Source organism: Pararhizobium sp. PWRC1-1, assembly GCF_049897905.1.
Lineage (GTDB): Bacteria > Pseudomonadota > Alphaproteobacteria > Rhizobiales > Rhizobiaceae > Pararhizobium.
The window spans coordinates 1-57,164 of the sequence record NZ_JAFCXE010000019.1; the positions used below are offsets into that span (position 1 = coordinate 1).

At 58.9% G+C, this 57,164-nt stretch carries 53 protein-coding genes and 3 pseudogenes; 33 read left to right on the forward strand and 23 right to left on the reverse strand.

The annotated features are described in order from the left end of the window. Positions 1-211, reverse strand: a 211-nt coding sequence (locus ACP7E0_RS24690) for a hypothetical protein (protein WP_426128689.1), incomplete at its 3' end; no start/stop codon positions are given. A gap of 288 nt (positions 212-499) precedes the next feature. Here ACP7E0_RS24690 and ACP7E0_RS24695 point away from each other — a divergent pair. The 7 genes from ACP7E0_RS24695 (at position 500) to ACP7E0_RS24725 (ending at position 4,934) form a co-directional block, all read left to right on the forward strand. Continuing rightward, positions 500-1,714: a multidrug effflux MFS transporter gene (locus tag ACP7E0_RS24695; RefSeq protein WP_426128691.1), complete on the forward strand. Its 1,215-nt coding sequence runs from the start codon at positions 500-502 to the stop codon at positions 1,712-1,714. Between the two features lie 251 nt (positions 1,715-1,965). Continuing rightward, positions 1,966-2,700: a septum site-determining protein MinC gene (gene minC, locus ACP7E0_RS24700; RefSeq protein WP_426128693.1), complete on the forward strand. Its 735-nt coding sequence runs from the start codon at positions 1,966-1,968 to the stop codon at positions 2,698-2,700. 35 nt (positions 2,701-2,735) lie between these two features. Further along, a complete protein-coding gene (gene minD, locus ACP7E0_RS24705; RefSeq protein WP_426128695.1) occupies positions 2,736-3,551 on the forward strand; it encodes a septum site-determining protein MinD in 816 nt (271 codons plus the stop codon). Next, on the forward strand, positions 3,548-3,811 hold the full coding sequence (gene minE, locus ACP7E0_RS24710) for a cell division topological specificity factor MinE (protein ID WP_426128696.1): 264 nt from the start codon (positions 3,548-3,550) through the stop codon (positions 3,809-3,811). The genes minD and minE overlap by 4 nt, the downstream gene beginning before the upstream one ends. Before the next feature lie 136 nt (positions 3,812-3,947). Continuing rightward, on the forward strand, positions 3,948-4,064 hold the full coding sequence (locus ACP7E0_RS24715) for a heavy-metal-associated domain-containing protein (RefSeq protein ID WP_426128698.1): 117 nt from the start codon (positions 3,948-3,950) through the stop codon (positions 4,062-4,064). 397 nt (positions 4,065-4,461) lie between these two features. Continuing rightward, positions 4,462-4,635 carry a hypothetical protein gene (locus tag ACP7E0_RS24720; RefSeq protein WP_426128700.1) on the forward strand — a complete coding sequence of 58 codons (174 nt, stop codon included), beginning with the start codon at positions 4,462-4,464 and terminating at the stop codon, positions 4,633-4,635. 80 nt (positions 4,636-4,715) lie between these two features. Beyond that, on the forward strand, positions 4,716-4,934 hold the full coding sequence (locus ACP7E0_RS24725) for a hypothetical protein (protein WP_426128702.1): 219 nt from the start codon (positions 4,716-4,718) through the stop codon (positions 4,932-4,934). Between the two features lie 133 nt (positions 4,935-5,067). Here ACP7E0_RS24725 and ACP7E0_RS24730 read toward each other — a convergent pair whose 3' ends face one another. Then, on the reverse strand, positions 5,068-5,703 hold the full coding sequence (locus tag ACP7E0_RS24730) for a hypothetical protein (RefSeq protein ID WP_426128704.1): 636 nt from the start codon (positions 5,701-5,703) through the stop codon (positions 5,068-5,070). Between ACP7E0_RS24730 and ACP7E0_RS24735 the strand changes: the two are divergent. The 15 genes and pseudogenes from ACP7E0_RS24735 to ACP7E0_RS24805 all read left to right on the forward strand — a co-directional run. Continuing rightward, a pseudogene (locus ACP7E0_RS24735) lies at positions 5,681-5,914 on the forward strand (tetracycline resistance MFS efflux pump); the annotation flags it as partial. The gene ACP7E0_RS24730 and the pseudogene ACP7E0_RS24735 sit on opposite strands and share 23 nt — an antisense overlap. An 878-nt stretch (positions 5,915-6,792) precedes the next feature. Next, complete coding sequence (locus tag ACP7E0_RS24740) at positions 6,793-7,302, forward strand: sigma-70 family RNA polymerase sigma factor (protein WP_426128706.1); 510 nt, start codon at positions 6,793-6,795, stop codon at positions 7,300-7,302. Between the two features lie 113 nt (positions 7,303-7,415). Continuing rightward, entirely contained in the window at positions 7,416-8,393 is a 978-nt protein-coding gene (locus ACP7E0_RS24745) for a FecR family protein (RefSeq protein WP_426128708.1), read from the forward strand. A 115-nt stretch (positions 8,394-8,508) separates the two neighbouring features. Further along, positions 8,509-10,818 (forward strand): TonB-dependent receptor domain-containing protein, encoded by a 2,310-nt coding sequence (locus ACP7E0_RS24750; RefSeq protein ID WP_426128710.1) that lies wholly within the window; start codon positions 8,509-8,511, stop codon positions 10,816-10,818. 102 nt (positions 10,819-10,920) lie between these two features. Next, positions 10,921-11,211 carry a DUF2218 domain-containing protein gene (locus tag ACP7E0_RS24755; RefSeq protein WP_426128712.1) on the forward strand — a complete coding sequence of 97 codons (291 nt, stop codon included), beginning with the start codon at positions 10,921-10,923 and terminating at the stop codon, positions 11,209-11,211. A gap of 114 nt (positions 11,212-11,325) precedes the next feature. After that, positions 11,326-13,110, forward strand: a complete 1,785-nt coding sequence (locus ACP7E0_RS24760) for an IucA/IucC family protein (protein WP_426128714.1) — start codon at positions 11,326-11,328, stop codon at positions 13,108-13,110. Next, complete coding sequence (locus tag ACP7E0_RS24765; protein WP_426128716.1) at positions 13,094-14,830, forward strand: IucA/IucC family protein; 1,737 nt, start codon at positions 13,094-13,096, stop codon at positions 14,828-14,830. The genes ACP7E0_RS24760 and ACP7E0_RS24765 overlap by 17 nt, the downstream gene beginning before the upstream one ends. Further along, entirely contained in the window at positions 14,827-16,107 is a 1,281-nt protein-coding gene (locus ACP7E0_RS24770) for an AMP-binding protein (RefSeq protein ID WP_426128718.1), read from the forward strand. The genes ACP7E0_RS24765 and ACP7E0_RS24770 overlap by 4 nt, the downstream gene beginning before the upstream one ends. Then, positions 16,104-17,420 carry a DUF6005 family protein gene (locus ACP7E0_RS24775; protein ID WP_426128720.1) on the forward strand — a complete coding sequence of 439 codons (1,317 nt, stop codon included), beginning with the start codon at positions 16,104-16,106 and terminating at the stop codon, positions 17,418-17,420. Before ACP7E0_RS24770 ends, ACP7E0_RS24775 begins: the two co-directional genes overlap by 4 nt. Then, the gene (locus ACP7E0_RS24780) at positions 17,417-17,995 is read left to right on the forward strand and encodes a sugar phosphate isomerase/epimerase family protein (protein ID WP_426128722.1); all 579 of its coding nucleotides are present in this window, start codon (positions 17,417-17,419) and stop codon (positions 17,993-17,995) included. Before ACP7E0_RS24775 ends, ACP7E0_RS24780 begins: the two co-directional genes overlap by 4 nt. After that, positions 17,992-18,261 (forward strand): hypothetical protein, encoded by a 270-nt coding sequence (locus tag ACP7E0_RS24785; RefSeq protein ID WP_426128724.1) that lies wholly within the window; start codon positions 17,992-17,994, stop codon positions 18,259-18,261. Before ACP7E0_RS24780 ends, ACP7E0_RS24785 begins: the two co-directional genes overlap by 4 nt. Before the next feature lie 10 nt (positions 18,262-18,271). Beyond that, a complete protein-coding gene (locus ACP7E0_RS24790; protein ID WP_426128726.1) occupies positions 18,272-19,171 on the forward strand; it encodes a siderophore ABC transporter substrate-binding protein in 900 nt (299 codons plus the stop codon). Further along, the gene (locus ACP7E0_RS24795; protein WP_426128728.1) at positions 19,168-20,145 is read left to right on the forward strand and encodes an ABC transporter permease; all 978 of its coding nucleotides are present in this window, start codon (positions 19,168-19,170) and stop codon (positions 20,143-20,145) included. Before ACP7E0_RS24790 ends, ACP7E0_RS24795 begins: the two co-directional genes overlap by 4 nt. Then, positions 20,138-21,079, forward strand: coding sequence for an iron chelate uptake ABC transporter family permease subunit (locus ACP7E0_RS24800; protein WP_426128730.1), 942 nt, complete (start codon positions 20,138-20,140; stop codon positions 21,077-21,079). Before ACP7E0_RS24795 ends, ACP7E0_RS24800 begins: the two co-directional genes overlap by 8 nt. Further along, positions 21,076-21,834 (forward strand): ABC transporter ATP-binding protein, encoded by a 759-nt coding sequence (locus ACP7E0_RS24805; protein ID WP_426128732.1) that lies wholly within the window; start codon positions 21,076-21,078, stop codon positions 21,832-21,834. Before ACP7E0_RS24800 ends, ACP7E0_RS24805 begins: the two co-directional genes overlap by 4 nt. Positions 21,835-22,026: 192 nt before the next feature. On the opposite strand, the gene ACP7E0_RS24810 is transcribed toward ACP7E0_RS24805, so the two are convergent. Further along, positions 22,027-22,566 carry a DNA-3-methyladenine glycosylase gene (locus ACP7E0_RS24810; RefSeq protein ID WP_426128901.1) on the reverse strand — a complete coding sequence of 180 codons (540 nt, stop codon included), beginning with the start codon at positions 22,564-22,566 and terminating at the stop codon, positions 22,027-22,029. 222 nt (positions 22,567-22,788) lie between these two features. On the opposite strand from ACP7E0_RS24810, the gene ACP7E0_RS24815 reads away from it, so the two are divergent. Together ACP7E0_RS24815 and ACP7E0_RS24820 are read left to right on the forward strand one after the other, a co-directional pair. Beyond that, positions 22,789-23,379 carry a 3'-5' exonuclease gene (locus ACP7E0_RS24815; protein WP_426128734.1) on the forward strand — a complete coding sequence of 197 codons (591 nt, stop codon included), beginning with the start codon at positions 22,789-22,791 and terminating at the stop codon, positions 23,377-23,379. A 476-nt stretch (positions 23,380-23,855) separates the two neighbouring features. Then, positions 23,856-24,188 carry a PepSY domain-containing protein gene (locus ACP7E0_RS24820; protein ID WP_426128736.1) on the forward strand — a complete coding sequence of 111 codons (333 nt, stop codon included), beginning with the start codon at positions 23,856-23,858 and terminating at the stop codon, positions 24,186-24,188. A gap of 131 nt (positions 24,189-24,319) precedes the next feature. Here the strand turns inward: ACP7E0_RS24820 and ACP7E0_RS24825 are convergent, their stop codons facing one another. Further along, the gene (locus ACP7E0_RS24825; protein ID WP_426128738.1) at positions 24,320-25,042 is read right to left on the reverse strand and encodes an aspartate/glutamate racemase family protein; all 723 of its coding nucleotides are present in this window, start codon (positions 25,040-25,042) and stop codon (positions 24,320-24,322) included. A gap of 23 nt (positions 25,043-25,065) precedes the next feature. Next, positions 25,066-25,695, reverse strand: a complete 630-nt coding sequence (locus ACP7E0_RS24830) for a flavin reductase family protein (protein WP_426128740.1) — start codon at positions 25,693-25,695, stop codon at positions 25,066-25,068. Positions 25,696-25,826: 131 nt separating this feature from the next. On the opposite strand from ACP7E0_RS24830, the gene ACP7E0_RS24835 reads away from it, so the two are divergent. Further along, positions 25,827-26,504 (forward strand): GntR family transcriptional regulator, encoded by a 678-nt coding sequence (locus tag ACP7E0_RS24835; RefSeq protein WP_426128742.1) that lies wholly within the window; start codon positions 25,827-25,829, stop codon positions 26,502-26,504. Between the two features lie 9 nt (positions 26,505-26,513). On the opposite strand, the gene ACP7E0_RS24840 is transcribed toward ACP7E0_RS24835, so the two are convergent. The 8 genes from ACP7E0_RS24840 to ACP7E0_RS24875 all read right to left on the reverse strand — a co-directional run bounded on the left by ACP7E0_RS24840 (position 26,514) and on the right by ACP7E0_RS24875 (position 36,552). Further along, on the reverse strand, positions 26,514-27,503 hold the full coding sequence (locus ACP7E0_RS24840; RefSeq protein WP_426128744.1) for an ABC transporter ATP-binding protein: 990 nt from the start codon (positions 27,501-27,503) through the stop codon (positions 26,514-26,516). Next, positions 27,500-28,483, reverse strand: coding sequence for an ABC transporter ATP-binding protein (locus ACP7E0_RS24845; protein WP_426128746.1), 984 nt, complete (start codon positions 28,481-28,483; stop codon positions 27,500-27,502). Before ACP7E0_RS24845 ends, ACP7E0_RS24840 begins: the two co-directional genes overlap by 4 nt. Continuing rightward, positions 28,476-29,969, reverse strand: a complete 1,494-nt coding sequence (locus ACP7E0_RS24850; protein WP_426128748.1) for an amidohydrolase family protein — start codon at positions 29,967-29,969, stop codon at positions 28,476-28,478. The genes ACP7E0_RS24845 and ACP7E0_RS24850 overlap by 8 nt, the downstream gene beginning before the upstream one ends. Continuing rightward, a complete protein-coding gene (locus ACP7E0_RS24855) occupies positions 29,969-31,162 on the reverse strand; it encodes an amidohydrolase family protein (RefSeq protein ID WP_426128749.1) in 1,194 nt (397 codons plus the stop codon). The genes ACP7E0_RS24850 and ACP7E0_RS24855 overlap by 1 nt, the downstream gene beginning before the upstream one ends. Before the next feature lie 5 nt (positions 31,163-31,167). Continuing rightward, complete coding sequence (locus ACP7E0_RS24860) at positions 31,168-32,118, reverse strand: ABC transporter permease (protein WP_426128751.1); 951 nt, start codon at positions 32,116-32,118, stop codon at positions 31,168-31,170. 17 nt (positions 32,119-32,135) lie between these two features. Next, positions 32,136-33,104 (reverse strand): ABC transporter permease, encoded by a 969-nt coding sequence (locus ACP7E0_RS24865; protein WP_426128753.1) that lies wholly within the window; start codon positions 33,102-33,104, stop codon positions 32,136-32,138. Positions 33,105-33,364: 260 nt separating this feature from the next. After that, a complete protein-coding gene (locus ACP7E0_RS24870) occupies positions 33,365-34,885 on the reverse strand; it encodes an amidohydrolase family protein (RefSeq protein ID WP_426128755.1) in 1,521 nt (506 codons plus the stop codon). A gap of 101 nt (positions 34,886-34,986) precedes the next feature. Beyond that, positions 34,987-36,552: an ABC transporter substrate-binding protein gene (locus ACP7E0_RS24875; protein WP_426128757.1), complete on the reverse strand. Its 1,566-nt coding sequence runs from the start codon at positions 36,550-36,552 to the stop codon at positions 34,987-34,989. A gap of 168 nt (positions 36,553-36,720) precedes the next feature. Between ACP7E0_RS24875 and ACP7E0_RS24880 the strand changes: the two genes are divergently transcribed. Then, positions 36,721-38,196, forward strand: coding sequence for an amidohydrolase family protein (locus ACP7E0_RS24880; protein ID WP_426128759.1), 1,476 nt, complete (start codon positions 36,721-36,723; stop codon positions 38,194-38,196). A gap of 167 nt (positions 38,197-38,363) precedes the next feature. After that, positions 38,364-38,723, forward strand: coding sequence for a hypothetical protein (locus tag ACP7E0_RS24885; protein ID WP_426128761.1), 360 nt, complete (start codon positions 38,364-38,366; stop codon positions 38,721-38,723). Between the two features lie 98 nt (positions 38,724-38,821). On the opposite strand, the gene ACP7E0_RS24890 is transcribed toward ACP7E0_RS24885, so the two are convergent. Beyond that, positions 38,822-39,172: a DUF982 domain-containing protein gene (locus ACP7E0_RS24890; protein ID WP_426128763.1), complete on the reverse strand. Its 351-nt coding sequence runs from the start codon at positions 39,170-39,172 to the stop codon at positions 38,822-38,824. A gap of 201 nt (positions 39,173-39,373) precedes the next feature. On the opposite strand from ACP7E0_RS24890, the gene ACP7E0_RS24895 reads away from it, so the two are divergent. Next, positions 39,374-42,361: an autotransporter outer membrane beta-barrel domain-containing protein gene (locus ACP7E0_RS24895; RefSeq protein ID WP_426128765.1), complete on the forward strand. Its 2,988-nt coding sequence runs from the start codon at positions 39,374-39,376 to the stop codon at positions 42,359-42,361. Positions 42,362-42,409: 48 nt separating this feature from the next. Here ACP7E0_RS24895 and ACP7E0_RS24900 read toward each other — a convergent pair. Next, positions 42,410-43,321, reverse strand: a pseudogene (locus ACP7E0_RS24900) (hypothetical protein); the annotation flags it as partial. Positions 43,322-43,582: 261 nt separating this feature from the next. On the opposite strand from ACP7E0_RS24900, the pseudogene ACP7E0_RS24905 reads away from it, so the two are divergent. Beyond that, positions 43,583-43,776, forward strand: a pseudogene (locus tag ACP7E0_RS24905) (AsnC family transcriptional regulator); the annotation flags it as partial. 325 nt (positions 43,777-44,101) lie between these two features. Here the strand turns inward: ACP7E0_RS24905 and ACP7E0_RS24910 are convergent. Further along, positions 44,102-44,854, reverse strand: a complete 753-nt coding sequence (locus ACP7E0_RS24910) for a helix-turn-helix domain-containing protein (protein WP_426128767.1) — start codon at positions 44,852-44,854, stop codon at positions 44,102-44,104. 450 nt (positions 44,855-45,304) lie between these two features. Here ACP7E0_RS24910 and ACP7E0_RS24915 point away from each other — a divergent pair, with 450 nt between their 5' ends. The 4 genes from ACP7E0_RS24915 to ACP7E0_RS24930 all read left to right on the forward strand — a co-directional run bounded on the left by ACP7E0_RS24915 (position 45,305) and on the right by ACP7E0_RS24930 (position 49,846). Beyond that, entirely contained in the window at positions 45,305-46,618 is a 1,314-nt protein-coding gene (locus ACP7E0_RS24915) for a polysaccharide biosynthesis/export family protein (RefSeq protein ID WP_426128769.1), read from the forward strand. 112 nt (positions 46,619-46,730) lie between these two features. Continuing rightward, the gene (gene rfbC / locus ACP7E0_RS24920) at positions 46,731-47,309 is read left to right on the forward strand and encodes a dTDP-4-dehydrorhamnose 3,5-epimerase (RefSeq protein ID WP_426128771.1); all 579 of its coding nucleotides are present in this window, start codon (positions 46,731-46,733) and stop codon (positions 47,307-47,309) included. Between the two features lie 106 nt (positions 47,310-47,415). Beyond that, positions 47,416-48,330, forward strand: a complete 915-nt coding sequence (gene rfbD / locus ACP7E0_RS24925; RefSeq protein ID WP_426128773.1) for a dTDP-4-dehydrorhamnose reductase — start codon at positions 47,416-47,418, stop codon at positions 48,328-48,330. Between the two features lie 7 nt (positions 48,331-48,337). Then, positions 48,338-49,846, forward strand: a complete 1,509-nt coding sequence (locus ACP7E0_RS24930; protein WP_426128775.1) for an O-antigen translocase — start codon at positions 48,338-48,340, stop codon at positions 49,844-49,846. Positions 49,847-49,921: 75 nt separating this feature from the next. Here ACP7E0_RS24930 and ACP7E0_RS24935 read toward each other — a convergent pair whose 3' ends face one another. The 7 genes from ACP7E0_RS24935 to ACP7E0_RS24965 are packed head-to-tail and all read right to left on the reverse strand — an operon-like array spanning position 49,922 to position 56,919. Further along, the gene (locus tag ACP7E0_RS24935) at positions 49,922-51,106 is read right to left on the reverse strand and encodes a DegT/DnrJ/EryC1/StrS family aminotransferase (RefSeq protein ID WP_426128776.1); all 1,185 of its coding nucleotides are present in this window, start codon (positions 51,104-51,106) and stop codon (positions 49,922-49,924) included. Then, positions 51,103-52,074 carry an NAD-dependent epimerase/dehydratase family protein gene (locus tag ACP7E0_RS24940; RefSeq protein WP_426128903.1) on the reverse strand — a complete coding sequence of 324 codons (972 nt, stop codon included), beginning with the start codon at positions 52,072-52,074 and terminating at the stop codon, positions 51,103-51,105. The genes ACP7E0_RS24935 and ACP7E0_RS24940 overlap by 4 nt, the downstream gene beginning before the upstream one ends. A gap of 23 nt (positions 52,075-52,097) precedes the next feature. Further along, a complete protein-coding gene (locus ACP7E0_RS24945; RefSeq protein WP_426128778.1) occupies positions 52,098-53,300 on the reverse strand; it encodes a DegT/DnrJ/EryC1/StrS family aminotransferase in 1,203 nt (400 codons plus the stop codon). Next, complete coding sequence (locus ACP7E0_RS24950) at positions 53,297-54,340, reverse strand: methionyl-tRNA formyltransferase (protein WP_426128779.1); 1,044 nt, start codon at positions 54,338-54,340, stop codon at positions 53,297-53,299. Before ACP7E0_RS24950 ends, ACP7E0_RS24945 begins: the two co-directional genes overlap by 4 nt. After that, positions 54,330-55,382, reverse strand: a complete 1,053-nt coding sequence (locus tag ACP7E0_RS24955) for a hypothetical protein (protein WP_426128781.1) — start codon at positions 55,380-55,382, stop codon at positions 54,330-54,332. Before ACP7E0_RS24955 ends, ACP7E0_RS24950 begins: the two co-directional genes overlap by 11 nt. Continuing rightward, entirely contained in the window at positions 55,379-56,416 is a 1,038-nt protein-coding gene (locus tag ACP7E0_RS24960; protein WP_426128783.1) for a Gfo/Idh/MocA family protein, read from the reverse strand. Before ACP7E0_RS24960 ends, ACP7E0_RS24955 begins: the two co-directional genes overlap by 4 nt. Continuing rightward, positions 56,416-56,919, reverse strand: coding sequence for an acyltransferase (locus tag ACP7E0_RS24965; RefSeq protein ID WP_426128904.1), 504 nt, complete (start codon positions 56,917-56,919; stop codon positions 56,416-56,418). Before ACP7E0_RS24965 ends, ACP7E0_RS24960 begins: the two co-directional genes overlap by 1 nt. Positions 56,920-57,164: the final 245 nt, after the last annotated feature.

The following is a 57,164-nucleotide window of genomic DNA, read 5'->3' on the forward strand; positions in this document are numbered from 1 at the left end:
AGAGCCACCAGCGTTCCCGCCTGAAACCCACAATCCGCACTAAACTTTCGTAAGAAACTTCAGAGCGAGTTCGTCGGTCGCCAGCAGCGCCGCCGCCCTCGTTGGTGAGCGGTTTATAGTCCCACCAATCATTCATAGTCAACACCGTTTTTGAAAAAAATGACAGTTTTTTGACGGGCGGAATGAGACCGGCGGCTTTTCCGATGGTCAAGCACTGGCATTACCCCGGCGCACCGGCCTTTCGCCTCTTTGTGATCGGCACCTCAACCACAAACGAGATCGGGCCAGCGGCATGCAGAGACCCGGGAGCCCTTGTGCAGGCAGACAGCGCCAGTGCCGCCCTCTCTCTTTTCGCGGTTACTTTGGCGCCCTTCTCTGCCTCACACAGTCTGCCTCTGAACCAATCATTCTCGGAGGCCGACCAGCCCGTGAAGAATACGAACCTTCCACGGGGAAAACTGATATAGGCCAAGGCCAATCCTTTTAGTATATACGGCCAATGACCTCTTCCATCAGCTTTCACGAACGCATTGCCCTCTACGCCTTGCTGACTTCGCTGACCTCCATTAGCATCGACGCGCTGTTGCCGGGGTTACGCCAGATCGGCGAGGAGGTCGGCGCCGCACCGCCGCTGTCCACCCAGCACGTCATATCACTCTTCATCCTCGGCATGGCGTTTGGTGAACTGCTCCTGGGACCATTGTCCGATGCAATGGGACGCAAAAAGTCGCTGGTGCTTGGCCTCGCCATCTATGTGGCCGGAACCATCACGGCCATGTTGGCCGAATCGCTCGAAATGGTGATCCTTGGCCGGTTCCTCCAGGGCGTGGGCGTATCCGGTCCAAAGATCGCAACCCGCGCCATGATCCGCGATCAGTTCGAGGGCGATGCAATGGCTCGTGTCATGTCCTTGATGTTTACCCTCTTCATTCTCGTGCCGATGCTGGCTCCTGCCTTGGCGCAGGGACTGATTTCCTTTGCCGGATGGCGATCCGTCTTCGGCGTCTATCTCGCTATAGCAGCGTTCCTTGGTCTTTGGCTGATGATCCGACAGCCGGAAACATTGCCAACCGATAAACGCATATCCTTCCGGCCGAAGCTGCTGTTCCTCAATGCCCGGCGCATCCTGTCAAAACGGCGGGTGGCGCTGCTGATCATGGCGACCGGGATCGTGTTTGGGGCACAACTCCTCTATCTCAGCACGGCGGCCGACTTGTTCTTCGACGCCTATGGAATCAAGGAAACCTTTCCTTTCTATTTTGCAATGCTTGCCACAGGCGTGGGGCTTGCCTCCTTTCTCAACGCAAAGCTCGTACAACAGTTCGGGATGGACGGTATGGCGCGCGCCGCCTTCATGGGATTGGCATCGACCGGGCTTCTGATGTTGCTCGTTTCCATACTCTGGGGCGGCCACCTGCCTCTTGCCGTCCTGATGGTGTTCTGCTTTTCAGCCTTCTTTGCCATTGGCATATTGTTCGGCAATCTCAATGCCATGGCGATGCGCTCTCTTGGCGAGGTTGCGGGGTTGGGCGCATCGCTGATCGCTTCAGGATCGAGCCTCATTGCCACCCTGTTCGCTATCGGAATTGGCCACTTCTATGATGGTACAACAATGAATTTGGCAGCCGGTTTCTTCATCGCCGGAGTCAGTTCGCTCGTTCTGGCGGAACTTGCCGTAAAGGCGGACACCGCGCCCGTCGAAGCGGTTCGATGAAATAGCAGCGCGTCCCCTAACCCCCTTCAACCACCGGGTGCACGACTGTTGCGGTCCTGCGTTCCTGTTAAGGGCGGTGTCGCGATTTGGGTTGCAAGGCTCATCTACAGTTTTCAGTAGAACGGCGAAACGAAACACGACTGCCCGCGATGAGGCCACGACTACCCGTCAATCATGACAACACACAGCTCTTTGTTAACCTTCTGTTAACCATTTCTTCGCTACACCGAGGCAACAGAAAATTTACCAAGTTGAATGATGTGTTAACACAATCCCGGCCGATCCGTCTCAAGGGACGATCCTTCCTAGCGCTCGCACTGACACCAGAATTGCCGTTCGAAGACTGGCTTGTCCAACTCGACGCGCTTGCCTCCCGTTCTGCCGGTTTTTTCCTCCGGCGGCCGATCGTGCTCGATGTTCAAGGGCTTGAGCTGGAGCGAGCGCAGCTGCGTGATCTCGTCAGCCAGCTGGGTATGCGCAACGTCAGGATCATGGGGATCGAAGGGGCTCGCTCCTCGCTGCTTGGCCCGGACCTGCCGCCCGCGATGGCGGATGGACGCCCTGCTTCCGACGTCGAAATCCCGCCAACTGACGAGGCGCAAAAACCGGTTCCGGTGGAGAACATTATTACGCCCGTTGCGCCCTTGCCAAGGGCAACGCCATCAATTGTCGTCAGCCAACCCGTCCGTTCAGGGCAATCGCTCCACTACCCGGAAGGAGACGTCACGGTTGTGGGCTCGGTCGCATCCGGGGCGGAAGTCGTCGCCGGCGGCTCTATTCATGTCTACGGCGCGCTCCGGGGACGGGCGATGGCGGGTACGATGGGCAATTCTTCAGCTCGCATCTTTTGCAGGAAACTTGAGGCTGAGCTGATCGCGATCGACGGCTTCTATCTGACCGCCGAGGATATGGAGCCGGGTCTGCGCGGAAAACCGGTGCAGATCTGGCTCGAAGGCGAAGCGATCAGAGCTGAAGCGCTCAGCTGATCGAAGACGTATTCCTACTTTAATTGGAGAGGTACATGGGCAAGGTAATCGTGGTTACGTCCGGCAAGGGCGGCGTCGGCAAGACAACGTCGACTGCAGCATTGGGCGCTGCCCTGGCGCAAAATGGCGAAAAAGTCGTGGTGGTGGACTTTGACGTCGGCCTACGGAATCTCGACCTCGTCATGGGCGCGGAAAGACGCGTCGTCTATGACCTTGTCAACGTCATCCAGGGCGAAGCCAAGCTGACGCAGGCACTGATCCGCGACAAGCGGGTGGAAACACTCTATCTGCTCCCGGCCTCGCAGACCCGCGACAAGGAAAATCTCACACCGGAGGGCGTCGAAAAGGTCATCGCCTCGCTCAAGAGTGCTTTTGACTGGGTCATTTGTGACAGCCCTGCCGGCATCGAGCGCGGCGCAACGCTCGCCATGCGCCACGCCGACGTTGCCATCGTCGTGACGAATCCAGAAGTCTCCTCGGTACGCGATTCCGACCGTATCATCGGTCTGCTGGATTCCAAGACGGTGAAGGCGGAAAACGGCGAGCCGATGGAGAAGCACCTGCTGCTTACGCGCTACGACTCGGCGCGCGCGGAGCGTGGCGACATGCTCAAGGTCGAGGACGTCCTGGACATCCTGTCGATCCCGCTTCTCGGCATCATTCCGGAGAGCATGGATGTCTTGCGTGCGTCCAACGTCGGCGCTCCCGTCACCCTGGCGGATGGCCGCAGCGCTCCTGCCATGGCCTATTTCGAAGCAGCCCGCCGGCTCAGGGGCGAAATCCTGCCTGTTACCATCCCTGGCGAAAAGCGGGGTTTCTTCGGCAAGATCTTCGGAAGGAAAGCGGCATGAATTTGTTTCGTTTGTTTTCCCGGCCGCAATCTGCTCCGGCTGCCCGCGAGCGGCTGCAGGTCCTGCTTGCCCATGACCGTGCCTCGACCGGCGATTCGGACCTCGTCACCAAGTTGCGCGACGAAATCCTTCGCGCGATCTCCAAGCATATGCAGGTCGATAGCGAGAAGGTCAGCGTAAAACTGGAGCGCGGTATCCAGGTCTCAACACTTATCGTCGATGTCGAAATTCCCTTTGATGCAGCAAGGAAGGCGGCCTAACCGGCCGCCACCTTCGTTGAAGAGACCGCCGACAACAGCAACAGAACCTTCCGGCTGATAAAATTGAAAAAGGCTCCTTGATCTTCCCATGGTTGGAATTCCCACATTCACGGGAGGACATCGAAAGGAGATGACTATGTACGAATTCCACATCCCAACCATGACATGCGGCGGCTGCAAGAGTGCGGTGGAACAGGCTTTAAAATCTGTAGATGCGGCGCGCTCACGCGCAATCGACCTGACATTACGGTAGGTTCAAGTCCAAATGGCTCTTCACCCTGCAGTGATTGGTCAAGCGATGAGCAAGCTGGTTACCCGGCCGCTGTCACCCAATTTTGACGTCCACTACAGTTCCTCGAATACCGCCCATGCAACCTTGTTTAAGGTCTTCGTTTTTCTCCGATGCAGTAGTCAGCGAAGACGTTCCAAGCCAGCCCATCCGGGAACTGTTCAAACCGCACTTCGAGATCGGCTGAGATTGTCCGGTAAACGGTTTTGAGCGGTGATCAGTTCGAACATGCTGCTCTCACTTGTTGCCCGGAGGTTCGGGTTTGTAACATCGACGGTCTTGAGTTCCAGGTCGGTGAGTCGAAGGCCTGATTTGCAGCGGAGAGTGGGAAACGCTATATTAGGACCATAGGAGATGGACGATGCTTTTGAAGAAGTTCGACGAAAACAAGGAAGCCCTGATGCAGATCGGCCGGGAAGCAATTGCAGAGCGCCGCCGTCTGGGCTTGCCGATCTCCGCCAAGGACCTCGAAAACGAGGCCAAGGATCGTGCCGAACACGAAGAAATCCGTGTTCCTGCTGCCATGAGGCAGTAATCAGTTGCAACCATCGTGTGTCATCCTCGGCGGTCCGAACGGGTCCGGCAAGTCGTCTGCGTACGCGAAGCTGCAGCTCGATGGCCGATGAGATCGCGAAGGCACTGACCGGAACCGGAGACGGCAGCGCGGCGGGCATGGCAGCGGGCAGGGCGGCTATCAGGCGTCTCGCAGAGATGATCGCCACCAAGACATCTTTCACCTACGAAACCACGTTGAGCAGCCAGCAGTCCATCAACCTCAATTTCAATGCCGCAAAATGTTGCATCCTGTGCCGCCGATGGAAACACTATTCCTGATAGGTCGCGGGAGACGGCCTTCAAGCCCTTGGGCATCTTCCGTTCCTCTATCTCTGAGACTTGCCCCCGCGGCTCCCTGCGGGGGTCCTTTTTCATTCGTCCTCGCGGTATTCGTACAGTGCGCCGGGTGGCATCATCGCGACGATCTCTGCGCGCCTGCGGTTGTAGAGGATTGTTTGCCTTCTGCGCCGTCTCTCTGAGAAACTCGGCTAGCTGCTCCTGGTCTCCCTGGATCGTCCGAGCCCGACAGCTCGGGATCAGCTCGACAGTCGGCCTCGGTAGCAGCTCGACGACTCGCTTCAGGTGGCAAGCCTTCCAATTCATCACCAACCTTCTTTCCTTCTACTCCCCACATCTTCTGATAGTCCGTGGGCGGCACTCCATGGCGAACCATGAGGAAGCTGACGAGCAGCATAGATGTCAGTTGCGTAACCCTGAGGAACCCGTCCGAAATGTCGTAATAGTTGGCCTCATCCTTTTTCGGATCCTGTCCATGGATCACGAACTGGGCCGTTCGATTAGCGTCATCTGTCCCAGCCAGAACAGGCCAGAAGTGCCGAAATGAGAGATGAACGAAGTCGCTCAGCTCATCGTAGAACGGGCCGACCCAAGGATGATCTTCAGTCAGCTTGTTCTTCAGATAGGCGTCCATCACCTTCTCACCGTCGACCGGTTTCAGCTTCCGATAGGTAGCCCTGCCGTAAAAGATCTCCGCGATGTCATGCTCGGAGTCGGTCATGTTCTCCGGCTGGATGATCTTCGCCATCATGCCAATTTTCGCTTTGGCCGGCATCGGTGTACCCGCCCGACAGTCGCTGGCGACAGGGCAGGTGGACGACAGCCAGCAGGGTCAGTTCCAAGGCGTGCTCGCATCGGCCGTGAGCCTTGCCTCGATCGTGGCTCCGCTCGCGTTCTCAAGCTTCTACTTTGTCGTCAAATCGCAACGGCCCGGCGCGATCTGGCTATCGGTCGCCATCATCTAAGCAATCAGCGTGCCACTCGTGCTCGGCTTGCATTTTGAAAAGCCGAAAACAGCCGCCACCCTTTCGGATGGCGGCCTGATTTTGTTATCGAATGAAAAGCTCAAATACGTTGGGAGCGTAGTAGTAGCCGTCACTGTGCCGGCGATATCCACGGCGATGTTCGCGATAGCCGCGATGCCCATTCCCGTATCCGCGGCGATCACGGCGACCCCTCGACACGATCATGGCAGCGGTCACGCCCCCGCTCGACACGATCCTGCCTGCTGTGTTGGACCTTTCCACCGGAGCTGATCATCGTCACGTGCCGATATTGCGCCACTTCAATGTCAGATGTCATCTGAAGCCGCGGTTGTACCAGAGGCGCCGCTGAGGTCGACGATGTCAAACCGATGACCACCGCAATCGCGGCTGCGCTCAATGTTGAAACAATCCTGTTCATAGTCCATCCCTTCGAAGTGATGGCAGACATGCACTTGTGCCCTTAAGCTCCATGTGAACAGTTTCCTAGACCGATAGGATTAAAAGCCAGGCGATCGCCGCTGCGGCAGCCGACGTTTTGAATGCCTATCGATCGCAAGAATCATGAATTCTTGCAGTCATTCCCCACCGCTTGATCTTCGGGCTGCCGCGCTCTGTTGAGGCAAGCGCCCTAAGGGACCTGAAAACTCATTGAGCACGATGAGGCTTCCCGCATTTGGCGCAGGGCAAAAATAAACATGACTATTAAAGACAAGTTTGATCCGTCGTGTTATAGGCACCGCATTCTCGTGCTTTAAACATGTCTTATGTGAAACCAAGGATGCGCATGAAAGCCGTGATGAAGCCCAATAGGTTCCATGCCAGATCGGCCCTGCGATTCTATCCGGACTAAGGCCATGATCGATTTGGAAACGCACCACGAGGTCTACATTGCCAACAGGACGGCATTGATAGCCTATGCCACACGGATTCTCGGCTCCCGGGAAACGGCCGAGGATATCGTGCAGGATGCCTTCCTTCGGTTTGCGCCTGCCAACATGAACGCAGGCCCATCCGCGCAAACGCTGGCCTATCTCTACAAGATCGTTCGCAACCTTTCTTTTGACTTCCTGAAACGGCAGAAGATCGAGAAACGGGAACAACAGAACGAGCCGCCGTTCTGGTCGATACCGAACGAGACGCCGACGCCGGAAGAATTCGTTGCCGTCACAGATGAGGTGCGGCGCATATCCGAGGTCCTGAATGACCTTCCGGTCGAGATCCGCATTGCGCTCGAAATGCACCGGTTCGGCGGCTATACGCTGGAGGAGATTGCAGCGCACTTGGGCATCTCGGTTGCCACCGCCCATCGCCATGTGCGAACCGCCATGATGCGGGTGGCAACCATGATCGCCGCCACATTCTAAAAACGTGCAACCCGCGTGAAAAAAAATAGACCGCAGTTCGTCTTTGTAGGACAGAAGATGATTCGGATAGAACTGTTCGAAATGGCACGGCCGCAGCGGTACAGGTAAGCATTTTGACCCAGGACAATCACATACCGCCGACAATACTGGAAGAAGCCATGGACTGGTTTCTCAATCTCAAGGCACGCGAGAACTGTCCGCAGACCGAGCATGACTTCAAAAACTGGCTCTCCCGCTCTCCCGTGCATGAGCAGGCCTTCGAACGGGCATTGAAAACCTGGGCACAACTGGGCGAAGTGCCACCGGTCCACGCGCACCTCTGGAGGCCGGTCGCTGCCGCACCTATGCCGGCGCGGCGCTCCCGGAAAATGTGGGTTGCCGGGGCAGCTCTGGCGCTTGCGGCCTATGCGGTGGCGTTTCTTGCCGGGCCCTCACTTCTTCTGCACCTGGAAGCGGACCACATAACCCGCACCGCCGAAAGCCGAACCCTGACGCTTGAAGACGGCACGATCGTTGAGATGGGCGGCGACAGCGCCATCACGACGCAAATCACCGCCTCCATCCGCCGGGTCATCCTGTTGTCGGGAGAAGCATTTTTCGACGTTGCCCATGATGCATCACGCCCCTTCACTGTCGACGCCGGCGGAGTTTCGGTTGCCGTTCTCGGAACAGCTTTCGACGTGCAGCTGGCGGATGGGGAAACGACCGTCGAACTGGCGCGCGGCACCGTTGCCATTTCTTATGACGGATCGAAGCACAGGCAGAATTTCGAGCTATCTCCGGGCGAGATGGCGTCCATCGATCATAGTACCGGCGCTGTTATGCGCAGCTCGATCGCGCCAGAAGACATCGCCGCCTGGAGGACTGGGAAGATGTTCGTCAATGACGTGACCGTCGCTTCGGCGGCTGAACGCCTGCAGCGCTACCATCCAGCCTGGATCAGCGTGCCGGATGCGGCACTCGCGAGCCGGAGGGTCACTGGGCTCTATGATCTTAAAAATCCCGATGCAGCCCTCGAAGCTATCGTGAAACCCTTTGGCGGCAGGGTTCATGAGGTAACTTCTTACGGGCGCGTACTCACCCGATTTTAACCTGACAAAAACAATCAGAAAAAATCCTGCTCTGGTGAAAAAAAATCCGGAGCGGGTCGTCTTTGGTTCGAAGCGCATGCTGGGGCAATGCGCGGAAAACCGAGACGGGGGTAATATGAGTTCGCCGAAATGCCGTAATGGAAATGCCATCTCGCAAGAAAAGCGCCACCGCGCCATCGGTTTGCGCCTCTTTGCAGTCACGGCGATCGTTGGACTTTCGTCCATTGCCATTCTGCCTCAGCATTCCGCGTCTGCACAGGAAAAGACATCACGGAGTGGCAATGCCCGCACTTTCGATATACCCGCCCAGCCGCTTTCCAGCGCTCTGAACGCCTTTGGCCGGCAATCCGGTCAACAGGTAACGCTTGCGGCTGCGACATCACGCGGCATGCGTTCCAGCGCAGTCAGCGGCTTGCTAGACCCGAACCAGGCGCTGGCGCAGCTCCTCAGCGGAACCGGAATTTCCTATCAGATTTCCGGCGGAACGGCCGTGATCGGCTCGACGACACCGACCGGCGATAGTGGTGCTGTTTCCGTCGCGGGTGCTACAGCACTTGATCCGATCTCTGTTTTTGGCAGCGGCAAACTTGGTGCCGGTGAGATCCAGATCTCGTCGGAAGAGTTGGCGCAAAAGAACCCTGCCAACATCGCCGACGTCTTTGCAGGCGAGCCCGGCATCTCAGTGGGCAGCTCCCTGCCGATGTCGCAGAAGGTCTACGTGCATGGCATCGAGGAAACCAGTCTTGCGGTCACCATCGACGGCAGCCGCCAGAACAACAAGGTCTTCCACCACAGCGGCACGAACATGATCGATCCTGCTCTGCTCAAGGCCGTCGGCGTCGATGCCGGTATTGCTCCGGCCGATGCAGGGCCGGGAGCACTCGCAGGCGCGATTGCCTATGAGACCAAGGATGCACGCGACCTCCTGGATGGAGATGGTGTGGGCGGCCTCGTCACGGCGAGTTACAATTTCAACAGTGACACGGTGACCACCGGTCTCACCGCGTACGGCATGAAGGAAGGCCTGGAATTTCTAGGCTATTTCAACTTCGCCAACGGCAACAATTTCACCGCCGGCAACGGGAACATCGTTGAAGGAACAAGCAGCGACTTCCTTAGCGGAATGGGTAAGGTTGCCTATGAGTTTGAAAGCGGAGACCGGATCCAGATCAGCCATGATCGCCTTCGCGATGATGCACCTCGGCCTTACCGGGCCAACGCCGGCTTCGTCGATAGCGGAAGGCCTTGGGAGCCCCGTGTTCGTGACTATACGCTCGATCGCCAGAACACGGTGTTCACCTTTACCGACAGCATCCCGGAGGGCTGGTGGGATCCGAAGTTCGTGCTTGCCTACAGTAGGACCGAACTCGAAGTTCCAGTCTACTCGCCGCCCCGGCTTGCTATCCCCCCATACCCGGCGACGGGCACGACCGACAGCCTGAACGGCAAATTTGAAAACAAGTTTTCCTTCGATATTGGCAACATCGTCGCCGGCGTCGATTTCTACAATGACCAGGCCGAGCTTGAAGACCTGTTTGAACCAGGCACCGAAAAAGCACGCAACATAGGCCTCTATGCTCAGGTACGGCTCGAACCCGGGGAGCGGACCCGCCTGTCCTTCGGGGCACGCGGCGATAATCAAAAATTTACGGGAACCACCGGACAGGAATGGACCAATTCAGGGCTCAGCGGCAATATTTCCGGTGAATATGATCTCATTGAAGACTTCCTGACAGCAAAGGTTGGCTACTCCCATGTCTGGGGTGGCATCCCACTCGCCGAAAACTTCATTTTTAATCCAAACTGGAATTATGGCGACGGCCCAAAGCCGGTGACAGCAGACAACTATAACCTCGGACTGGAAGCGACCTATGGCGACTTCACGATCGAAGGCAGTGTCTTCCAGACCGATCTCGCCGATGCACGTGCCCCGCGTTACCAGATTCTGCGGGGGATAGAAGCGCATGATGTTCGCTCCACAGGCTTTGACATCGGCGGGGGCTACAACTGGGGTGATGGCTATTTCAAGGTGAAATACGCCAATATCGACGTAGAGATCGACGGGAAACCGGCTGATTCCGATATCGGCAGCTACCTCGCCGCTCCGGCCGGCCAGACCATAACTCTGCAGGCAGTCCATACGTTCACCGACTGGGGCGTTACCTTAGGCGCCGATGCCGAGATCACACTCGACTATGATGACGTTGCCGTCGGCAGCAAGCCTTACGAAGGCTATCAGGTGTTCAACGCCTTCATCGAATACCAGCCGCCGTCCAGACCCAATCTGACGTTCCGCGCCGACCTCAAGAACATCTTCGATGAGACTTACGCCGATCGGGCGACCTACGGCCAGGAGTTCCCCAACGTCACGCCGCTCTACGAATCCGGCCGTGCCTTCATCCTGACGGCGAAGGCAACATTCTGATCCACCCGGTGCGCATCATCGGGCGTGATGGCTGCTGACAAGAGAGAGCGGGCGCACACTTCCCGCTCTCCGCTACCCAAAGTCGAAAGACAGGAGTTCCTTATGCAAGAAGCGACAACCCGTTTTACAACGGAAAACGGTCAGAAATACCTGACCCAGCTCTGCAAGCATTTCGCCCACAAGATCACTGTAGCCCAGGACGACCGTGGCGGTGAGCTCAAATTCTCCTGCGGAACGGGATATCTGCAAGCGCGTGAGGACGGGTTGCACATCCGGGTGCGTTCGCCGGACGACGCCAATCTGGCAGACACCAAATCGGTCATTGAGGATCACCTCCTCCTGTTCGCATTCCGGGAACATACGGGGCCACTGCACTGGCAGGCGACGGGCTGAAAACGAAGTCTCCGACGGGGCACGGACCCTCATGACTGGAAATTCAATGCGTTGAACGGGAAATCGGCAACGCTTTCGGGCGGCGTTGCGTGTCGCATGCCGAGGATGGACAAAATGCAATCGTCAAGGCAAATCGCAGAAACGGCAACCTTCCAGAGTTTCGCCAATTGTTACCTGCGCGAGGTCAACCCCGGCGAGCCGGTAGCCCACCGGACCCCAGGCGGCACTGTTGACTGCATCGAATGGTCGCTGCCGCGGCAGCAGATGATCTTGCGCGCCGAACTGACCTCCTCTTCTCTCTGCGGCCCGCAACATTTCGGACGAATCTGGTGCAGGGGAGAATCGGAAGCGAGGTGGCGCCAGTTCGAACTCATGTCGGCGCTTCACAGCCTGGTTCACGAAACATACCGCCAAGTCGAAGACGGCCGTGTGGATGCCCTGCGCGGTTTCGAACTCGAACTTTTGATGCGCGTTCTCGACAGCTATCAGCAGACCTCCCTTTTCATCGACAAGGCACTGCCCGCACCGGCAACCGGCGACGGCTTCATCGAAGCCGAACAATCGCTTGTCTTCGGCCACTGGCTGCACCCGACGCCGAAAAGCCGGCAAGGCATGGCTTTCTGGCAGCAGGAGAGCTACGCTCCGGAACTGCGTGGCCAATTCAAACTGCATTATTTCGCCGCGAAGATAGACCTCGTCCGGCATGCCTCGGCCCGGCCGGTGGAAGCTCATGAAATCACCCGCTCTCTGGCAGACAGCTCCGGCATCACCCGGTCCGTCGGGCATGACGAGTATCTGCTGCCAATGCATCCGCTGCAGGCCGAAGCGCTGTTACTCGACCCCGATATCCAGGCCATGCAACAGGACGGTGGACTGCGTCATATCGGACCTGCCGGCGCACTTTTCACCGCAACCTCGTCCGTCCGCACGGTCTACAGCGCTGGAAAAGACTGGATGCTCAAGTTCTCTCTGCCGGTGCGTATTACCAACTCCATCCGTCTCAACCGGCGCCAAGAACTGGAGGCGGGCGTTGCCATGGCCAAGCTGATCGACCGGATCGGCTTTCCCAAGCGGTCGGAAAATTTCCGGATCATCCAGGACCCGGCCTATATCACACTCGACATACCCGGCCGCAGCGAAAGCGGGTTTGAAGTCATCTTGCGCGAGAACCCTTTCCGGGGCGATAAGGGCAAAGGCGTGATCACGGTTGCGGCCCTGACCGCTGACCCGCTACCGGGGGCCGCCTCGAGGCTGGAGCGCATCATCCGCAGACATGCCATAAGAGGCGGAGAGCCCCTATCGAGCGTCTGCCTTATCTGGTTTCAACATTATCTCACGTGCGCCGTCGAGCCGTTGATCCAGCTTTATGACGACTACGGCGTGGCACTCGAGGCCCATCAGCAGAACAGCCTTCTCGATATCAGCGCGGGTTATCCATCAGCCAGCTACTACCGTGACAATCAGGGATTCTATCTGTCCGAGCGCTACCGCGGCCTACTTTCCGGCTACGTGCCAGAGGCCGAAACCATCGCATCGCTGTATTTCCCGGAAAGCGAAATCCGCGACCGCTTCGCCTATTATCTCATCGTCAACCAGGTCTTTTCGATCATCAGCCGGATGGGGCATGACGGCCTCTGCGACGAGAGCTTTTTACTGCGGATGCTGCGCACACATCTGGAACGCTGCGCCCTCAAAATGACGGGTGCCGGACGGGATTTCGCCCGCCACGTTCTGGACCTTCCGACAATCTCCTCGAAGGCCAATCTGACGACCCGGCTGTTCGACGTGGACGAACTCCAATCCCAAAACGCGCCGACACTTTATCGGCCAATGCCTAATCCACTGCGCGCACCGGCGGCGTTAAGCGTCCCAAGGACAAGCCATGCCATTGCCTCTTGATCTCAAAGGGCGGCCGGATGAGCGTGTATTGCGCCAATTGGTAGCCGCACTTCTGTACGAAGGTGTCATCGATGCGCGTCAGACCTTCGATGGCCAGTCAACACTGTTCCATTGGTCGCTTGGCGGCCGGGCGTACCGGTGCAGCGGCTCAATCGGATCTTTCGGCCGGATCCGCCCTGCTGCTGGCTCGGTCGCGATACAGGACGACAGCGGTGCGTGGGGCGAAGCCTCGCTTGCCCAATTGGTATCGGCCCTGTCCGGCACCGGCATTTCCCGCGGCCGGCTGCTTGGCGAAATGACACAGACGATTGCCTTTTCCGAATGGAACGGCCGCAATCTTCCTGTACGGCCCCGCCGCCATATGTCTTACGCCGAACTTGAGGGTGCGCTTGACGAGGGCCATCCCTATCACCCCTGCTATAAGGCCCGGACCGGATTTTCGGATACGGACCACGCAGCCTACGGCCCCGAGGCGGCCAGGCCATTCCAGTTAATCTGGCTCCTTGTTGCGGGAAAGTATCTCCGCCAGGCGCTACCGGCTGGCGAAGGAGATTTCTGGAAAGCGGAACTTGGCCCGGAAACATGGGCCCACCTGCAGGCGATGCAGAAGGAGTTGGGACTGTCACCGGAAGACTTCGGGCTGGTGCCGCTGCATCCCTGGCAATGGCGTAATCTCGCAGAAACCCTGTTTGCGGGCTGGATTGCAGCGGGAGAAGCCTATTGCCTTGGCCCGGCTGGCGACCGCTACACCGCCACCCAATCGGTGCGCTCCCTCCTGAACATGGACCGGCCGCTGGCTGCCAGCATCAAGCTGCCGCTGAACATGGTCAATACATCGTCCCGGCGAACGCTGGAGCCGCATTCCGTTTGCACCGCGCCAGTGGTCTCGCGCTGGATCGGCGATATCGTTGCAGGAGACCAACTCTTCCACGACCGTTATCCGCTGACGATCCTGCAGGAATATGCAGGCCTCATCGCCGATGCCGGCGGCCCGCTTGCCGGTCACCTGGGTGCGATCTGGCGTCAGAATGCGCAGGCAACGCTGCTGCCGGGAGAGGCGATCATTCCCTTCAATGCTCTGATGATGATCGAAGCAGATGGCAAGCCATTTGCCGACGAGTGGATCGGCCATTTCGGTCTGATGGCGTGGTTGAACCGGCTCGTTGAAATCGCAGTCTTGCCTGTCTGGCATCTGCTCGTGCATCACGGCATTGCAGTCGAAGCGCATGGCCAGAACATGCTGCTTGTCCACCGCGATGGCTGGCCGGTGCGGCTCATCCTGCGTGATTTCCACGACAGCATGGAATTCTGCCCGGCCTTTCTGCGTGAACCGGAAAAGGCGCCGGATTTCCTGTTACTGAACCCGATCTACAGCGAAGCAGAGCCGGATCAGTATTACTGGACGGATAATCTGGGTTCACTGCGCGAACTGGTGATGGACACACTGTTCGTCTACAACCTGACCGAAATTTCCCATCTGCTTGACCATTGCTACGACCTGCCGGAAGCGCGCTTCTGGCAGCGCGTCGAATGCCTGCTGACCGCCTATGCGCAAGAGAACGGCATGGCTGAACGGCAGGCACAGCTCGGCTACGACCAGCCGAATATTCTCACCGAATCCCTGATGACACGGAAGCTGTTCGCGCTGAAGCCGGAGTACCACCACATGGTGCCCAATGCCTTGGCCGCGGATCAGCGTCAACGAAGGAGAAAGCCATGATCCGTATCGAAGACAGGCTTTATGATCACGCCAATTTCGAGGAAACCTCCGCCCGCCTGGCAGAACAGGCCGGGTTGCACAATCACGAAGGCGGCCGCTATGCGGTGTGCTTCACTGAGACCGCCGACTGGTTGTCTGTGTTTTTCGCTATTCGCAAAGCAGGCGCGAGCGTTCTGCCAATCCATCCCGGAACACCTTATCCAGCAGCCCGCAAACTTGCCATCGGCGCCGGCTGCGACCGGCTGTTCTACAACAGCCTCACGGCCGAAGTGCTGGATGCGCCGGCACGGGGCTCGCCAAAGGGGCAGCTTCTACAGATGAGTTCCGGCACCACCGGCGCGCCGAAATGCGTGGCGCGGAGCTGGGACGAGATCGACGCGGAAATCGAAAGCTACGTGCGGACATTCCGCGAGCCGGAGGATATGACGCCGGTCGTCGCCTGCCCGGCCACCCATTCCTACGGACTGATCTGCGGCATCCTCGTTGCGCTGAAGCGCGGCCAGACCCCGGTGATCGTCAATACCGCAAACCCGAAATATCTGCTGAAAGTGCTGCGCGAGACCGAGCGGCCATTGCTCTATTCCTCCCCAGCAATCCTGCAGACGCTCGCCCGGCTTATGCCGGAGGGCGAGCAGATTCACGCGGCGATGACATCGGGCACTCTGCTTCCCGACGTCTGGTTCACCGCGATCCGGGCGAAGAGCCGCTTCTTGTTCCAGCAATATGGCTGCTCTGAATCCGGTTGCATCGCCATCAATCCCGATGTGACAGCAGCAGGAGACATGGGTTTTGTCCTTCCGCATCTTTCGGCTGGGACCGGAGGCAGCGCTGATGAACCAGGCGAGATCGTCGTAACGGGTATGGATTGCAATGCCATCCATACCCGTGATCTCGGTTATCGCCGCGCTGACGGCATGCTGGTGTTCATCTCGCGACTCGACGATATGATCAACGTCTCCGGTCTCAACGTCTATCCCAAGGATGTCGAGGATGCCGTGATGACGATGCCCGCGGTGACCGACGCCGTCGCCTTCCGCAAGAGCGACCGGTTTGCCGGTGAGCGGGTCGCCCTACTGTTCAGCGCGGCCGAAGCCGTGGCGCCGCAGTCGGTGCGCGAGTGGTGCAGCCGCAATCTCGCCAGCCATCAGCTGCCGATGGAGATCCTCCAGATCGATACGATCCCCCGCCAGGGCAACGGCAAGATCAGCCGCCGCGACGTCGCCGCACGTCATGCAGCCGGCGAATTTGCAACGTCGGTCGCCGGAGCAGCCTCATGACCAACACCGAAATCCTCACGGCCATCCATACGGTGCTCACCGAGCAGATGGCACACGCGCATATGGACGGCTTTGGCCTCGAGGCCCGACTCAACGAAGACCTCTATCTCGACTCCGTCCTGATCCTGCAGATCTTCCTCAATCTCGAACTGGAATACGGCCTGTCCGTCCGGGAGGAAGCCATCGCCAGGCAGGATATCGCAACTGTGGCCGATCTCGTCGCTCTCTACGCACCTAAAACCACAGCAGTCACCGTTCCGGCCTTCGCGCTCACCGGCGGCATGACCGACGAAGGCGTGCATGGCGAGGCCTATCACGACATCAAGGTCCACTGCTTTGTTAGCTGCGTCTGCGACGGGTTGAAGCGGCAGGGGCTGGATCAACGGCCGTTCTATTTCGGCGTCTGGGACGCAAAGTTCTCGGTCAGCGACCGGTTCCAGCTTCTCTACCATACGCAGGAGATCAGCCAGGAATTCTTCCGGCAATGGTTTCAGCGGCTTTACGGCGTCACGGTGCGCGAGTGGTTCGATCCCGACAAGACCAAAATCGAGAACCTAGCCGTGCTGCTCGATCTCGTCAGGAACCGTGCAAAGACAGGTTCGGTCATGGTGATGCTCGACATGTTCCACCTGCCGGAGCGGGAGAACAAGTTCAATCAGAACCCCTTTCCACACTACCTCATGCTTCAGGAGACACCCGACACGGAAACCTGGTTCGTGCATGATCCGGACTATCGCTGGGAAGGCGAAATCGCCCGGGAAAAGGTCGTTCATGCCATCATGCAGCCAACCGTCGGTGGCGGCTATGTCTTTGATCGCGCAGAAGCAAAGGCCCCTTCGGCAGAGGAACTGAAGGCGTATTTCGAGGCCTGCTTCCTAGAGGACAGCAATCCGCTGGTTGATGCAGTTCGCAAGATCGTTTCGGTGCATATCGGGGGAACTGACGGCATCGCGCTTTCGGATCTTGCAGCCGCAGTCCGCGAACTGCCCGTTATCACCATCCGCAAATATGCTTATGAGCATGGCTTTGCCTTCTTCTGGCGGGCGTTGAAGCTTCCGGCCGCCGAATTCGAGACATGGTGCGCAGAGATCGAAGCGCTCGTTCAATCGCTGAAGACGCTGCACTACGCCTGCATGAAGCTCAGTCAGAGCGGCGACCGCGCGCTTGCGCCCACCGTTTTCGACCGGCTTGACGAGGCCGGCCGGCTGGAGACGAACCTGAAGGCTAAGCTTGCTGAAATCTTCGTCCTCTGGTGCGAGCGGAATATTCCGGAGCCCATTGAAGTTCCCATACTGAAAAGGGTTGCACGATGAGAGTATCGATCTGCACAATCACGTTCCGCCACCACCTGATCTCGCTCGGGGAAATCGCCGCCTGGGCGCAGTCCAATGACTTCCAGGGTATTGAACTCTGGGGCCCGCATGCGCGCAATCTGACACAGCAGCCGGAGCGCAACGCGGTCTGGCTCGACAGCTACGGCCTGTCGGTGCCGATGATCAGCGACTATCTGCCGGTGAACGCTGATCCGGAGACATTGCGCCGCAACACCGTTGATCTTTGCAGGCTTGCGCACCGCTGGCGGGCAAGGAAGATCCGGACATTTGCCGGAAATCGCGGCAGTCTTGACACCTCGACCGAAGATCGGCGCGTGATCGTGGAACGATTGAAAGAGATTTGCACGATCACCGCCAGCTACGGCACCCATTTGCTCGTCGAAACGCATCCGCAGACGCTGGCGGATACCGCCGCCTCCACCATGCAACTGATCGAGGAAGTCGATCATCCGTTCCTGGCGATCAATTTCGATACGCTGCATGTTTGGGAGGGTGGCGACGATCCCGTGGCTGTGCACCGGGCAATGAAGCCGCATATTCGCCACTACCATTGAAGAGCATTCTCACCCGGGCCGATCTGCCGGTCTTTGAACCCGCCAATGTCTACGCGGCCGCGGGATGCCGGGATGGCATGACGCCGCTATTCGAGGGCGCCCTCGACTATACCGGATTTCTCTCGGAGGTTTCCAGCGATCCGCAAGCTGATGCCTCGCTTGAATGGTTCGGCAACAATTGCCTTGATGTCCTACGCCGGGACCGCCGGCGGATCCGCCAGGTAACCGAGGGTCGTGAACCTGCCCGGCGAACAGTCAATTTCTAGGAAAACACCAATGATGAAAATTGCATCCATTGCCGGACTTCTGACCGTCACCCTCGCAGCGGCATCAAGCGCAGCCGATATTGACACAGCAAGAGGACAGGTCCCGATTGAGGCGACGCCCGCGAAGATCGCCGTCTTCGATATCGCGGCGATCGACACGCTGGACAGTCTGGGCGTCAAGATCGCAGGACTCCCGTCCAATCTTTACCTGCCGGAACTGGCGCACCTGAAAGATGGATCTGCCGTCGTTGGCGACATCTTCGAGCCCAATCTCGAAGCACTGAGCGAGCTTGCTCCGGACCTCATCATCGTTGGAGGCCGTTCCTCAACCCAGATCGAGGCGGCGTCGCAAGTCGCACCCACCATTGACATGACCATGGATGGCGACGACCTGGTTCAACAGGCAAAGACACGGCTCACGGCGTATGGCGCGCTGTTCGGCAAGCAGACGGAGGCCGCGGCCGGGGCAGAAGCGCTCGATGCCGTTGTCGAAAAGGCCAAAACCGCAGCCGTGGGCAAGGGCACGGCGCTGATCGTCATGACCAACGGTCCGAAGGTGACGGCCTATGGACCGGGATCACGGTTTGGCTGGGTACATTCCGCACTCGACCTGCCGGCAGCAGTTCCGGATGTCGAGGCGGCCACCCATGGCGAGGCCGTTTCTTTCGAGTTCATCCGCAATGCCAATCCGGACTGGCTTTTCGTGGTCGACCGGGCCGCAGCGATTGGATCAGAAGACCAGAACGCCAAGTCGACACTCGACAATGAACTGGTAGCGGAAACCACCGCATGGAAAAAAGGCCAGGTCATTTACCTGCCCGCGGGTGATTTTTATATCGCGGCCGGGGGCGTCAACGCGATGAGCCGGGTATTCACGGCGATCACTGATGCATATTCCAAGGCGAAATGACCGAAAAATCCTTACTAGAAAAGCAGCGGACGAAGCTGGCCGCCTGCGCGGCCTTTACCGTGCTTGTGATCCTGAGCATCTGCATTGGCGCAGGTGAGTTTTCGATCGCCAGCCTCTTTCACGATCCCGATGCGCGCCAACTTTTTGCCGTCAGCCGACTGCCACGAACGATCGCAGCCGTGCTGACCGGTGCGGCCTTAGCCATCGCTGGACTGATCATGCAGGCACTGGTGCGCAACCGTTTCGTCGAGCCCTCAACCGCTGGAACAGCCCAGAGTGCGGCCCTCGGCATCCTGATCATGACGTTGCTCTTTCCGGGGGCACCGCTTGCCGTTAAAATGCTTGCGGCCAGCGTCCTCGCGCTTGCCGGGACCTCGCTGTTCATGATGACCGCCCATCGGTTGCCGCCGACCCAACCTTACCTCGTGCCGCTCTTCGCGCTCGTCTATGGCGGCGTCATCGGCGCGGTCGTGACCTTCATCGGCTGGCAAACCGAGTTGCTGCAGTTCGTCGACATATGGACCAATGGCGAATTCTCTGGCGTTGTCCGCGGGCGCTACGAGCTGCTCTGGGGTATAGCAATCATGGCGGCCATCGCGTGGTGGGTCGCTGACCGGCTAACGGTGCTCTCTCTTGGACGCGATGCCAGCGTCGGGCTGGGTTTGAGCTACCAGCGCACGCTTCAGCTCGGACTTGTCATCGTCTCGGTGATATCGGCGCTGACCGTGGTAATCGTCGGCATCATCCCTTTTGTCGGCCTCGTCGTTCCCAATCTCGTCTCGCGCATCATGGGCGATAATATGCGGGCAACGATCCCGTGGGTGGGCCTGAGCGGCGCAACGCTGGTGCTCGGTTGCGATGTGCTTGGTCGCGTGCTGCGCTATCCGTATGAAATTCCGGTCGCAACAGTCATGGGGGTTGTCGGTGCAGCCTTGTTTCTGCGCCTGATGTTTATCCGGACGGCCAATGCTTGATCGCCGGCTTGTCATCCTTGCTGCTCTTGCCCTGCTTGCGATGCTCGCCTTCATGACGATCGAACTGCGCGGCAACATCGCTTTCGTTCTGCAATTGCGCGGGCTAAAACTACTCGCGTTGCTGCAGGTCGCCATATCCATCGCGGTCTCGACCGTGCTATTCCAGACCGTGACGGCGAACCGTATCCTGACACCCTCGATCATGGGACTGGACGCCCTTTATCTCTTTGGTCAGACAGCGCTGGTCTTTCTGCTCGGCGGCCTCGGCTATGCGAGCCTCAATGGGGGAGTGAAGTTTGGCATCGAAGTCCTGCTGATGATCGCACTTGCCATGATTTTGCTCTGGCCGCTGCTCAGGGCGCGCCTAGATATCAACCTGATGTTGCTGATGGGCGTGACGCTGGGCCTCCTCTTTCGAAGCTTGTCAGCGCTTCTCTCCCGGCTGATCGATCCAAATGCCTTTGCAGTGGTGCAAAGCGCCAGTTTTGCCAATTTCAACACGTTGCGGGCCGACCTTACCATTCTCGGCACGATCATCACCGTCATTACCGCGACCCTCTGTTGGCGTGCCCGCCATGTGCTGGATGTCATCGGGCTGGGACGGGAAACCGCCATCGGCCTCGGCATCAACTGGACAAGGGCGGCAGCCGGCGTTCTCCTGCTGCTTTCGATACTCGTCGCGGTCTCGACCGCCCTGGTCGGACCCGTCGCCTTCTTCGGATTGCTGGTCGCAGCGCTGGCGGAACGCCTGATGAGGACCCAATGCCACGGCCTGCTTCTGCCTGCCGCGGCCCTTGTTGCTGTGATTGTGCTTGTCGGCGGCCAGACCTTGCTCCAGCACGGGCTCGGCGGTGCTTCGATGCTCGGTGTCGTCATCGAGTTCGCCGGCGGCCTCGTCTTTCTCCTGTTGCTTGTGCTTGGAAGTCGAAAATGATCGAGATCGAAAACGTATCGCTGTCCTATCGCGATGTACCCATTCTGCGCGGGATCAATCTTTCTCTGCCGAAAGGCGGTATTACTGCGCTGGTGGGGCCGAACGGAGCCGGAAAATCCAGCCTGCTTTCGCTCATTGCCCGGCTACAACCGCTCCAGACTGGCCGGATAACCATTGACGGCCTACCCGTCGATAAGACCCCCAGCAGGCAGCTCGCGCAGCGCCTCGCAATCCTGCGCCAGGATGGCGCAGTGGCCAGCCGTCTCACCGTGCGCGAACTGGTGAACTTCGGCCGGTTTCCGCATCATCAGGGACGGCCGGGAAACGAAGATCTGAGGCTTGTCGAGGCGGCGCTGATGCAGTTCGAGCTGCAAGCGCTTTCGGATCGCTTCATCGATACACTTTCAGGCGGCCAGCGTCAGCGTGCGATGGTCGCAATGACCTTCTGTCAGGGGACAGACTATGTCCTGCTCGACGAGCCCTTGAACAATCTCGACATGTTCCATGCCCGCCAGCTGATGCGCTCGCTGCGGGCGATTGCCGACGAACCGAAACGGACGGCAATCATCGTGCTGCACGATATCAACCAGGCAGCCGCCCATGCCGATCGCATTGTCGCCATGCGGGATGGCGGGATCATCGCCGACGGAACGCCGGAGGCAGTCCTGACGGAAGATAATCTCGAGGCGATCTTCGGCTATCGCATGCAGATCGCCCAACTGGCAGGCAAACCTCTGGTTCTTCATCACCTGTGAAATTGAGACTTTGTGGGTTTTCGACACTTCGCATGCGGTCCATAAGGCGCGCCAGCATAGCGTTCAAGCTGCCGGAATTGATCATCGATCCGTTTCAACGCCTGTAACGCCCCGCTGTGCCCAAGCTGGCCTTCACTGTCATCTTCCTCTGCCTGACGCGCCTGCCTCCCTGGAAACCAATAGGGCGCTTGTTCACAGCTTCCGACTTAGGAATGGCGAACCCTTGACGCCAAAACGCCAGAGGACATCGGCGGCTTTTGTAATCCCTACTCGCCGTCCGCAGGAAACCAGCGGCCGCTCAACAGGGACATCCAGGTGAAAGGGATCATCGGCGAGGGATTGGCCGTTGAGATCAACGGTTACTGCGAGCGCCTGGCAAAGGCGGCCTGGACCGGAGCACAGCAGAACAGGATTTTCCACGCTCCGCCGTTGCCGCATGAGATCCAACCGGGCCGTCGGCTGCAAAGCGCGGATCAACACAGCGCCAACCGCCTGACAGACAAAATTCAGGCACCTGTGAATTCCGTAGGAACGGTAAATGTAGACACTCCCTGGTGGGCCGAACATGGCCCGGTTTCGAGGGGTCTGACCATTGTAACTGTGGGACGCGGGATCCTCATGCGTATACGCTTCTGTTTCGACGATGAAACCGCCGGCACCTGCAACCGTAAATTCAGCCCCGATCAAATCGACTGCAACGATGGGTGCAGGGCGGTCAAAAAATGTTTTCATATGACGAATATCTTCTGGCACGTTGATAAGGCTTCTTTCTCGCATGGCCGACAACCTTTTCGTCCGGCTATCGGTGCTGGGACCCGCTCTAAACATAGCAGATATCTGGCGGCGCCGGATTGACGTTAATTCCAGGCAAAGACGTCAACCGCTTAATCACTCGCCTTTGCCAATTCACTCGCCAGCCGCTAGAAGCCGGAGGAAACCAACCGGGGCGCCGCATTGAAGACCATTGCCATCGATTTTGAAACTGCCAATGAGCAGCGTGGTAGCGCTTGTTCGGTGGGATTGGCCTGGGTCGAGGACGGCCGGATTGTTCGGGTAGAGGAGCGGCTTATCCGTCCAAGGGAAATGCGCTTTTCCTCCTTCAATATTGCCATCCACGGTATCCGCCCGGAGCACGTGGAGGACGCCGGTGAGTTTCCCGAGGTCATGGACGAATTTGCCGATGATTTTGCCGGCGCTACCATGATCGCCCATAATGCAGCCTTCGATTTTAGCGTCTGGCGCTCTTGTCTCGACCTCTACCGGCAGAGTTACCCCGAACTTTCCTACCTTTGCTCGGTGAAGATGGCCCAAAGGGTTTGGCCAGATCTCGGATCGCATAAACTCAACGTCCTGGCCCGTCATCTCGGCCTGACTTTCAGGCATCATAACGCAGCCGAAGACGCGGCGATATGTGCCCAGGCGGCTCTGGCGATTGCCCGCTCCCTGCGGGTCGCGCATGTCCGCGACATTCCGGTGATGATTGGCATGAGGGCCGGGCGGCTGTTTTCCGGCGGCTATGACGCCTGCACTTGCCGTAGAAAATAATAGAATGCCGGCGATTGATCGAGATCAAAGCCGACACAGGCCGACCGGTTTACACCTTCTTGGAAATCAAGGGAGGTTTACATGCCTATTGAAACAATCATCGTGGTTGGCGGCGTTGTCACCGCGTTTGCCGCTTTCGCTGGTGCCCTGGCATTCGGGATCATCACATCAGGACATGCACCTCGCCGATAAGCATACGCGCACATTTCGGGGAGACCGCCTCCCGATGGCGGCCAAGATTTTAATCGGGCGCAAGATCTTGACGGCCTCAAATGCGGGATCAGCGCCCGTTTGCCGCAATGCCAAAACCCGAGCAGCCGCGATTTGCAACGACTCTTCGTTTGCTAATCACGACTAACCGACGCGGTTAGATGGCAAGATGCTAAACGGCCAGGTTATCACTCCGGAACCCTATCGCCCATGGCGCGTTGTTGCTTCACAAACGGGACCTGACCCGTACTTGAAGGAGAGAAGACGTGTTGAAGAAGTTCATTTTAATCGGTGCTATGTCCCTTTGCGCGCTGACAGCAGCCCCAGCATCGTTTGCCCAGACAGTCGAACTCGGCCGGGATGGCATACGCATAATTGAACCGGACTCGATGAACCGGCGCGACAATAGGGATCGAAATCAGCGCGATGAGATCAGCGAACGCCAGGCTGTGCGAATCGCGAGAAGTGAGGGTGTCCGCACCGTTGATGACGTCCGGCGGACACGCTCGCGTTATGTGATCCAGGGTTTAGATCGGCGCGGCAACGACATAGAAGTGAGTATCGATCGCCGTTCGGGCAATGTTCTGTCTGTGAATTAGACGCCTGCTCTGGACCGAACGTCCCGCATTTGGGAACCCGGGAAGGTGAAGTCCGGTTTTCCCGGGATGCCCGACCAGGCGTGTCTTGATAGAGGCCCGTGCTGTTCCGCTTCATTTCCGGACGGCCAAGGTCAGGCGCATGCCGTGGCCTTGGCTTCCTTCACGCGGGGATAGTCGTAGGCGTTCACTTTCGAGGTCGTATAACCGGCGCCGACCAGAGCCTCTGCAAGTTTGATCGCCGCCGTCACCCCGTCGATGACCGGTATGCCGGTTGCGTCGCGTAGCCGATCGCAGAGGGCGGACATACCGGCACAGCCGAGGATGATTGCTTCTGCCCGGTCTTCGCTCTTGGCCGCCTCGATCTCCCGGATCAGCAGCCGTTCCGCTTCTGCGGGATTCTCCTCCAGCCCGAGAACGGGAAGGTTGATGGCGCGGACGTTGCGACAATGCCGCTCCGCACCGTAGTTGTTTACAAGGTCCTCAATGATAGCAATCGAACGCGGCAGTGTGGTGATGATCGAGAAGCGACGGCTGATGGTCATGGCGACCTGAACGGCTGCCTGGCAAATACCGATGACGGGCCCGCGGGCCACTTCGCGCGCGGCGTGCAGGCCCGGATCGTCGAAACAGGCCACCACATAGGCATCAATACCCAGACGTTCACCCTTGCGGATTTCGTCCAGCATGCCGGGTACGGCCAGGGCTTCATCAGCGCCGCCTTCGATACTGACGGGCGTGCCAAGCGGATTGACGGCAGAGACCTGCGTGTCCCTTTGCTTGACGCGCAAAGCGCTCTCCAGCGCTTGGGCGGTCATGGAGGCGGTGGAGTTGGGATTGATGAGACGGATATGCATGGAATGGAACCTTTCAGCGTCCCTCAATCGCCCTGCGGCTTGATGAAATCGGCAATTGGCGGAGCCTTCAGAACGAACTGGCGGTCCGAGGTGATGTAGTTGTCGGCGTGCAGCCGGGCGATCGGCTGATATTGCTCGGGATCGACATAATGCCCGTCGCTATCCAGGCACTCGCGCCGGACATGCATATGGACGACTTCGCCGAGGACGAGGGTGCGGCGCGGGTAATCGATGAAGCGCTCGACCCTGCACTCGAAAATGCAAGGCGATTCCGCCGCGTAGGAAGCATCAATATTGGTGCAGGCGGCAGCGGTAAGACCCGCCATCGAAAGCTCATCCACCTCACTGTCAAAACCAAGGCCACAAACCAGCATCTGCTGTGAAAGCGCCATGTCGACCATGTTGATGGCGAATTCCTGCGTACGGCGCATATTGGCTGTCGTATCCTTTTCCTCGCCGTTCAAGCGCGGTTGGATGCCGAGGACGACAATGGCGGGATCATGGGAGAACACGTTGAAGAAGCTCATCGGCGCCGCATTGTTGTGGCCAGCCTGCGAGCGTGTCGTCACCAGAGCGATCGGTCGCGGCCCGATGAAATTCGTCAGCAGGCGATAGCGGCTTTGCGTATCAAGCTTTGTGAAGTCGAATTCCATTACACCGTCCCAAGTTAATAATCTACAATATCATTTCATATTGTCGACAATCCTGCAATCAAAATCGTGTTGTTACGGTTGACTTTTTCCACCGTTTCACGCTTGTCTAGCCCCAATGGGGAGTGAATTTGATGACTGAACAAAGTGGCCCTTCTACACAGCAAATTGTCGAGAAAGTCTGGCTGTCCATCGCAGAGCGCAGGCTGCGGCCAGGTGTCCAGCTCAAGGAAGAGCAACTGGCCACGATTTTCAATGTCAGCCGGGCGAGAATTCGCCAGGCGCTTGCCGTTCTTGAGCGGGATGGGCTTGTTACCATCATTCCCAATCGCGGTGCTTTCATTTGCAAGCCTTCGGTTGAGGAAGCCCGGGACGTCTTCTTCGTGCGAAGGACGGTGGAACGCTGCGTCATCGAGCGGCTGTGCGTATCGGTCTCCAAGCCCAACCTGAAGCGCCTGCGCGACCATGTTGCCAAGGAGCGGATTGCCAACGCCCAGGACATCACCACCGACATCATCAAGCTCTCCGGCGGCTTTCATCTTCTGCTTGCCGAAACCGTTGGCTCCGACTTCCTGTTCACGACCATGCGGGATCTGATTTCCCGCTCGTCGCTGATCACCGCCGTCTATCGCAACACCAACCGATTCAACTGCGGACCGGACGAACATGCCGAAATCGTCGAGGCGATTGCCAGCAACGATGCCGGAAAGGCCACCCATCTGATGGCCCATCATCTTGACCACGTGGAAGCCGAACTCGACCTCAGCGAAATCCGCGACCTTTCTCACGACCTGCGCGCAGCGCTGAGCTGAGCCACAGGCTCAAGCACTTACTGGTTCGTCGATCGCAAGGTGACATGCGACGCGCGTACCGTTTGCGAGAGCGCGAACGGCTGGCACTTCCGCCGAACAACGCGCAGTTGCGATCGGGCAGCGCGGATGGAATGTGCATCCGGACGGCGGTTTGAGTGGGCTTGGCACTTCGCCGCTTGCCAGTTCCCGGTCACGCCGCGGCGCAGTGATGTTGGGAATGGTTTGCAGGAGAAGCTGCGTATAGGGATGGCGCGGGCGGGCAAAAAGCTCCTCGGTATCGCCCTCTTCGACGATGCGGCCCAGATACATGACAGCGATGCGATCCGACATATGGCGCACCACGCTCATGTCGTGGCTGATAAAGAGATAGGTCAGGCCCAATTCATCCTGCAGACTGCGCATGAGGTTGAGAACCTGGGCCTGGACCGAGACGTCGAGCGCCGAAGTCGGCTCGTCGCAGACAAGGAATTCCGGCTCGCTCGCCAACGCACGGGCAATGGAGATGCGCTGGCGCTGACCGCCGGAAAACTCGTGTGGAAATTTCTCTCCATCGGACGCGGAAAGCCCGACAGTCAGGAGAAGCTCCTCGACGCGCTCGATGACTTCGGCAGCAGTGTCGCGCAATTTCAGCTCGCGTAAGGGCTCCGCAATAATGTTCTTCACCCGCCAGCGTGGATTGAGCGAGGCGTAGGGATCCTGGAAGATCATCTGGGCAGCGAGCGGAGCACCTGTCCGGCCAGGAGCGAACCGGATCTCTCCAGCACTTGCTCTGTGCAAACCCGTTACAAGCCGGGCTACCGTGGACTTGCCGCAGCCGCTTTCGCCGACGATACTCAGGCATCCACCGGCAGGAACAGTAAAGTCGATATCGTTGACCGCCTGAACAAACTGGCGCGGCTTGCGCTCAATCACCCGGTTGAGCCAGGGGGCGGAAACGTCAAAAGTTTTGACCAGACCGTTGACGGTCAAGGCTGGCTTTTTCTGAGCTGATACGGTCATGCTGTTCCTCCCGCGTTGAGCCAGCAGGCATTGGCGCCATCGCCAACGGCTATAAGTTCGGGTCTCTCGCGCAGACAGCGCGAACCGACGGAAACGCAACGCGGATTGAAGGCGCAACCTGCGGGGATGGCGTCAAGGCGCGGCATCGAGCCGTCGATCTGGTTGAGTTTTTCAACGCGCGCCCCAAGGGAGGGAATCGACGCCATCAGCCCCTGCGTATAGGGGTGGCGAGGCGCGTGCAGCACCTGTTCCACCGGGCCGATTTCGATGAGGCGGCCCGCATACATGACGGCGACGCGGTCGGCCGCTTCGGCAATAACACCCATGTCGTGGGTCACCAGCATGACCGCCGTCTGCTTTTCCTTGCAGAGCCGGCGAAGCAGCGAAATGATCTGCGCCTGGATCGAAACGTCGAGCGCAGTGGTCGGCTCGTCCGCAATGATGAGTTTTGGGGAAGCCGAGAGTGCGAGCGCGATAACCACGCGCTGGCGCATGCCGCCCGAAAACTGGTGTGGATAGTGGTCGATCCGCTCCTCGGGCGCTGGAATGCCAACATCACGCAGAAGCTGCACGGCCCGTGCCCGTGCCTCGACCTTTCCCATCGCTAGATGCAGCCGGATCGTTTCCGTCAACTGCGAGCCGACAGTAAACAACGGATTGAGCGACGTCAGCGGATCCTGGAAGATTGCCCCGATTTCCCGGCCTCTGATCTGCTCCATCGCGCGATCATCGAGCGTGTCGATCCGGCGGTCGCCGAGCCAGATTTCGCCGCCGCTGATGCGGCCGGGCCGCTCAAGCAAGCCCTGGATCGCAAGGCCCGTCATCGATTTTCCGGCGCCGGATTCGCCGACGACGCCGAGGATCTCGCCCGCGCGGATGGAAAGGCTGATGTCCGACAGCGGCGTCACCGTGCCACGGCGGCCTGGAAATTCGACCTTGAGATTGCGGACGTCGATGACCGCTTTTTCTGCTTCACCCATGGGTATCAACCTCGATCGGATAGCTTGGCGAGAAGATTTCCGAAACTGGCGGATTGTTCCAGCTCCGTTCCGGATATTTGGCGATCAGCCCGTCATACTGCGCCTGCGCCTGGACGCGGGCTTTCTCCATGTCTATGCCCGCAAGCTGGCGGTTCAGCATGGAGACACGGCCATCGACGAAGACGGCACGGCTGACCTTGCCGGAGCCGCCGGTAACGAGCGTCGTAATGGGGTCGATGGACGGCGCCATAACGGTATCGCCGAGATCGAAGACAGCAAGGTCGGCGCGGGCACCCGGCGACAGGTGACCGAGATCCGCACGTCCGAGAGCGCGTGCACCGCCAAGCGTTGCGGCGTCGTAGAGGTCTGCCGATCGCACCTGGTCGGGTGCACGGTCGTTGATGCGGCAGGTGATCAGTCCGACGAGCAGGTTCATCAGCATGTCGGCAGGTGCCGTATCCGTACCCATCGCAATGTTGATGCCGCGCTTGCGGCAGGCCGAGAAGGAATTCAGCGTGCTGCCGCCACGCCCGGAAACCAGCGGACAATGCACGATCGAAACACCGTTCTCTGCATAGCGCGACAAATCTTCCTCGGTCGCATTGGTGGCGTGCGGCGCGATCAGCCGGTCGCTGAGAAGGCCAGCCTTGGCAAGCCAGACCGGTGCGGTCGAGCCATGCAGCATGCGGACGGTATCGACTTCCATGGCGCCTTGCGCCATGTGCAGGCGGAATTTGACGCCGAGATCGCGTGCGGCGGCGTCCGTGCGTTGCAGAAGGCCCAGTGTCGAGGTTTCGACCCGATCCGGCGCCAGCATGCCGCGCACGAGATCGCCATGGCGGCCGTGCTGTCGCTCGATATAGGCGATGGCGTCGTTCAGTCCCTGCACGCCCCGCTCTTCGTCAAAAATCGGAACGATCTGGCCGGGACTTTCCAAAACCATGCCGCCGGAGCGATAGGCAGGGCTGAGATAAACACGCAAGCCGAGCTCGCCGGCGGCATCAGCCGCAGCGTCGAATTCGCCGATCGTTTCGCCCCACTCGCGATAGAACAGCGAGGCGATGGGTGCAGCTGTCGTGATGCCATTCAGGAGAAGCTGGCCGAATGCGAAGCGCTTCTGGAAGGCCAGTTCTTCCTGGCTGTACATTTCGTAGGGACCAGCATCGACATAGGAGCGCGGCCAGACGCGGCCCTTGGTCCAGCCGGGATGGTTATCTATACCCAGAATGGTCGTATCGAGGTCGGACAACGCATCGAGATCGATAAGGCCGGGGCTGATCAGCGCGTTGCCGAAATCGATGCGGCGGGCCACCTCGCCGGCAAACCGGTGACCGACGAAAAGGATCTCGCCATTTTCGAAAACAACTTCGCCGTTCCGCAAAAGCCGATGACTGCCATCCTTGTGGCCGAGCACCCAGCTTGCGGTAACAAGCGTGCGACCTTCCGGACGGCGGCCAAGTGTAAGGGATGCCAAGGTTTCGTTCATCACGGCATCTCCACCAAGGCTTTGCCCCGTCGAGCGGTGACTTGACCGGCCTTCAAGACCAGCGGTCGCGGTGCGATATCAACCACAGCATGGGCGAGCGTCTCGCCGGTCAAAAGGGTCAAATCGGCATTGCACCCGATTTCCAGACCGTAGTTTTCTAGCCGCATTACATCGGCTCCCCCTTGGGAAACCACATGCAGAACATGAGCGAGCTCAATGTCCGAACGTAGCCCGTTTTTCATGCCGATGACCTTGGCACGGTCCAGCATATCAGGCTGACCCCACGGCCCCCAGGTATCGCGGATACCGTCACAGCCGCCGCCGACACGCACGCCGGCTTCCTTCAGCCGCATGATAGAGGGCACGTTGGCTGAAGGCGCTCCCGTCGTCAGGATCGCGACATCAAGGCGGGCGATCTCGTCGATCAGCTTGCCGACACGCAGATAGTCGTTCATGCCGAGCGCGAAGGCGTGGCTGATTGCGACTTTGCCTTCCATGCCGTTGGCGCGGATGCGCTCGAAAATCAGCTCCATGGTGAAGGCGCCGAGGTCGGTTGCCTCATGCAGGTGAATGTCGATTGGAACGCCGTGCTTGACGGCAAGGGCAAAGAGGATGTCGAGCTGGCCCTTGGGATCGCGGTCGATGCCGCAGGGATCGATGCCGCCCAGCACTTCGCAACCCTGACGGAGAGCTTCGTCCAGAAGCTCGACGGTGCCGGGCATGACCATAACCCCAGACTGTGGGAAGGCAACTATCTCGATATCGATGATGCCCTTCAGTTTTTCACGGGTTTCCCAGACCCCCTCGACGAGCGAAAGGCCGTGGGTTGGGTCGATATCGACATGGCTGCGGATATGTGTACCGCCGTTGGCGGCGAGCCCGATCGCGTGGCGCATCGACTGGCGATGCGGATCCATGCCGATCTCAAGGCGGTTTTCCCGTTCGAAATCGATCCGCTCGCGCAACACCGCGGCGCGGTTGTTGACGTGCCAGGGCATACCCCAGGTCGTCTTATCGAGATGCGTATGGGCATCGATCAAGCCGGGAACCGCGATGGCGTTACCGCCGTCCTCGACGGCCATGCCGGGTTGGGGCTCAAACGTTCCAAAACCGGCAATTTTCCCGTGCTTGATCAGGACATCGCAGATTTCACCGGCCATCGGCCTGACATTGCGGAGCAAGAGATCGAGCATAGAACTTACCTCAGTTTCGGATTGAGCGCATCGCGCAGCCAGTCGCCGAGCACATTGACAGTGACGACCAGCAGGCAGAGTTGAGCGACGGGGAACAGGACAATCCACCAGGAACCGGAAAACAGGAACTGATTGCCGATGCGGATCAGCGTTCCAAGCGAAGGTTGGCTCGGCGGCATGCCGATACCCAGGAACGACAGCGTCGCCTCCGTCAGGATAGCCATCCCGAAATTGAGCGTGGCGGCGACCATGATCGGTGTCAGCGTATTGGGCAGGATATGGTGAGCCATAATGCGCCGGGACGGTACACCAATCAGTTTGGCCGCCTGCACATAGTCCTTGCCGCTCTCCACGATCGCCTGGGCACGCACCGTTCGGGCATATTGCACCCATGCCGAGAGGGCGATGGCGAGGACAAGCACGGCCGATGCACCGATCTCGCGAAGGCTCTCCGGCAGCATCTGGCGCACGACGGTTGAAACGAGGATCGCAACGAGGATTGTGGGAATAGAGAGCATGATGTCGCCAATGCGCATCAGCAGGTTGTCTATGAAACCGCCGAAGTATCCGGCAATCAGACCAGCGGTCAAACCGATGACCAGGGACAAAGCCACGGAGGCAATGCCGATGACGATCGAGATGCGCGTGCCGTAAAGGATGGCCGAGAGCATGTCGCGGCCCTGCGTGTCGGTCCCCAGCAAATAAGGCCACTCGCCGCCGTCCTGCCAGATCGGCGGTAGTTCGGCTTTCCACATATCGAGTAGTGCCCCGTCATAGGGGTTCTGCGGCGCGATCAACGGCGCAAAGATTGCCGTCAGGATGAGGATCGCCAGCAAAATGGCGCTGATCTGCGCTGACCTGCTCTGGCTGAAAGACCAACAGAGATCGCTGTTGCGTATGCGCTTGAACAGCGTGGGACGAGCGGCCTTGGCCGTTTGCGGAAGTTCAGTGGTCATCGAACCGGCCCCGTTTCTTAACGTGCGTTGCGCAGGCGGGGATCAATCACCGCGTAGGCGATATCAACCAGCATGTTGAGGACAACAAAGATGAAGGAAATGATGCAGAGGTAAGCTGCCATGACCGGGATATCGAGAAAGGTCACAGCCTGGATGAAGAGCATGCCCATGCCAGGCCACTGGAAGACGGTCTCGGTGATCAGCGCGAAGGCAATCAGCGCTCCGACATTCATGGCCGTCATCGTGACGACCGGCATGAGACAGTTGCGTAGCGCATGGCGGAAGTAGATGCGCCAGCGCGGGATACCGCGTGCCCTGGCAAATTTAACATAGTCGGAGCGCAGCACTTCGAGCATTTCCGCCCTTACCAGCCGCAGCACCAGAGTGATCTGATAGAGCGACAAGGCGATCGAGGGCAGGATCAGTGCCGCCAGCCCGGACGAGGTCAGGAAACCCGTGGACCACCATCCGATCTGCACCACTTCACCGCGCCCAAACGCGGGCGCCCAGCCCAGGATCACCGAAAAGACGAGGATCAGCAGGATGCCGACGACGAAGCTCGGCAGAGACACGCCGACAATGGACAGGAATTGCAGGCTCTCCGTGTACCATTTGCCGCGCTTGATCGCGGTCAGGATGCCAAGCGGAAGACCGAACAGTAAGGAGAGGACCGTCGCGACCAGAACCAGCTCCAGCGTCGCCGGGAATCGCTCGGCAATCACGGGCAGTACTTTTTGGCCATTGCGGTAGGAAACACCGAAATCACCCTGCACCGCGTTGGTGACGAAACGGATATATTGCGTCGGCAGGCTATCGTTGAGGCCGAGACGCTCGCGAAGAGCCGCGCGGTCGGCCTGGGACGTCTGCTCGCCCACCATCAACTCGACAGGGTCGCCCGCAAGCCGGAAGATCAGAAAAGCGAGCAAGGCGACGGATAGCATCACCAGGATTGCATTTCCGAGACGCTTGATGATGAAGACTAGCATGGTGACCTCTCCGCTTCGCTCCAGCCACGGGCAGATCCTGCCCGGACGGTTCGATCAATAACGCTCAGGGACAGGGATGGCCGCTTGGCAGCAAAATGCAAAGGTGCAGACGATCGGCGTGTCCTTCAGGACACGAGCCGCAATGCCAGCACCACCACGAGACGTACGCTCCTCACGTACAACCTCCCCTGTTCTCGCCGTCCCCCCATTAAGACAAGGTTTCAAAAGTTGTCAACGTAATTGTAGACAATTTTGCGCAATTAAAGCACCGTTTCCTCAACATCTTCGCCGCCGCCTTCCGGCCACAACGGATAACTTGTCGAAAACAAGGCCTCGACGGGCGGATGCGCCCAGCTTCTATCGGGATATTTGGCAACCAAACCTTCGAACTGGCTCTGAGCTCGTCTGCGGGCATCGTGCATATCGAAACATGCCAGCTTGCCCTCCCGCACGGATAGCCTCCCGTCAACAAAAACCGCTTGGGTAACCTTGCCCGAGCCACCAAGCACCAGCGTTGTGATCGGATCGACGCTGGGCGTCATATGCGGGTCGTCGAGGCGGAAGACGGCGACATCCGCACGGGTGCCCGCCGCAAGTCGGCCGATATCGGTACGGCCGAGCGCTCTGGCACCGCCCAGCGTCGCGGCATCGAACAGATCAGCAGACAGCACGGCATCCGGCCTTTTTTCACTGATGCGGCAGGCGATGAGACCCATAAGAAGGTTCATCAGCATGTCGGGCGGCGCGGTATCCGTCGCCATGCCGATGTTGATACCGAGTTCACGGCAGGCTGCAAAGGAATGAAGCGTGCTGCCCATCCGCGCCGATACAAGTGGCGAATGGGCGATGGATACCCCGTGGACCGCATAAAGCTCAAGATCGCGTCTGCTGGCATAGGTGGCGTGCGGCGCAATCAGCCGTTCGCTCAAAAGCCCGTGGTTCGCCATCCATTGCGGTCCGCTCGCCTCGTGCAACCGCTGCATCGTCTCGAGCTCCAGCGGTCCTTGCGCCATATGCAGCCTTGCCCGGCAATCCAGATCGCGCGCTGCCGCCATGGTCTGCTTGAGCAGTTCCAGCGTGCAGGTCTCCACCCGATCCGGTGCCAGCAGGCCATTGACGAGCCCGCCGTGACGCCCCTGCTGATGCTTGATGAAGGATACGGCATTGCGCAGGCCTTGTAGCCCCCTCGCCTCATCAAAGACCGGCACCATTCGGCCCGGCGCTTCCAGCACCATGCCGCCTGAGCGGTAGGCCGGACTGAGGAAAACGCGAAGACCAAGGTCGCCAGCCGCATCGGCCGCCGCCTCGAACTCGGCGACAGTCTCGCCCCATTCGCGATAATAAAGCGAGGCGACCGGTGCGGCGGTGGTGATGCCGTTCAACAGCAGAAGACCGAAGGCAAAGCGCTTCTGAAAGGCAAGTTCCTTCTCACTATACATTTCATAGGGGCCGCGCTCGACATAGGATTGCGGCCAGATGCGCCCCCTCGCCCATCCCGGCTGGTTGTCGTGAACCAGCGTATAGGTATCGAGATCTGACAGTGCATCCAGATCAATCAGGCCGGGGCTGACAAGGGCTTCACCGAAATCGATCCGGCGAGCAACCTCACCGGGAAACGAGAGACCGGCAAAAATCACGGCGCCGTCTTCCATGACGATTTCGCCATGCGGCACGAGATGATGTGTACCGTCACGCCAGGCGAGAACCCAGTCGGCGGTCAAGAGGGTGCGGCCCGCCGGCCGTTGGCCGAGCGTCAGCGTGTGTAGGGGATCGGATGTCATGGTATGTCCTGAAGCGGCTAAAGAGACTGGAGTTCCAATGAAAAGAGCGCCTCATGGGGCCATGAAACGCTCTTTTCCTGTCAAAACTGGTCTTTGGACGATTATTTGCCCATCATAGTATGCCAGTGACGCGGCTTGTTGTCGGCGCGGAAATCGACGCTCTTGACCGTGCTCAGCATGGCCCAGGCAATCGGTTGCTGATGCAGAGGAATGAGCATGGTCTCATCCTTGGCGATCTTCAGAGCCGCTTCTTCCAGCGCCAAACGCTTCGTATTGTCCGGCTCGTGGGCTGCCTGATCGACCAGCTTGTCGATTTCCGGATTTGACCAGCCGCCGTAGTTGGAAACGCCCATCGCTCCCTTGCGGGTCGAAAGGACCTGCGACAGGAGCGAGTAAGCGTCGAGCGTCGGCTCGTTTGCCCAGCTCAGGTTGAACACGTCGGCCTTGCCATTGCTGCGCTTCGGCGTCTGGACGGCGCGCGGAGCGATATCCATGGTCGGCTGGAAACCGCCGCGCTTCAACATGTTGACGATACCGGAGCAGATATCCTCTTCGTTGATGCTCTCGTCGTTCATGCACATATAGGTGAAGGCGAGGTCTTTCATGCCGGCGTCAGCCAAAAGCTGCTGCGCGCGCGCCGGATCAGCGGGGCTGTAGGTATCGAGCGACTTGGCATAACCGGAGATTTCCGGGGCAATGAGTGAACCCGAAGGACGTGCGAGACCGCGCATCACTTTTTTATTGATCAGATCGCGGTCAACCGACGCTTCGAATGCCTGACGCGCGCGCAGGTCGTTGAACGGGTTCGGCCGCCCATCTTCCAGCTTTTCCTTGCGGTTGAACGCCACGAACACGGTCCGCAGTTCCGTACGTTTTTTGACGGTGATTCCAGGCGAGGATTCCAGACGCGGCAGATCCTGGATCGGTGCGGAATCGATCACGTCGATTTCGCCTGACAGAACGGCTGCGACACGCGTTGCGGCCGATGAGATCGGCATGAACTCGATGCGATCGAGATTATGCTTCTGTTCGTCCCACCAGCCATCATTGACGACGAGAACGGTCTTGCTGTCCGGGACGCGGCTTTCCAGCTTGAAGGGCCCTGTGCCATTGGTGTGCTGCGTGGTGTAGCCTTCGACCTTGGATGCAAAATCGGTCGGTTTTTCGCTGTTGTTATCCTTCAGCCACTTGGCATCGAAGATGAAGATATTGGTGATATCATTGAGGAACAGCGAGGTCGGCGCGGTTACTTCGATGTCAACGGTGTAGTCATCAACTTTGGTGACGCCGGCAAATAGCGGGATATTGCCACGTAGCGGCGAGGTCTCATCCGAGGCACGCTTGAAGGAAGCCACCACATCGTCGGCCATAAAATCGGCGCCGTCGTGGAACTTGACACCCTTGCGCAGGGTAAAGCGCCAGTGCTTGTCATTAATGAGCTTCCACTCGGTAGCGAGCGCTGGCTCGATCTTGAAGTCCGCATCGTAACGTACCAAGCCCTCATAAATATGGTTGAGGAAGGCGAGGTTCGACGTGGACGGAACGGAATAGGGATCAAGCGAGAAAATATCGGCGCGCCCGCCCCAGCGAAGAGTTTCTGCGCTGGCAGGTGCAGCGATGGCAGCCGCTGTCAGCGCGGCAAGAATTAGGCTTTTCACACGGGACATGATTCCCCCCTTATTGATTGTTGACGAGCCTGTATGGCCAAGCCCTCAGGCAGAAGGGAGTATTGTTTCACCTGTTTCTATTGTCAATGATATTGTTGACAATTATCGTCGCCAAAATTGATGCATATATCGCCGAACATGGTGACTGAAAAATCAGGAGGAAACGGGATGGGAAATTATCTGCTGCTTCACGGTACGATTGTGACCGTCGATCAAGAGCGGCGCACTATTGAGGATGGAGCGCTGGCCATTGCCGGTGACAGGATCGTAAACATCGGCACCGCGGAAGAACTTGAGCCGCGTCACACCGACAAGACAATCATAGACTGCTGCGGCAAGCTGATCATCCCGGGGCTGATCGATGCCCATGGCCATGCGGGCCACGCTCTCATCCGCAGCGTTGCAGCCGACACCAATGCGATGTGGATGCGTGTCGTCACCCCGACCTATTATCATTATGTCACCCGCGACTACTGGTATGCCGATGGCCTCGTCTCCGGCCTCGAACGGCTTCGCGCCGGCGTGACCACCGGTACCAGCATCATCACCTCGATGCCACGCGCGGATGATCCGGTCTTCGCCATCAACCATGCCCGCGCCTATAGCGAGATCGGACTGCGCGAGATCATCTGCGTCGGACCTTCGGGTTTGCCCTGGCCGCATCCGGTGACACGGTGGGAAAGCGGCAAGCCCGAACGCCGGCACATCGCCTTTGAGGAGATGATCGAGGGCAGCGAAGCCGTCATCGAGGCGCTGAACGGCAGCTCCGATGGCCGCATCAGTGTCTTCCTGACGCCTTTCACTATCGTTCCGTCGGTCGAACCGTCGAATGCATCGTCACCCGATCAGGCGGTAAAATTGACGGAAAACGATCGGTACCAGGCACGCCGCGTACGTGAAACCGCCCGCAAATGGGGCGTGCGCCTGCATTCCGATGCCTTTGCCGGGCAGATCCGCATGGCCTTCCAGGACAAGGAAAATGCACTGCTGGGACCTGACATCCACCTCCAGCATTGCTGGGGCATCTCGCACGAAGAGATGGACATCCTTGCCGAAACCGGAACCCACGTCACCCACGCGCCTCCTGGACGCTCGACGCCGATCATGGAAATGATGTCCAAGGGTATCAGGGTGGCGATTACAACCGATGGCGCAGCACCGAGCCGGCATTTCGACATGCTGCAGACCGCACGGGTGGCGCAGTTCACGCAACATCTCCTCCACAACCACGACCGCTACCTGCTACCGCCGGGCAAAATCTTCGAGATGATCACCATTGACGCTGCCCGGGCCATCGGCATGGAGCATGAGATCGGCTCCCTTGAAGTCGGCAAGAAGGCAGATATCGCCATCATCGACATGCGCAAACCGCACCTCATGCCGATGTGGATGCCGGTCCACCGGCTCGTGCACCAGGTCTTGGGAAGCGACGTCGACACCGTTATCGTCGATGGCAAGATGCTGATGGAAGGTGGCAAGGTACTGACGGCAGATGTCGAGGCGGCAATTGAATTCGGACAGCAGGAGGCGCTGGCACTGGCCGCGCGTGCAGGACTGCAGCCCCACATGCACGAACCCGGCTGGGGTAAATTGCAGCGCACCTTCGACGAGCCCGTCATACCGCCCCAGCCACCAGAGTGCTAACCGGCTGACACTGACGGTCGATGCTTTATCGCGCAGAAGCCCGTATTTCTGAATGCGATAGCGCAGGGTCTCCTACGCAGTTGCGAGAGCCTGCGCCAGCAGGTTGCAGAAGGGTACACAGCCGGACTATATCAATCCATCACGCGCGAACGGCCGGAAAGATGCAGATGACGACCAAGATTGATATTCATGTTATTTCGGATTCCGAAATCGAGCATGCCGTTCAGGCGGATGTCTCGTCCCGAACCGCCCATTTCTCATCGATCGAGTATGAGGGAAGGACTTTTGCCGTTCTCACTTGGATCGCCAATCATGATTTGGGCCTGAAAAAACCGGAATGGGTCATCCCGATCGCTGATGTACCCCATCAGATCGTGCCGGATGATGCTACGCCCTGCCGTTGGCGTCTGACCAACCCTTTGCCCGGCTCATTGTTCGACGCTTCCGCATCCCGCCAAGTCAGGCGCCAGTTCAGAGTGGAACCAGCGCCAAATCTCACCTTCAAGCTGAATCGGCCGCGTCACTGAGGTAACAACCGGCACAGAGCCGGTCGTCCGGCCATGTGCGGACGGCGGAAACAGCGGCTTTCCAGGGTGCCCCAAAATGGGGCATGAAAACCTTATCCCTACGCTCCGTTCCCAAACCAGGATCGATGCTTCGAACCTCTTTTTCCGGCCGGACTACCGCCGCCCAAGAAATTGAAGGTCCTGCCTCCCTGGACCACGCAGATGTAGGAGATAAGCGCCTCATCCGCTGCCCGGATCAGCGCTTCCCGGGCCTTGGAAGCCGGAACGGCACCCAGCAGCGCATCGCGGCAGACAGCCAGTGCACCAATGTATTCACAACCCTCATGAGAGGGCCAATGATCAATCAACAAATGCGCGGCCTCATCAACGGATTCGATGAGTTTGTACCTTTCTCCAACGCTCATGAGTATCCAGAGTGCAGGAAATTGATGCGACATGTTCGAACTCATGACACTTTTCCTTCCGACATGAATGTATATTAGAGGTCATGCAATAACCGTTCCAGTTCGCAAGAGCACGCAGATCAAAGGACCACTTGCAACCAAATGGCGAGCGGAGGGAAAAGATTAAATATTCATTAACCAGGGTTGGATAAGGGTTGTTACCTATCCCGCCGATGGATGTCGGCACTCGCTTGCATCGGCCGATCAATGACAAATCAACTGCTTCCGGCATTCTCCAGGCGTCTGGGCCTTTTCACAGCGTTGGTTTCTGCCGCCCTGACTGTGCCTTCTCTTGCTCAGTCCGTATGGTCGGGCAGTGCGGATAACGAGTTCAGCAATGGTTCGAACTGGAATCCCGTCCTGCCGGGGGTTGATGACGCAGCTGCCGTCCACAATGGTTCACCGCAGGTCACCAATGACGTCTCGATCGGTGCGCTGGGCGTGAACGGCGGCAATCTCACGATCACCAATACGGGCGCCTTAACCGTCACGAGCGGCAGTGCGATCTCATCGGGCAGCGTTGGCATTAACGCGGGTGGCGTGTTGAACTCGGATGTCGACCTCAACGGCGGCAGCCTGTTTATCGACGGTGACCTCAACGGCCGGTTGACGCTCAACACCGGAAACGTCGCTGTGAACGGCACGCTTGGTGCCGCCGCTGTCGGTACGGGCACATCGCTTTCCAACAACGGAACGGTAGGCAATGTAGCCGTCTCGTCAGGGGGAACATTCGTCAACAACAGCACTGCCACCACCGGCAAGATCACCAATGACGGCACCGCTTCAAATGCCGGAACGCTCGAAGCCCTGACGAACACGGCAGGCAACTTCACCAACAATACCGGCGGGACCATTGCCGGTAAGACGACGATCTCCGGCGGAACCGTCACCAACAATTTTGTCATTACGGATGCGGATGTCGCAGCCGCAGCCGCCTTCGTTAACAACAACGGCGCAACGGCCGGCGCAATCCGGAACTCCGGCACCATATCGAATGGGGGTATCATCGGTTCGCTCCAGAATGACGCCGGAGCGTTCACGAACAACTTCGGCGGCGAGGTGACGGGCGAAACGGCGATTACCGGCGGCAACGTCACGAACAATGCGACCGTCAAGGGCGTCAATGTCGGCGCGGACGCCAGCTTCACCAACACAACCGGTGCTACCGGCGGTGCGGTGACAAACGCCGGTAACTCGTCAAATGCCGGATCGATTGCCTCCCTGACGAACACGGGAGGAAACTTTACCAACAATGCCGGTGGCACGGTCACGGGGAAAACGACCATTTCCGGCGGCACCGTTGCGAATAATTTCGTCATTACCGACGCCGACGTCGCAGCTGTAGCCACTTTCGTCAACAACAGCGGCGCCACAGCCGGCACGATCCGGAACTCAGGCACCGTATCGAATGCAGGCACCGTCGCATCCCTTCAGAACGACGCCGGGACCTTCACGAACAATGGCGGTGGCACGGTCACCGGCACCACGACGGCAAGCGGTGGCAACGTCGTCAACAACGCGGCGCTCGGTGACGTCAGCATCGGCACGCAGGGCACGTTCACCAACAACAGCGGTGCAACGGCTGGTGCAGTCGCAAATGCCGGCAACGCTCAAAGCGACGGAACGATTGCATCGCTGGTTAACAGCGACGGAACATTCTCCAATTCCGGAACGATCAACGGGACGGCGTCGGTCATGGGCGGTGCGTTCATCAATCAAGGTACGGTCACCGGGACGATCGACGTTTTTGATGGCGGCCTATTATCAGGAAGCGGTGTCGCCGGGGGACTGTCGGTGAATGCCGGTGGCATACTGGCACCAGGACCCGGCATCCAGACGCTTGCTGTCAATGGGAACCTTACATTGCGATCTGGCTCAACCTATGAGGTCGAGATCGACGGCACTGGACTTTCCGATCGGGTGAATACCACGGGGGCGCTCGTCATCGAAGGTGGCACATTGGATATCAAGGCCGCAAGCAGCACCTATGGCGTGGCGACAGACTACACGATCCTGACCGCCGGTAGCATAACTGGGACCTTCTATACCATTGCCAGCGATTTTGCCTTCCTGTCGCCGACGCTGACCTACGGGCCCAAAACCGTCGATCTCGGGCTTGATCGCAATGACGTGCATTTTGCGGATGTCGCGGCGGCGAAAAATGATCGCGCAGCAGCGACTGCCGTTGAGGCTCTGGGATCGTCAAACCCGCTCTTTCTGGCCGTGCTGCCACTGGACGCTCAAACCGCTGGCAGCGCCTTCTCGCAGCTAAACGGAGAAGTTCACGCCTCCCTCAAGAGCGAGCTGCTGTGGGAGAGCCGTTTCCAGCGTGAAGCGATACTCGACCAAACGCACCCTTCTGCCGGGCGGCATTCCGCGCAGGCCGACGATGTGGCGTTCTGGACATCCGGCTTCCTCGCCGCAAACAGCCTCTCAGGTGACGCCAATGCAACGGGCGTCGATGGCCGTGTTGGCGGCGCGATGTTTGGGGCCGATGCGGCGATTTCCGATCAATGGCGCTTGGGCGGTCTGCTCGGTTATAGCCATCTTTCGATGCAGCCGCAGGCGAGAGCCAAGTCCTATCATGCCGGCCTCTATACGTCGGGCGGTATTGGGCCGCTGGACTTCACCGGTGGCGCCATTTACTCCCGCAACGAGGCGTCAACCCGTCGTGGCGTTTCCTTCAGCACGTTTGCCGACGGGCTGGCAGCCAACTACGATAGCACCACCACACAGGTTTTCGGGGATATCTCCTGGTCGCTTGAGATGGATGATATCCAACTCCAGCCCTTCGCCAATCTTGCCTACATCCATCTTAATACAGATGATTTCCGCGAGAGCGGCGGCGCGGCACCATTGTCGGCTGCAGGCGGCTCGGATGCGGTTGCGATATCGACGGCAGGCATCCGCTTCTCGTCCGATCTGCCAACTGACGGATTCCCCGTTGCCATCACGGGAATGCTGGGTTGGCAGCACGCCACCGGCGATCTGGCACCATCCTCCCGCCTCGCTTTTTCCGGCGGCACACCGTTCGTGATTGAAGGTGTGGCAATGCCAAGCGATGCCGTGGTGGTGAGGGCAGGCATTACCGCCAAACTCTCCAAGTCGGCTCGCCTGACGCTGACCTATTCGGGTGAATTCGCCGATGGCTCACAGTCAAATGCGGCGCAAGCAAACCTGCTGGTAGACTTTTAGTCACTGTGCTCATGAGTTGAAGCGCGGATTCTCCAGAAAATGCCGATGTTAAACGCTAAGCTGCCGCCAGGCCGACAGCGCCGAAGCGGCTCCACTCGATCGTAAACTCGACACGGCAACAACACGCCTCGCCCGGAAAGCGGCATTGCGGTCCAAGTCGTCACCGAAGACCTCCGTCAGGCTCAGGAAGACCGCGACGATCTTTTCCGGATCATGTCGCGATGCGTCCGGCCAGTGGATCACGAACATCAATTGCCTTTTCAGCCTCATCAAACCCGCGGGCATAAGACATCCATGCGGCAACCCCAAGCACCAGCCGGTCATAGGAAGCTCCTGCCCGCATAGGCAAGGGTTGAATGACCGCCGTTGAGCAGCCGCAGTTTCATCGTCTCGAAGGCCGAAACCTCGGGCACGAAGACGGCGCCCCCGCCTCCCAAACCGGCCGGCCAAGTGCCGCCCCAATTGCCGGAATGGCTCGGTCACCACCGGCCAGGCATCCTCAACACCAAGAGCACCCGCAATCACGGTACGATCGGGATCCGTCGTTGCCGGCACGATCCGGCGATCATGGTGGATGGGCAAGCGACCTCGGCGACGAAAGCGGCCAGCCCCGGATCCCTGAGCTCGGCAAAACGGCTGACACGCTTCAGCACATGGCCGTTCGGCGGAAGATTGTGGCAGGACAGAAGCGTGTACGCAGCCACGCCCGCCGCCCGCCGGCGGGCCAAAGCCTCGACGATGAAGCCGATGGCCGATCTAGGGTTTTCCGGATTTTGCAGATCGTGGATTACATCGGGATGATCGTAATCCAGCATACCGGTCGCCGGATTGTGGCAGTACCCCTTTTCGGTCACCGTCAGCGAGACAATGCGGGTCGCCGGGTCAGGCAATCCGCGCCATAACAGCCTGCGGGTCCTCCAGCGCGACAAGGGTTTCGACAACGCTGCCGATGATGCGCAGATGGGCCACCCGGCTCTGCGACGATCCGTGGCGATGGTGGCATAGAGAACCGCCGCATCACGATCAAACGGGAGCACGCGTCCAGACAGATCCTCGCCAAAACTCGGCGAGATGGCCGCTTCCAAGCCACGGCGGTGGCGGCCATCTGGCAAAAGTCGCAGCGCATAGACTATTCAACGACAGCATCGGTTTGGCGTGAAGTTTCTATGGCGTGATCAAACGGGTTGCACATCCGGTGAAAAGTTTGCGGCAAAACTGCGGGACGGCACCATCATCGGCTACACGGTGATGCTGCGCGCCGATGCCCTTGAATGGGTCGTTCGCGGCGTCATGATGATCGAGGGCCACGTGACCGATCGCCTGATCTGGACGCCGGGCGGTTCCTGCAGATCTCGCAGATCCATACGACGAACGGCCGAAAGGATCTTCCGGTCGAACTCGGCGCCTCGAGCCTTCTGAGTTCGACGCTGAGGCTGACCCAAAAGAACAACTAGCAGAGACCAAAGTAGGCCCGATTATCATCGACGAGACTCGACGATCAACGAAATTCGCCTCGGCGTTGAGGAGAATCGTGGACGAAAATTGAGCGACGGGCCAGTTTGTCCTGGCAGGCTCCTCCAACGTTTTCACTTCCGGCGTGGCCGGAGTCGTCAGCGGGTAGAGTCCATACAATGGCGATGCTTCCAATCCTCGCCTGCGGAGATACGCTGTTGCAGGCGGCGCTTTCCTAAAGTCATAGACTTACCAGAGGTGGAGGTTTGGGAAGCTGCGCTTGGACCACTAATTTTCGTTCAGCGACCGCGCGTTGTCATGCAGATTGCGGAACCGTGCCGCTGCCTCTGTCCTGTTGTGCACACCCAGTTTGCGGATGATGTGGTGCAGATGGATCTTGACCGTATGCTCCGACAATCCGCATTCCACGGCAATCAGCTTGTTCTGAAGACCGTGCGAGACCATTTTTAGAATTTGGGATTCCCGGATGGTCAATTCAGGCATGTGGATAGGCCGAAAATCTTGGCCATGGAGAGAACCGGCACCGTCGGATGAGGCCGTCTTCTGGTCGCGTGTTTTCGCCTGCATAATAAATCCTGGCGGAAAATACTCGCCGCCGCAAAGCAAAAGGCGGATGATCGACAGCCAGACGTCCAGCCTCAAATCCATCGGCAAAACGCTGCGAACAAGCGGAGAGTTGACGACATCTTGCAGGGATGTGACGAGAACCTTGTCATAGGGCTCGATCACCGCGGTCAAAGCGTGCGGGTGAGCGCGCAACATCTCGGCCGCTTCCGCTTCCGCCTTCTTCATCAATGCGGTATCCACCAGGATGAGAGCGACAGGATGAGCGAAGGCTTCACAGGCAGCGTCGACAGCGTCTACCTGTTCGACCAGAACCCATGGGAACTCCCGCTCGACAGCGTCAATCAGACGCTCCGATATGCTGCCGCTGTTTGTTAGAATCAATAGGACGCGCTGGGGTTCAAGCCGTTTTCTGGCACCCGCAGCGTCATGCTCATTCCCATCCAACAGCATCATATCCGCATCCATCAGTCAAAGCCCGCCTGTGCTTGCCATGTTGACAGAGCAAACGGAATTCACGCACCACTCGCGAGACTGTAGCTTACGCAAGGGATGGCCGCGACGGCGCAAAAGGGCTGAGAGAGGAGCGACGATCAATGTACCTGGGGATATCGCCGCACGGCCTCTCATCCTAACGGACGATGACGGCACCCTATGCGGCCTCCAACCGACGGGGGGCATTCGCCTTTTCCCCTACCCCTCCCTTGCCTGAACTCGCCTTTGGGGCGAGCAATAACAATCGAGATTAATGTCTCTACCTTCCAGAGAAGCGCGGCATGCCGGTATCAGCAATATTGATGAAGCAGAACCGCCGCTCTTCCCCTTCTCAATCGCTGTCTATTCGGCACACTGAGCGCTGCACCCCGGCAACGGGACGCTCGGGGTTTTAAGCTTTGGAGAAAGACATTGACCGCATTTTTCCGGCGTTACTGCGAATTATGTCCTGCGCTTCCGGTACTGTTCGCGGCAAGTATTTTTGGCGGCCTGTTCACGCCCGCGCTCGCGGATGGCTCTCAACTGACGCCACAAACCAGATTTCGCCTGACGATTGTCCAGTGGATGCCGACGAAGGGCGCCTACGAGAGATGGGATGCCCTCGGCGGCGAGTTCCGGATTTCGCAAACGGGCACGGTGACGCTTCCGGTGGTCGGCACTCTGCCGGTCGGCGGCCTCGACAACGCCGGCCTCGCAACCGAAGTAGCCAAACGGCTGAAGGCCAAGATCGGGTTGGTGGAAACGCCTGAGACAACGGTCGAAATTCTGGAGCAGCCGCCGGTTTATGTCGTTGGAAATGTCAATGCGCCGGGAGAATACAAGTTTCATCCGGGCATAACCGTGCTGCAGTCACTGGCGATGAGCGGCGGCGAATTCCGGCCGCTGAACGGCACCCAAAATTCCGTCGATAAAACCGGCTATGTCGGACAGTTGCAGGAGATCGCCAACGCCACGCTGCGCAGCGAGATCAAGATCGTCCGGCTTCAGGCCGAAATTTCCGGGGCAAAGGAAATGCGCCCTGACATGGTACCGCAGGATGACCCCGGCCTGGCATCGGCAATCTTCCAGCAGGAACAGGTCATTCATACCGCGCGCCTGAACGATCTGGACCGCCAGTCGAAATCCTATGGCGAACTGCGCAACCTTTTGACGTCCGAAATAGACGTCATCGAGAAAAAGATAATTGGCGCCGATGAAGACATTGTGTCGATCCAAAAGGAACTGAGCAATGTAAAAGCCATGGTCGAGCGCGGCATCGCGCTTCCGACACGCCAATCGGACCTGGAAAGGACGTTGCGTAGCTACCATGCCAACCGTCTCGATCTCGTCACCTCGATCATGCGGGCACGCCAGAATATCGCCGAAGCGACACGCAATCTCGATGGTCTCAGCGACAAGCAGCACACCGAGGTCGCCTCGGAACTGCAGGCAGAGCAGGCCACCCTCGATCAGCTGAAATTGAAACGTGACACCACGCAGAAGATGCTGCTCAGCGCGTTATCGGCCGGCGCCGGTTCGCAAGCCGGCGAGGAGCCCCTCGCCTTTACCGTAACGCGCCAGGTCGAGGGCATTGCCAAGGAGATTGCCGCAGCAGAGACGACAGTCCTCCAGCCTGGCGATGTCGTGCGTGTCCTTCGCCAGAAGCCACCAGTATCGAACGCATCGGCGGCATCAACCAGCCTTCCGGTTGACGGGAACGCGCAAGCCGAACAGGCCAGCCAATGAGGGAGCAAGGTGCTTTCATAGATCGTGCGCCACGCCACTTGCAGGAAAGGCTCTTGGGGACTTGTCTGGCTAGCAACACTATCCACCATCACCGCGCGGAGGCGTTTGCATCATGAGCTTCCAGATCAAATCGCTCGGATTGGAAGGCGTTCTGGAAGTCCTCCCGGCGAAGGTCGATGACGACAGGGGCTTCTTCTCGGAGACCTGGAGCGCGCATCAGCTCGCTGAACATGGCGTGACGCTGAATTTCGTGCAGGACAATCACTCCCGCTCCATTGCGGCGGGCGTTCTGCGAGGCCTGCATTACCAGTTGCCGCCTTACGCTCAGGACAAGCTGGTGAGGGTGGCCAAGGGGTCGATCTTCGACGTCGCCGTCGATATCCGCAGAGGTTCAACCAGCTTTGCCCACTGGACCGCCGTTCGCATTTCGGCCGACAAATGGAATCAGGTGCTGATTCCAAAGGGGTTCGCACACGGCTTTCTGACACTCGAACCGGACACGGAGGTGATCTACAAGGTCACCAATCCATACTCGGCCAGCCATAGCCGTTCAATCCGCTTCGATGATGCGGACATCGGCATCATATGGCCCATGAACCCGTCCAAATTTCAAGTTTCCAACAATGACCGCATGGCGGCTTCGCTCGAAGAGGCGGAACTTTTCGATATGCTTGAGGAGTGTGATCCATGAGCATCGGCATGATAAAGGGGGCTTTCGACGACAAACCGGCCCATAGCGCCATCAGGGCGGATATTCCAGAAGATGGCGGCCGCTTTGGCCGACGGGCAACGCCACAATGAAAATTCTGGTGACCGGCAAGAATGGTCAGGTCGTGACCAGCCTTGTCGAGGCCGCTGCCGATATGGAGGAGATCGAGTTGATCACCGTCGGGCGGCCGGAGTTCGACCTGACCGATCCCGCGTCGGTACGGCAAACCATTCTCACCGCAAAACCTGAAATCGTCATATCGGCCGCCGCCTATACCGCCGTCGACCGAGCCGAGGACGAACAGAACCTTGCATATGCGGTCAATGTGACGGGGGCGGCGGCAGTTGCAGAAGCTGCCGCTGTGTTGCGCGTGCCGATCATTCATCTGTCCACGGACTATGTTTTCTCAGGAACCGATCCCTACCCTTACCTTGAAGATGACGAGGCCGAACCGAAGACCGTGTACGGTTACACCAAGCTGCGAGGCGAGCGTGCGGTCGCAAGCGGCAATCCCCGCCACATCATTCTGCGAACGAGCTGGGTCTACAGTCCCTTCGGCACCAACTTCGTCAGAACCATGCTGCGCATCGCATCAGAACGCGACAAGATCGCCGTCGTTGCCGATCATTGGGGGAACCCGACATCAGCGCTGGACCTTGCAAACGCAATCCTGTTGGTGGCGACACATCAGGCACGGCATTTTTCCGGCATCTATCATGTGACCGGCTCCGGCGAGACCAACTGGTCCGGGTTCGCCAAGCATATTTTCAAAGTCAGCCGCGCCTACGGCGGCCCAGCGGCCGATGTCGACGAGATTGTTTCCACCGGTTACCGCACCAGAGCCAAGCGCCCGGCGAGCTCAGGCCTATCCACTGAGAAGTTCGAGCGGACTTTCGGCTGGCGCGCACCAAGCTGGCAATCAAGCGTGGAAACGGTCGTGCGGCGCATCATCGACCGGGATTACCCTGACTATCCTTCACCTCATGACAAGCGCGAGGTTTAACCGATCCATGACCGTGCAGGAAACCTCGCCCCACGGGCAAAGCTATACCCAGATTCTTAAATCGACGATCCTGATCGGCGGCTCGTCGCTGGTAACGGTGTTTTTCTCCATTATCCGCAATAAGGCCATGGCGGTGCTGCTCGGCCCGGAAGGGGTCGGGTTGATGGGGATCTACAGTTCGATCGCCGACATTGCCCAGACCCTTGCGGGTCTCGGAATCCAGTCGAGCGGCGTTCGCCAGATCGCCGAATCGATTGGAACCGGCGATGCCGAAAAGATCGCGCGAACGGCTTTCGTCTTGCAAAGAATCTCGTTCGTTCTTGGCATCGCGGGCACGCTGATGCTCGCCGCACTGGCAGCACCCGTATCCCTGCTTACGTTCGGCAACCATCAGCACGTGGCGGGCGTTGCGTTGCTATCGCTTGCCATCTTCTTCCGGCTTGCCTCGGCAGGCCAGACAGCGCTGGTTCAGGGAATGCGCGAAATCTCGACGCTTGCGCGTATCAACGTGCTGACCGCCTTCTTCACCACTGTCATTACCCTTCCCTTCATCTACATCTTCGGTTCACAAGGCATTGCACCATCCCTCGTCGCAGTCGCTGCCGTCACGCTTCTCACATCGTGGTGGTACAGTCGCCAGATGACCCACTGCACCGTCAGTCTATCGACGCCCCAGATGCGCCACGAACTGGGGGGGCTGATCAAACTGGGCCTTGTTTTCATGGTCAGCGGATTGCTGACGCTGGCCGCCGCCTATGTCGTCCGCATCATCGTGCTGCAGCACGGCGGCATTGCGGAAGCCGGGCTTTACCAATCCGCCTGGGCGCTCGGCAGCCTCTATGCCGGCTTCATCCTTCAAGCCATGGGTACGGATTTCTATCCCCGCCTGACGGCGATCGCCAATGATCATCCCGCATGCAATCGCATGGTCAACGAACAGACGCAGGTTAGCCTGTTGCTTGCGGGTCCCGGCGTGCTCGCAACCTTGACATTCGCGCCAATGGTCATGTGGCTGTTCTACTCGCCCGAATTCTTTGCTGCAGCGGATCTGCTGCGCTGGATTTGTCTCGGTATGCTGCTTCGGATCATTGCTTGGCCGATGGGGTACATTGTGCTGGCAAAAGGCGAGCAGGCGATCTTTTTCTGGACCGATGTAGCAGCGACGTTGGTGCATATCGGACTTGCCTGGCTACTGGTGAAACAGTTTGGACTGGTCGGGGCTGCAGCAGCATTTTTCGGGCTTTACGTCTGGCATGGAATTCTCATCTACGTGATTTCCCGAAGGCTTACCGGATTTAGGTGGTCCGCCGCCAACCTGCGGATCGGCTCAATCTTTCTCGCCTTGTCAGCCCTGATATTCGGCGCGACGTTCGTTCTGCCATTCTGGCAGGCAACCGCGCTCGGATCAGCCGCCGTCCTTGTAAGCGGACTCTATTCACTGAAAATGCTGATCCAGCTTCTGCCGCCGGAAACACTGCCGCGGCCGATCAGGAAATGGATTACGAAGTCTATCTAAACGACATGAAAGAGCCGCGATGCGGGGAAAGCGCATCGCGGCTAAAACATGCACAGGCTTAGACTATCAGAGAAATCACGCCGTCGCAGTGCGTCGGTCACTGCACATGTCACGCAGAACGTCAGCGACAAACCGCACCTCATCGTCAGTCATCTGCGCAAACAGCGGCAGGATGATCGCTCCTTCCTGAGCGGTAACGCTATGGGTGAGCTTTCCTGAAATGCGGTGCGACGCCGGATTGGCGTAAGCTGCCTCGCGATGGGTGTTCATAATCCCGCGGCGGGTCGAAATTCCCTTGTCGAGCAGCACCTGCATCGTGGCGCGCTGGTCGAGCCACGGCGGAAGTTTGACACAATAGCTCTGCCAATTGGACCGCGCCCATGCAGGCTCGACCGGCGTTTCCAACCAAGAGATATCTCCGAGGCTTTCGGTATAGAGATTTGCGAGGTAACGACGGCGGGCGACGAGGGTGGGAAGACGCTTGAGCTGCACGCGGCCGACCGCAGCCTGCATATCGGTCATGCGGTAGTTGTATCCGAGCTCCGGATAGCTTTCATAGATCACCTGGCGCGAACCGTGGCGAACGGTGTCGGCTACATCCATGCCATGCTGGCGCCACAGACGGAATTTGCGATCATACTCGGCGTTGTTGGTGGTCAGCATTCCACCGTCTCCGGTGGTAATCACCTTGCGCGGGTGGAAGGAAAAGCAGGCAATATCGCCATGCGGACGCCCGACCTTCTGCCATACCCCGTCCCACAGGATTTCACTGCCGGACGCACAGGCGGCATCCTCGATAACTGGAATGGAAAGCCTGTGGCCGATCTCGACGATGCGGGTAAGGTCGCAGGGCATGCCCAGCTGATGCACGCACAGAATAGCCTTCGTGCGCGGCGTCACCGCCGCCTCGATAAGATCGGGATCGATATTGAACCCGTTGCTGCCGATATCGACAAAGACAGGTATGCCGCCGTCATACCGGATGGCATTTGCCGTCGCGATAAAGGAATGGCTGACGGTAATGACCTCGTCGCCAGGGCCGATGCCGACCGCCCGCAAGGCGAGATGAAGTGCAGTCGTGCAGTTGGAAACGGCGCAGGCGTGCGGCGCACCGACAAATTCGCCGAATTCACGCTCGAAGGCCGCAACCTCGGGCCCTTGGGTAACCCATCCGGACAAGATTACACGCCGCGTGGCTTCTGCTTCCTCTTCATCGAGGAAGGGTTTGGCGACCGGGATTTGTGGAAGCATGGCGCTCATGCTGCCTGCCCTCCCAAAGCACGCTCCTGCCGCCACCAGGCGACGAGATCACGCAGACCCTCTTCAAGCGATATCTCCGTCTTGAAGCCGAGAAGCCGCTCGGCTTTGTTAGTATCAGCCAACCGGCGGGTGACGTTGTTGACTTTCCGCGCTGGCTGATGCTCGGGCTCCATCGAATAGCCCATGACCTTCGTCAACATCGTGGCGAGCTCATTCAGGCTGGTCTCTTCGCCACTTGCAACGTTGAACACCTCGTCAGTGACATCCGATTTCGCCGCAAGCAGATTGGCGCGGGCGATATCGCGGATATGAACGAAATCCATCGTCTGTGTGCCATCACCGTGGATGATCGGTGCCAAGCCGGCGGCAAGGCGCTCCATCCAGCGAATAAGGACCTCGGTATAGACGCCGTAGACGTCCATGCGCGGGCCGTACACGTTGAAGTAACGCAGTGCCACATATTGCAGGCCATACATGTCGGCAAAGCTGCGCAACAGGCCTTCGTTGAAGGTCTTCGCCGCTCCATAGATCGTCCGGTTGTTGTAGGGATGGTGCTCTTCGGTCGTTGGAAAGCTCTCGGCAAGGCCGAGAACCGATGCCGAAGACGCTGCAATCACTTTCGAAACGCCGGCTTTGACGGCAGCTTCGAGAACGTCAAACGTGCCGCCCGCCAAGACATCGAAAGCAAGCCGCGGCTCCTCGGCGCATTGGGTGATCCGGATTGCCGCCTGATGGAAAACGATATCAACCCCTTCGAAGGTTTTCGCCAGAAGGGCGCGATCCCGTATATCACCTTCAATGATGGTGACGGGTGCTGCGCCAATCGCCTGAACCAGATTTTCGCGGCGGCCGCGCACGAAATTGTCCAGCACCAGGATTTCACGAGGCTGCTCCTGCGCAACCAGATCCGCAATGTGAGAGCCGACGAGGCCGGCACCGCCGGTTATCAGTATCCGCTTGTTCTTCATGGTTTCCGCTCCAACTGGATGTGTCATTTGCCGAACGCCGGCGACGCTTGAGCAATGTGAGACCTACTTGGATTTCCGCCCACAAAAACGGCTTCCCTGCGGGGCACCCTGGCAATTGAGCCCTGCTGCAGCGCCTGTTCGAGCATCTCCACGACATATTCCTGCGTCTCCGCCGTGATGTATGGGCAGAGCGGCAGCGACAGGATTTCTCCAGCCGCCTGCTCGCTAACCGGGCAAGCCGTCCCGAGCTTGGCGAGAGGTGCAAAAGCCTGTGTTCGGTGGATCGGCGTGGGATAATGAATCCCGGCACCAATCCCTGCCTCGTGCAACGCGCCAAGCACCTTGTCGCGATCACGAACACGAATGACATAGAGATGCCAGACATCCTCGTTGCCATCGGCGGAACGCGGCAGAACCACGTCCGGAGAGGCGGACAGCAATTCGTCATAATATGCCGCAGCATCCCGCCTGCAGGCATTCCAATAGGCAAGCCGCTTCAACTTCGCGCTCAAAACGACCGCCTGCAGTGCATCCAGCCTGGAATTGAAGCCGAGCACTTCATGGACATATTTCGTCTTGCTGCCGTGCGCGGCGATCATGCGGATTTGATCGGCCAGATCCGGATCGTTGGTCGTCACGGCACCTGCATCGCCGAACGCGCCGAGGTTCTTGCCTGGATAGAAGCTTGTACCAGCAACTTTCCCGAGGCTTCCCGCCGGCTGACCGAAGCGCTTGGCGCCTTGCGACTGCGCCGCATCCTCCACGATAGGCACACCCCAGGCCTCTGCGATCGGCAGCAAACGTTCAACCGGCGCCACCTGGCCAAAAAGGTGCACAGGCACGATTGCTTTCGTTCGCGCGCTCATCGCGTCGGCGACGCGATCGGGATCGATCAGCAGGTGCACGGGATCGACATCCACGACGACCGGGACAGCCCCGATGCGTGATACGGCCTCCGCCGTTGCAACGAATGAATTCGCCGGAAGAACGACCTCGTCACCGACCGTAACCCCAAGAGCCCGTAACGACAACTCGATCGCATCGGTGCCGTTGGCCAGTCCCACGCAGCTGGAAACGCCCGTCGCCTGAGCGTACGCACTTTCGAATTCGGAAACTGGCGCCCCACCGATGAAGGCGCTCTTGGCGATGATTTTTTCCCAGCCTGCTTTGACGTCTTCGCTGACTTCCTGCTGTTGGGAGGCAAGATCGATAAGGGGTACGTTCATGAAGACTGCCTCACCTTTTGATAGGAAAATCGCGCCGCAAGCGGAGTGGTCTTGTTGTCCGACCTGTGGTCTTGAACTTGCTCATCGGCAGAAGCGATACCGCGCCGGCCTTCGTCGAGCAGCATCGCCAAATCCGCAACATTGATACCCAGGGACATGCGCGTGGACGTGATCGCAGTTGCAGCCGCGCAGGGCGCGGCGCCGGACAGTCGGATCTCCTGGAGGCGCAGAATACCATCGCCGGTCAAAATCTCGACATAGCCCGTCCGCCGATCCACATCGACCACACGTCCGGGGATGTGGCCCACGTAACTCAGCTGATCCGGCACCGGTTCAGCCCGCAGGATTTCGATTTTCTGGATACCCAGATGGGAAAATGCGGATGGAAACTCTCCACCGAGCGAGCGGATCAGCCTGTCGATCATCATCGTCGAAGTCGACCAGTCGATCATGCCATCCGACGGTACCCGGCCGCAGCAATAGCTGGCCTCTGCCTCGTTCTGCCGGTCGCCAAGGTCACCGCTCAACCGCCTCTCGACGGCCCCAGCAAGCAGTTTTCGTTGCAGGGCATTTAATCGCTGGTAAAGGTCGGTTACCGTGTCCCGCGAGCGGATGGGAACAAAGCGCTGCATGAGTATGCCGCCAGCGTCGAGCTTTTCAGTCAGGCAATGTATGCTAATCGCCGCCTCCGTTTCACCGTTGAGGATCGCCCAATTGACGGTCGCGCGGCCGCGGTAGCGAGGTAGGGGCGCATAGTGAACGTTGATAAAAGGCCGGGACTGGAGAAGGTGAGCAGGCAAGACCCTGTTGTAGGAGGACACCACGACGGCATCCGGCCGCAGTTCTTCGATTACCGCAGAGAGCATTGCTATAGAAGGGTCAGATACGACTCTCACGCCCGCGGCTCTGGCCATTTGCACGACATCGTCCTCACCGGGACGGACAAGCGCGAGTACGGTAAATCGTTCTTCCAGTGCACGGAATGCCGTTGCGGTCGTTGATCCCAGGCCGACAAGCAGGACTGTCCGCTCAGAGCGCATCGACATACTCCAGATCGGCGGTCGTTCGCTGCTCGAGGGGCTTCAGCAGAACCTGCGCCACTTTCAGACCACCGACCTGCAGCCTGATGATCGCCTCTGGTCCAATCGCCGAGGGCAGAACCGCCATATGGCCGGGCGAAGGTGCATTCCGCGGCCAGTACCGGAGACCAAGCGTGTCGAGCATCGGGCGGTCGAGATCGCCCCAGAACTGAGCAACCAACGTGTCAGGAGCGTTGCGCGCCAACCAGAGGGCGTCCTCCGGCGTGAGGACAGGCTTCCAGCAGGGACGCTGCGAAACGAGGAGCACATCTGGGCGTGGTCCCTCGCGCAGAGTCTCGAATTCCGCCGCCAGCGAAACGATCGCCCCCGCGCCTTCCAGCCCCCGTCGCAGATATTCGGCAAACGGGTTGTCGCAGAGGACCGCAATCCTTGCCCTGTAGGGGGCAATACCTGCCTCAAGCAGCGATTTGACGGCCATCAGGCCCAGATAGGAAAAGACGTCCACATTAGGATGGCGCTCGTTGGTACCGGCTGTGGCAATTCCCCGGGCCTGTAGTGCGGCAAGATCGACATCGAAGCGCCCCGCTTGAATTTCCCAGGATTCAAACATCAGCGGTACGACCGCGGTCGGTTTCAGACATCCGATCGATTCCGCATCAAGCGGCCTGACATGGCCTGAATTCGTGACGATATCGGCGCTGGCGAGCGCCGCTTTGTCCTTTGTTTCGACGACGGAAATGATGCCCGGCTGAATCCCGGCCATCGCTGCCAGCATCAGGGTATTGGCTTCGATATCGGCTGCATGGCCGTACCGGGTGGTCCGGGTCACCGCAATGACCTTCTTCGCGCCAGCCAGCGCTGCGGCGATCGGCGTTACCGCATAGGCGCCGGACGCCGCCTCGGTCATGACCGTGTAGCCGGAGAGATCCAGTTCACAGGCAGTAACCGTTTCACGGACCAGCCGGAGCAGGCGCTGCGGTTCGAAACCGGGCAGCAGGTCCATATCCGCTGCCGCGGCTTGCTTCGGCATGGGGACGGTCATGCGATCAGCCTAGCCTGTTCGAGCTCGATGACGCGGCCGCGCTGGGCGAGTGATTGGGTGGCCGCTTCCAGGATGCGGACAACGCGCAGGCCGGCATTGCCATCAGCAATCGGCTGTTCGTTCTTCTCGACGCAATCGATAAACTGCTTCAGCTCGCGGCCGAGCGCCTCTGTCATGTCGAGCTGTGGCGCATACATATCGCCGGTACGGTAGCCAACCAGCATTTGGTAGACCTTCTCGCCGTTGCACTGTGGATTGCCGTTGAGCGTAATGCCCTTGTCATAGATCTTGATCTTTTCGCTGGGCTCCAGGTCGTCATAGACGATCATTTTGCTGCTGCCGCCGATCAGCGTGCGGCGCACCTTGACCGGTGCCAGCCAGTTGACGTGGATATGGGCAATCAGCTTGCTTTCGAAAAAGAGATTGAGATAGGCGATGTTTTCCGGCTCGCCGGCGACATGGCTCATGCCGGTTGCCGAAACCGCGACGGGCTTTTCCTGCAACACGTAGTCCATGATTGACAGATCGTGGACGGCAAGGTCCCAGATAACGCTGACATCGTGCTGGAACAGGCCGAGATTGACCCGGACGGAGTCGTAATAATACATATCGCCAAGGCCGTTCTCCACAACTTCGCGCATCTTGCGCACCGCTCCAGTGTGGACAAACGTATGGTCGACGGCCAGGACCAAACGCCGGCGGGCGGCTTCATCGACCATGCGGCGGGCTTCATCCACCGTCGATGCCATCGGCTTTTCAACGAACACGTGTTTGCCGGCCATCATCGCCTGCATCGCCAGCTTGAAATGGGTGAAGACCGGGGTCGCGATAGCAACGGCGTGAACCCGGGGGTCGCGCAGGATTTCATCGAAATCACTGGTGATTTCCACGGCTGGGTAACGCGCCTTGACCATCGTCAGACGTTCCGGCCTCAGATCACAAACGTAGAGAAGCTGAGCCTCGGGGGCTTCCGCTATATTCCTGACAAGGTTCGGCCCCCAATAACCGTAGCCGACCACAGCAATACCGATCATTATACTCTCCTTGATGAAATGACGCTGGCCGGCGCGTCCTGCACGCGGCCTATAATCTTGGCGGGAACACCTGCAACGATCGCGTAGTCCGGAACATCCTTGGTCACGACCGCCCCGGCGCCGATCTGTGCGCCTTCGCCAATCGTCAGGCCCGGAAGGATCGTGGCATTGCTGCCGATGGCCGCGCGGCGCTTGACCAGGGTGGGAACGACGTCCCATTGCCCATCGGACAGAAGCTCGCCGCCGTAATTGACGGCACGCGGATGTATGTCGTTGGTAAACATGACGCCGTGGCCGACAAAAACGCCGTCCTCGATCGTGACGCCCTCGCAAATAAAAGAGTGGCTGGAAATCTTGCAGTTCTGTCCAATGATCGCGTTTTTCTGGATTTCCACGAAAGTGCCGATCCGGGAACCAGCACCGATGCTGCATCCGTAAAGGTTGACAAGATCGGGATGGTGGATGACCACCCCTTCACCCAAGATGACACTTGCTGCGATCATGCCGCCCACGTCCCCGATTGACATCGAATTCAAGCCGGCTTGTCGCGGCGCGTTTCTGTGCTGCTAATGCCGCGTCAAATATGAATTCCTGTGCCCTCAGAATGAGTTCGTTTCGGCAAATGAGTAAAGGAAACAAAATGCGGTAATTCGCCCATCGAAAGGCGTAGCTTTACGGTGGGTATCGATGCGCCCTACGGCGGATGCCCGCTTCTTCAAGCACTCACGCCTGCGCTCTTCCATCAAAG

Excerpts from the sequence above, each read along its gene's own strand:
- ACP7E0_RS24885 (WP_426128761.1), top strand. The coding sequence starts at position 38,364 with ATGACGACCAAGATTGATATTCATGTTATTTCGGATTCCGAAATCGAG.
- ACP7E0_RS24810 (WP_426128901.1), bottom strand. The coding sequence starts at position 22,566 with ATGAAAACATTTTTTGACCGCCCTGCACCCATCGTTGCAGTCGATTTG.
- ACP7E0_RS24860 (WP_426128751.1), bottom strand. The coding sequence starts at position 32,118 with ATGACCACTGAACTTCCGCAAACGGCCAAGGCCGCTCGTCCCACGCTG.
- ACP7E0_RS24875 (WP_426128757.1), bottom strand. The coding sequence starts at position 36,552 with ATGTCCCGTGTGAAAAGCCTAATTCTTGCCGCGCTGACAGCGGCTGCC.
- ACP7E0_RS24780 (WP_426128722.1), top strand. The coding sequence starts at position 17,417 with ATGAGAGTATCGATCTGCACAATCACGTTCCGCCACCACCTGATCTCG.
- ACP7E0_RS24895 (WP_426128765.1), top strand. The coding sequence starts at position 39,374 with ATGACAAATCAACTGCTTCCGGCATTCTCCAGGCGTCTGGGCCTTTTC.
- minE (WP_426128696.1), top strand. The coding sequence starts at position 3,548 with ATGAATTTGTTTCGTTTGTTTTCCCGGCCGCAATCTGCTCCGGCTGCC.
- ACP7E0_RS24910 (WP_426128767.1), bottom strand. The coding sequence starts at position 44,854 with ATGATGCTGTTGGATGGGAATGAGCATGACGCTGCGGGTGCCAGAAAA.
- ACP7E0_RS24850 (WP_426128748.1), bottom strand. The coding sequence starts at position 29,969 with ATGAACGAAACCTTGGCATCCCTTACACTTGGCCGCCGTCCGGAAGGT.
- ACP7E0_RS24760 (WP_426128714.1), top strand. The coding sequence starts at position 11,326 with ATGCAATCGTCAAGGCAAATCGCAGAAACGGCAACCTTCCAGAGTTTC.
- ACP7E0_RS24720 (WP_426128700.1), top strand. The coding sequence starts at position 4,462 with ATGCTTTTGAAGAAGTTCGACGAAAACAAGGAAGCCCTGATGCAGATC.
- ACP7E0_RS24960 (WP_426128783.1), bottom strand. The coding sequence starts at position 56,416 with ATGATCGGTATTGCTGTGGTCGGCTACGGTTATTGGGGGCCGAACCTT.
- ACP7E0_RS24775 (WP_426128720.1), top strand. The coding sequence starts at position 16,104 with ATGACCAACACCGAAATCCTCACGGCCATCCATACGGTGCTCACCGAG.
- ACP7E0_RS24830 (WP_426128740.1), bottom strand. The coding sequence starts at position 25,695 with ATGGAATTCGACTTCACAAAGCTTGATACGCAAAGCCGCTATCGCCTG.
- ACP7E0_RS24805 (WP_426128732.1), top strand. The coding sequence starts at position 21,076 with ATGATCGAGATCGAAAACGTATCGCTGTCCTATCGCGATGTACCCATT.
- ACP7E0_RS24790 (WP_426128726.1), top strand. The coding sequence starts at position 18,272 with ATGATGAAAATTGCATCCATTGCCGGACTTCTGACCGTCACCCTCGCA.
- ACP7E0_RS24825 (WP_426128738.1), bottom strand. The coding sequence starts at position 25,042 with ATGCATATCCGTCTCATCAATCCCAACTCCACCGCCTCCATGACCGCC.
- minD (WP_426128695.1), top strand. The coding sequence starts at position 2,736 with ATGGGCAAGGTAATCGTGGTTACGTCCGGCAAGGGCGGCGTCGGCAAG.
- rfbD (WP_426128773.1), top strand. The coding sequence starts at position 47,416 with ATGAAAATTCTGGTGACCGGCAAGAATGGTCAGGTCGTGACCAGCCTT.
- ACP7E0_RS24730 (WP_426128704.1), bottom strand. The coding sequence starts at position 5,703 with ATGATGGCGAAGATCATCCAGCCGGAGAACATGACCGACTCCGAGCAT.
- ACP7E0_RS24750 (WP_426128710.1), top strand. The coding sequence starts at position 8,509 with ATGAGTTCGCCGAAATGCCGTAATGGAAATGCCATCTCGCAAGAAAAG.
- ACP7E0_RS24765 (WP_426128716.1), top strand. The coding sequence starts at position 13,094 with ATGCCATTGCCTCTTGATCTCAAAGGGCGGCCGGATGAGCGTGTATTG.
- ACP7E0_RS24725 (WP_426128702.1), top strand. The coding sequence starts at position 4,716 with ATGGCCGATGAGATCGCGAAGGCACTGACCGGAACCGGAGACGGCAGC.
- rfbC (WP_426128771.1), top strand. The coding sequence starts at position 46,731 with ATGAGCTTCCAGATCAAATCGCTCGGATTGGAAGGCGTTCTGGAAGTC.
- ACP7E0_RS24855 (WP_426128749.1), bottom strand. The coding sequence starts at position 31,162 with ATGCTCGATCTCTTGCTCCGCAATGTCAGGCCGATGGCCGGTGAAATC.
- ACP7E0_RS24945 (WP_426128778.1), bottom strand. The coding sequence starts at position 53,300 with ATGAACGTACCCCTTATCGATCTTGCCTCCCAACAGCAGGAAGTCAGC.
- ACP7E0_RS24880 (WP_426128759.1), top strand. The coding sequence starts at position 36,721 with ATGGGAAATTATCTGCTGCTTCACGGTACGATTGTGACCGTCGATCAA.
- ACP7E0_RS24890 (WP_426128763.1), bottom strand. The coding sequence starts at position 39,172 with ATGAGTTCGAACATGTCGCATCAATTTCCTGCACTCTGGATACTCATG.
- ACP7E0_RS24715 (WP_426128698.1), top strand. The coding sequence starts at position 3,948 with ATGTACGAATTCCACATCCCAACCATGACATGCGGCGGCTGCAAGAGT.
- ACP7E0_RS24795 (WP_426128728.1), top strand. The coding sequence starts at position 19,168 with ATGACCGAAAAATCCTTACTAGAAAAGCAGCGGACGAAGCTGGCCGCC.
- ACP7E0_RS24930 (WP_426128775.1), top strand. The coding sequence starts at position 48,338 with ATGACCGTGCAGGAAACCTCGCCCCACGGGCAAAGCTATACCCAGATT.
- ACP7E0_RS24840 (WP_426128744.1), bottom strand. The coding sequence starts at position 27,503 with ATGACCGTATCAGCTCAGAAAAAGCCAGCCTTGACCGTCAACGGTCTG.
- ACP7E0_RS24845 (WP_426128746.1), bottom strand. The coding sequence starts at position 28,483 with ATGGGTGAAGCAGAAAAAGCGGTCATCGACGTCCGCAATCTCAAGGTC.
- ACP7E0_RS24940 (WP_426128903.1), bottom strand. The coding sequence starts at position 52,074 with ATGAAGAACAAGCGGATACTGATAACCGGCGGTGCCGGCCTCGTCGGC.
- ACP7E0_RS24770 (WP_426128718.1), top strand. The coding sequence starts at position 14,827 with ATGATCCGTATCGAAGACAGGCTTTATGATCACGCCAATTTCGAGGAA.
- ACP7E0_RS24755 (WP_426128712.1), top strand. The coding sequence starts at position 10,921 with ATGCAAGAAGCGACAACCCGTTTTACAACGGAAAACGGTCAGAAATAC.
- ACP7E0_RS24955 (WP_426128781.1), bottom strand. The coding sequence starts at position 55,382 with ATGACCGTCCCCATGCCGAAGCAAGCCGCGGCAGCGGATATGGACCTG.
- ACP7E0_RS24935 (WP_426128776.1), bottom strand. The coding sequence starts at position 51,106 with ATGAGCGCCATGCTTCCACAAATCCCGGTCGCCAAACCCTTCCTCGAT.
- ACP7E0_RS24950 (WP_426128779.1), bottom strand. The coding sequence starts at position 54,340 with ATGCGCTCTGAGCGGACAGTCCTGCTTGTCGGCCTGGGATCAACGACC.
- ACP7E0_RS24695 (WP_426128691.1), top strand. The coding sequence starts at position 500 with ATGACCTCTTCCATCAGCTTTCACGAACGCATTGCCCTCTACGCCTTG.
- ACP7E0_RS24865 (WP_426128753.1), bottom strand. The coding sequence starts at position 33,104 with ATGCTAGTCTTCATCATCAAGCGTCTCGGAAATGCAATCCTGGTGATG.
- ACP7E0_RS24800 (WP_426128730.1), top strand. The coding sequence starts at position 20,138 with ATGCTTGATCGCCGGCTTGTCATCCTTGCTGCTCTTGCCCTGCTTGCG.
- ACP7E0_RS24740 (WP_426128706.1), top strand. The coding sequence starts at position 6,793 with ATGATCGATTTGGAAACGCACCACGAGGTCTACATTGCCAACAGGACG.
- ACP7E0_RS24835 (WP_426128742.1), top strand. The coding sequence starts at position 25,827 with ATGACTGAACAAAGTGGCCCTTCTACACAGCAAATTGTCGAGAAAGTC.
- ACP7E0_RS24965 (WP_426128904.1), bottom strand. The coding sequence starts at position 56,919 with ATGATCGCAGCAAGTGTCATCTTGGGTGAAGGGGTGGTCATCCACCAT.
- ACP7E0_RS24870 (WP_426128755.1), bottom strand. The coding sequence starts at position 34,885 with ATGACATCCGATCCCCTACACACGCTGACGCTCGGCCAACGGCCGGCG.